The sequence below is a fragment of the Helicobacter pylori genome (assembly GCF_014498195.1).
In the GTDB taxonomy this organism is placed as follows: Bacteria; Campylobacterota; Campylobacteria; order Campylobacterales; family Helicobacteraceae; genus Helicobacter; species Helicobacter pylori_DO.
The window spans coordinates 1-57,671 of sequence record NZ_JACTGH010000007.1 but is presented as its reverse complement, the minus strand read 5'-3'; the positions used below and the strand labels follow the sequence as shown (position 1 = coordinate 57,671).

Annotated in this window: 46 protein-coding genes, 4 tRNA genes and 2 pseudogenes (1 of these 52 running past the window's edge); 28 read left to right on the top strand and 24 right to left on the bottom strand. The window is 38.8% G+C overall.

Annotation, left to right across the window (positions count from 1 at the left end; translation table 11 throughout):
* The 4 genes and pseudogenes from hemH to H7N67_RS04400 form a co-directional block, all read left to right on the top strand.
* A protein-coding gene (gene hemH, locus H7N67_RS04415) for a ferrochelatase (RefSeq protein WP_187939184.1) crosses the window boundary here: on the top strand, positions 1 to 513 show its 3' portion. Its footprint begins 495 nt before the window's first position; 513 of the gene's 1,008 nt are visible here — the last part of the coding sequence; its start codon lies off the left edge, out of view; its stop codon occupies positions 511 to 513.
* A 72-nt stretch (positions 514 to 585) separates the two neighbouring features.
* Positions 586 to 1,257 carry a SoxW family protein gene (locus H7N67_RS04410; RefSeq protein ID WP_187939183.1) on the top strand — a complete coding sequence of 224 codons (672 nt, stop codon included), beginning with the start codon at positions 586 to 588 and terminating at the stop codon, positions 1,255 to 1,257.
* Between the two features lie 9 nt (positions 1,258 to 1,266).
* Positions 1,267 to 4,077, top strand: coding sequence for a cytochrome c biogenesis protein CcsA (ccsA, locus tag H7N67_RS04405; RefSeq protein WP_187939182.1), 2,811 nt, complete (start codon positions 1,267 to 1,269; stop codon positions 4,075 to 4,077).
* A 9-nt stretch (positions 4,078 to 4,086) separates the two neighbouring features.
* Positions 4,087 to 5,369 (top strand): annotated as a pseudogene (locus H7N67_RS04400) (glycosyltransferase family 10 domain-containing protein).
* Between the two features lie 12 nt (positions 5,370 to 5,381).
* Here the strand turns inward: H7N67_RS04400 and gdhA are convergent.
* The 3 genes from gdhA to H7N67_RS04385 all read right to left on the bottom strand — a co-directional run bounded on the left by gdhA (position 5,382) and on the right by H7N67_RS04385 (position 8,844).
* Entirely contained in the window at positions 5,382 to 6,728 is a 1,347-nt protein-coding gene (gene gdhA / locus H7N67_RS04395) for an NADP-specific glutamate dehydrogenase (RefSeq protein WP_121070950.1), read from the bottom strand.
* 71 nt (positions 6,729 to 6,799) lie between these two features.
* Complete coding sequence (gene prmC / locus H7N67_RS04390) at positions 6,800 to 7,624, bottom strand: peptide chain release factor N(5)-glutamine methyltransferase (protein WP_187939181.1); 825 nt, start codon at positions 7,622 to 7,624, stop codon at positions 6,800 to 6,802.
* Positions 7,621 to 8,844, bottom strand: a complete 1,224-nt coding sequence (locus tag H7N67_RS04385; RefSeq protein WP_187939180.1) for a M48 family metallopeptidase — start codon at positions 8,842 to 8,844, stop codon at positions 7,621 to 7,623. The genes prmC and H7N67_RS04385 overlap by 4 nt, the downstream gene beginning before the upstream one ends.
* A gap of 178 nt (positions 8,845 to 9,022) precedes the next feature.
* On the opposite strand from H7N67_RS04385, the gene H7N67_RS04380 reads away from it, so the two are divergent.
* Positions 9,023 to 9,544 carry a hypothetical protein gene (locus tag H7N67_RS04380; RefSeq protein ID WP_187939179.1) on the top strand — a complete coding sequence of 174 codons (522 nt, stop codon included), beginning with the start codon at positions 9,023 to 9,025 and terminating at the stop codon, positions 9,542 to 9,544.
* 2 nt (positions 9,545 to 9,546) lie between these two features.
* Here the strand turns inward: H7N67_RS04380 and H7N67_RS04375 are convergent, their stop codons facing one another.
* The gene (locus H7N67_RS04375) at positions 9,547 to 10,293 is read right to left on the bottom strand and encodes an SPOR domain-containing protein (RefSeq protein ID WP_187939178.1); all 747 of its coding nucleotides are present in this window, start codon (positions 10,291 to 10,293) and stop codon (positions 9,547 to 9,549) included.
* Between the two features lie 199 nt (positions 10,294 to 10,492).
* On the opposite strand from H7N67_RS04375, the gene H7N67_RS04370 reads away from it, so the two are divergent.
* From H7N67_RS04370 to H7N67_RS04360, 3 genes are read left to right on the top strand one after another with little or no spacing between them, the layout of a single operon-like run.
* Entirely contained in the window at positions 10,493 to 10,720 is a 228-nt protein-coding gene (locus tag H7N67_RS04370; RefSeq protein WP_001191191.1) for a hypothetical protein, read from the top strand.
* Positions 10,721 to 10,732: 12 nt separating this feature from the next.
* On the top strand, positions 10,733 to 10,969 hold the full coding sequence (locus tag H7N67_RS04365) for a hypothetical protein (RefSeq protein WP_000051175.1): 237 nt from the start codon (positions 10,733 to 10,735) through the stop codon (positions 10,967 to 10,969).
* Complete coding sequence (locus tag H7N67_RS04360; RefSeq protein WP_187939177.1) at positions 10,954 to 12,813, top strand: primosomal protein N'; 1,860 nt, start codon at positions 10,954 to 10,956, stop codon at positions 12,811 to 12,813. Before H7N67_RS04365 ends, H7N67_RS04360 begins: the two co-directional genes overlap by 16 nt.
* Before the next feature lie 60 nt (positions 12,814 to 12,873).
* Here H7N67_RS04360 and cmoA read toward each other — a convergent pair whose 3' ends face one another.
* Positions 12,874 to 13,617 carry a carboxy-S-adenosyl-L-methionine synthase CmoA gene (gene cmoA / locus H7N67_RS04355; RefSeq protein WP_187939176.1) on the bottom strand — a complete coding sequence of 248 codons (744 nt, stop codon included), beginning with the start codon at positions 13,615 to 13,617 and terminating at the stop codon, positions 12,874 to 12,876.
* A 54-nt stretch (positions 13,618 to 13,671) separates the two neighbouring features.
* On the bottom strand, positions 13,672 to 14,313 hold the full coding sequence (gene sodB / locus H7N67_RS04350) for a superoxide dismutase [Fe] (RefSeq protein WP_000494639.1): 642 nt from the start codon (positions 14,311 to 14,313) through the stop codon (positions 13,672 to 13,674).
* A gap of 222 nt (positions 14,314 to 14,535) precedes the next feature.
* Between sodB and tpx the strand changes: the two genes are divergently transcribed.
* Complete coding sequence (gene tpx, locus H7N67_RS04345; protein ID WP_001174694.1) at positions 14,536 to 15,036, top strand: thiol peroxidase; 501 nt, start codon at positions 14,536 to 14,538, stop codon at positions 15,034 to 15,036.
* Positions 15,037 to 15,291: 255 nt separating this feature from the next.
* On the opposite strand, the gene cheW is transcribed toward tpx, so the two are convergent.
* The 13 genes from cheW to pheS form a co-directional block, all read right to left on the bottom strand.
* On the bottom strand, positions 15,292 to 15,789 hold the full coding sequence (cheW, locus tag H7N67_RS04340; RefSeq protein WP_000070762.1) for a chemotaxis protein CheW: 498 nt from the start codon (positions 15,787 to 15,789) through the stop codon (positions 15,292 to 15,294).
* Entirely contained in the window at positions 15,786 to 18,224 is a 2,439-nt protein-coding gene (gene cheAY2 / locus H7N67_RS04335; RefSeq protein WP_187939175.1) for a chemotaxis histidine kinase/response regulator CheAY2, read from the bottom strand. The genes cheW and cheAY2 overlap by 4 nt, the downstream gene beginning before the upstream one ends.
* A gap of 56 nt (positions 18,225 to 18,280) precedes the next feature.
* Positions 18,281 to 19,216, bottom strand: coding sequence for a chemotaxis protein CheV3 (gene cheV3, locus H7N67_RS04330; RefSeq protein WP_187939174.1), 936 nt, complete (start codon positions 19,214 to 19,216; stop codon positions 18,281 to 18,283).
* Positions 19,217 to 19,219: 3 nt separating this feature from the next.
* Positions 19,220 to 19,978 carry a UDP-2,3-diacylglucosamine diphosphatase gene (locus tag H7N67_RS04325; protein WP_187939173.1) on the bottom strand — a complete coding sequence of 253 codons (759 nt, stop codon included), beginning with the start codon at positions 19,976 to 19,978 and terminating at the stop codon, positions 19,220 to 19,222.
* 1 nt (position 19,979) lies between these two features.
* Positions 19,980 to 20,648 (bottom strand): YggS family pyridoxal phosphate-dependent enzyme, encoded by a 669-nt coding sequence (locus H7N67_RS04320; RefSeq protein ID WP_001936871.1) that lies wholly within the window; start codon positions 20,646 to 20,648, stop codon positions 19,980 to 19,982.
* A 22-nt stretch (positions 20,649 to 20,670) separates the two neighbouring features.
* Positions 20,671 to 22,521, bottom strand: coding sequence for a menaquinone biosynthesis decarboxylase (locus H7N67_RS04315; protein WP_187939172.1), 1,851 nt, complete (start codon positions 22,519 to 22,521; stop codon positions 20,671 to 20,673).
* Positions 22,522 to 22,530: 9 nt separating this feature from the next.
* Positions 22,531 to 24,105, bottom strand: coding sequence for a phosphoglycerate dehydrogenase (serA, locus tag H7N67_RS04310; RefSeq protein WP_000285056.1), 1,575 nt, complete (start codon positions 24,103 to 24,105; stop codon positions 22,531 to 22,533).
* 15 nt (positions 24,106 to 24,120) lie between these two features.
* Entirely contained in the window at positions 24,121 to 24,651 is a 531-nt protein-coding gene (locus H7N67_RS04305) for a hypothetical protein (protein WP_187939171.1), read from the bottom strand.
* 28 nt (positions 24,652 to 24,679) lie between these two features.
* Positions 24,680 to 26,350, bottom strand: a complete 1,671-nt coding sequence (locus tag H7N67_RS04300) for a 30S ribosomal protein S1 (protein ID WP_187939170.1) — start codon at positions 26,348 to 26,350, stop codon at positions 24,680 to 24,682.
* Between the two features lie 120 nt (positions 26,351 to 26,470).
* Positions 26,471 to 27,295, bottom strand: coding sequence for a 4-hydroxy-3-methylbut-2-enyl diphosphate reductase (locus tag H7N67_RS04295; protein ID WP_000403570.1), 825 nt, complete (start codon positions 27,293 to 27,295; stop codon positions 26,471 to 26,473).
* Positions 27,285 to 28,574: a 3-phosphoshikimate 1-carboxyvinyltransferase gene (aroA, locus tag H7N67_RS04290; RefSeq protein WP_187939169.1), complete on the bottom strand. Its 1,290-nt coding sequence runs from the start codon at positions 28,572 to 28,574 to the stop codon at positions 27,285 to 27,287. The genes H7N67_RS04295 and aroA overlap by 11 nt, the downstream gene beginning before the upstream one ends.
* Before the next feature lie 19 nt (positions 28,575 to 28,593).
* On the bottom strand, positions 28,594 to 30,888 hold the full coding sequence (gene pheT / locus H7N67_RS04285) for a phenylalanine--tRNA ligase subunit beta (RefSeq protein ID WP_187939168.1): 2,295 nt from the start codon (positions 30,886 to 30,888) through the stop codon (positions 28,594 to 28,596).
* The gene (gene pheS / locus H7N67_RS04280) at positions 30,888 to 31,874 is read right to left on the bottom strand and encodes a phenylalanine--tRNA ligase subunit alpha (RefSeq protein ID WP_029647475.1); all 987 of its coding nucleotides are present in this window, start codon (positions 31,872 to 31,874) and stop codon (positions 30,888 to 30,890) included. Before pheS ends, pheT begins: the two co-directional genes overlap by 1 nt.
* Positions 31,875 to 31,954: 80 nt before the next feature.
* Between pheS and H7N67_RS04275 the strand changes: the two genes are divergently transcribed.
* The 13 genes from H7N67_RS04275 (at position 31,955) to H7N67_RS04220 (ending at position 42,866) form a co-directional block, all read left to right on the top strand.
* Positions 31,955 to 32,269, top strand: a complete 315-nt coding sequence (locus tag H7N67_RS04275; protein ID WP_001100349.1) for a histidine triad nucleotide-binding protein — start codon at positions 31,955 to 31,957, stop codon at positions 32,267 to 32,269.
* A gap of 18 nt (positions 32,270 to 32,287) precedes the next feature.
* Positions 32,288 to 33,610 (top strand): aminotransferase class V-fold PLP-dependent enzyme, encoded by a 1,323-nt coding sequence (locus tag H7N67_RS04270; RefSeq protein ID WP_187939167.1) that lies wholly within the window; start codon positions 32,288 to 32,290, stop codon positions 33,608 to 33,610.
* Positions 33,611 to 33,635: 25 nt separating this feature from the next.
* Positions 33,636 to 34,226: a DUF3972 domain-containing protein gene (locus tag H7N67_RS04265; RefSeq protein WP_000352034.1), complete on the top strand. Its 591-nt coding sequence runs from the start codon at positions 33,636 to 33,638 to the stop codon at positions 34,224 to 34,226.
* 103 nt (positions 34,227 to 34,329) lie between these two features.
* On the top strand, positions 34,330 to 36,720 hold the full coding sequence (locus tag H7N67_RS04260; protein ID WP_187939166.1) for a molybdopterin guanine dinucleotide-containing S/N-oxide reductase: 2,391 nt from the start codon (positions 34,330 to 34,332) through the stop codon (positions 36,718 to 36,720).
* 165 nt (positions 36,721 to 36,885) lie between these two features.
* The gene (locus H7N67_RS04255; protein WP_001020235.1) at positions 36,886 to 37,374 is read left to right on the top strand and encodes a hypothetical protein; all 489 of its coding nucleotides are present in this window, start codon (positions 36,886 to 36,888) and stop codon (positions 37,372 to 37,374) included.
* A 10-nt stretch (positions 37,375 to 37,384) separates the two neighbouring features.
* Positions 37,385 to 38,911 (top strand): glutamine-hydrolyzing GMP synthase, encoded by a 1,527-nt coding sequence (gene guaA / locus H7N67_RS04250; RefSeq protein WP_187939165.1) that lies wholly within the window; start codon positions 37,385 to 37,387, stop codon positions 38,909 to 38,911.
* Positions 38,868 to 38,975: a neuraminyllactose-binding hemagglutinin-like domain protein gene (locus H7N67_RS08140; protein WP_332258186.1), complete on the top strand. Its 108-nt coding sequence runs from the start codon at positions 38,868 to 38,870 to the stop codon at positions 38,973 to 38,975. The genes guaA and H7N67_RS08140 overlap by 44 nt, the downstream gene beginning before the upstream one ends.
* Before the next feature lie 19 nt (positions 38,976 to 38,994).
* Positions 38,995 to 39,744, top strand: coding sequence for an HpaA2 protein (gene hpaA2 / locus H7N67_RS04245; protein WP_187939164.1), 750 nt, complete (start codon positions 38,995 to 38,997; stop codon positions 39,742 to 39,744).
* A gap of 182 nt (positions 39,745 to 39,926) precedes the next feature.
* Positions 39,927 to 40,004, top strand: a tRNA-Pro gene (locus H7N67_RS04240).
* Positions 40,005 to 40,071: 67 nt separating this feature from the next.
* Positions 40,072 to 40,148 (top strand) — tRNA-His (locus H7N67_RS04235).
* Between the two features lie 60 nt (positions 40,149 to 40,208).
* A tRNA-Arg gene (locus H7N67_RS04230) sits at positions 40,209 to 40,285 on the top strand.
* Positions 40,286 to 40,307: 22 nt separating this feature from the next.
* A tRNA-Arg gene (locus H7N67_RS04225) sits at positions 40,308 to 40,384 on the top strand.
* 610 nt (positions 40,385 to 40,994) lie between these two features.
* Positions 40,995 to 42,866: a mechanosensitive ion channel family protein gene (locus H7N67_RS04220; protein ID WP_187939163.1), complete on the top strand. Its 1,872-nt coding sequence runs from the start codon at positions 40,995 to 40,997 to the stop codon at positions 42,864 to 42,866.
* Positions 42,867 to 42,868: 2 nt separating this feature from the next.
* Here H7N67_RS04220 and cfaS read toward each other — a convergent pair whose 3' ends face one another.
* Positions 42,869 to 44,038 (bottom strand): cyclopropane fatty acid synthase, encoded by a 1,170-nt coding sequence (gene cfaS / locus H7N67_RS04215; RefSeq protein WP_000623819.1) that lies wholly within the window; start codon positions 44,036 to 44,038, stop codon positions 42,869 to 42,871.
* 169 nt (positions 44,039 to 44,207) lie between these two features.
* Between cfaS and metG the strand changes: the two genes are divergently transcribed.
* From metG to speA, 6 genes are read left to right on the top strand one after another with little or no spacing between them, the layout of a single operon-like run.
* Positions 44,208 to 46,160, top strand: coding sequence for a methionine--tRNA ligase (gene metG, locus H7N67_RS04210; protein ID WP_187939162.1), 1,953 nt, complete (start codon positions 44,208 to 44,210; stop codon positions 46,158 to 46,160).
* The gene (locus H7N67_RS04205) at positions 46,161 to 47,168 is read left to right on the top strand and encodes a ferrochelatase (RefSeq protein WP_187939161.1); all 1,008 of its coding nucleotides are present in this window, start codon (positions 46,161 to 46,163) and stop codon (positions 47,166 to 47,168) included.
* A gap of 3 nt (positions 47,169 to 47,171) precedes the next feature.
* Entirely contained in the window at positions 47,172 to 47,957 is a 786-nt protein-coding gene (cmoB, locus tag H7N67_RS04200; protein WP_187939160.1) for a tRNA 5-methoxyuridine(34)/uridine 5-oxyacetic acid(34) synthase CmoB, read from the top strand.
* Between the two features lie 16 nt (positions 47,958 to 47,973).
* Complete coding sequence (locus H7N67_RS04195; protein WP_001158316.1) at positions 47,974 to 48,402, top strand: hotdog domain-containing protein; 429 nt, start codon at positions 47,974 to 47,976, stop codon at positions 48,400 to 48,402.
* Positions 48,403 to 48,406: 4 nt separating this feature from the next.
* A complete protein-coding gene (locus H7N67_RS04190) occupies positions 48,407 to 49,576 on the top strand; it encodes a glycosyltransferase family 4 protein (RefSeq protein ID WP_187939159.1) in 1,170 nt (389 codons plus the stop codon).
* A gap of 14 nt (positions 49,577 to 49,590) precedes the next feature.
* Positions 49,591 to 51,438, top strand: coding sequence for an arginine decarboxylase (gene speA / locus H7N67_RS04185; RefSeq protein ID WP_187939158.1), 1,848 nt, complete (start codon positions 49,591 to 49,593; stop codon positions 51,436 to 51,438).
* 128 nt (positions 51,439 to 51,566) lie between these two features.
* Here speA and H7N67_RS04180 read toward each other — a convergent pair whose 3' ends face one another.
* The 4 genes and pseudogenes from H7N67_RS04180 to H7N67_RS04165 form a co-directional block, all read right to left on the bottom strand.
* Positions 51,567 to 52,505: a hypothetical protein gene (locus H7N67_RS04180; RefSeq protein WP_042637107.1), complete on the bottom strand. Its 939-nt coding sequence runs from the start codon at positions 52,503 to 52,505 to the stop codon at positions 51,567 to 51,569.
* Positions 52,506 to 52,614: 109 nt separating this feature from the next.
* Positions 52,615 to 54,477: a hypothetical protein gene (locus H7N67_RS04175; RefSeq protein WP_187939157.1), complete on the bottom strand. Its 1,863-nt coding sequence runs from the start codon at positions 54,475 to 54,477 to the stop codon at positions 52,615 to 52,617.
* Between the two features lie 43 nt (positions 54,478 to 54,520).
* Positions 54,521 to 55,773 (bottom strand): annotated as a pseudogene (locus H7N67_RS04170) (single-stranded-DNA-specific exonuclease RecJ).
* Between the two features lie 42 nt (positions 55,774 to 55,815).
* On the bottom strand, positions 55,816 to 57,549 hold the full coding sequence (locus tag H7N67_RS04165; RefSeq protein WP_187939156.1) for a DUF262 domain-containing protein: 1,734 nt from the start codon (positions 57,547 to 57,549) through the stop codon (positions 55,816 to 55,818).
* Positions 57,550 to 57,671: the final 122 nt, after the last annotated feature.

Sequence of the window (57,671 nt, the reverse complement as noted above, 5' to 3'; positions counted from 1 at the left end):
CCTAAAGTGCGAGTGATAGAGCGCTTTTATGCTGACAAAAAGCTTAATGAAATCATTTTAAACGCGATTTTAAACGCCCTAAACAACCGCAAAAGCCAGGATTTTGTCTTAATCTTTTCCGTCCATGGATTGCCTAAAAGCGTTATTGATGCGGGCGATACTTACCAGCAAGAATGCGAACACCATGTGAGTTTGTTGAAAGAATTGATGCAACAAAAAAATATCCCTTTTAAAGAGGTTTTACTCTCTTACCAATCCAAGCTAGGGCCTATGAAATGGCTAGAGCCAAGCACTGAAGAATTAATAGAAAAGCACCGCAAGTCTAATATTGTCATCTATCCTTTGGCTTTCACGATTGATAATTCTGAAACGATCTATGAATTAGACATGCAATACCGCTTGATGGCAGAGCGCTTGGCGGTTAAAGAATATTTAGTTTGCCCATGCTTAAACGATTCTATAGAGTTTGCAAAATTTATCATTGGATTAGTTAAAAACCTTAAAAGTGAGTGAAATTTGCATAAAAAACGATTATTATAGTAAAATACCGAGTTTTCAAATCTATTAAAAAATAAAGGTTATTACATGTTTTCACTTTCTTATGTTTCCAAGAAATTTTTAAGCGTTTTATTATTGATTTCGCTGTTTTTAAGCGCTTGCAAATCCAACAATAAAGAAAAGTTAGATGAAAATCTTTTAAGCTCTGGCTCTCAAAGCTCCAAAGAATTGAACGATGAGCGAGACAATATAGACAAAAAGAGTTACGCTGGTTTAGAAGATGTTTTTTTAGACAACAAGTCCATTAGCCCTAATGATAAATACATGCTTTTAGTTTTTGGGCGCAATGGTTGCTCCTATTGCGAAAGGCTTAAAAAAGATCTCAAAAATGTCAAAGAATTGCACGACTATATTAAAGAGCATTTTAGTGCTTACTATGTCAATATCAGCTACTCCAAAGAGCATAATTTTAAGGTTGGCGATAAGGATAAAAATGATGAAAAAGAAATCAAAATGTCCACAGAAGAATTAGCGCAAATTTATGCCGTCCAATCCACCCCTACGATTGTTTTATCCGATAAAACCGGTAAAACCATCTATGAATTGCCCGGCTATATGCCCTCTACGCAATTTTTAGCCGTGTTAGAATTTATCGGCGATGGGAAGTATCAAGACACAAAAAACGATGAGGATCTCACTAAAAAATTAAAGGCTTACATCAAGTATAAAACCAACCTTTCTAAAAGCAAATCCAGCTAGGAAAGTCTAATGAAGAATCTCAAAAGCCTGCTTTCTTTTTTGCTGGCTTCTTTTTGGGTCGCTATCCCTTTAATCGCGCTCTATGCCTTAGCGTGTGCGATAGCCACTTTTATAGAAAACGATTACGGCACGAGCGCGAGTAAGGCTATTGTGTATAACACCCCTTGGTTTAATTTCTTGCATGCGTATTTGTTGGTGGTTTTAATAGGCACATTCATTAGCTCTAAAGCTTTGAAGCGCAAAAGATACGCGAGCCTTTTTTTCCACAGCTCCTTGATTTTAATCATTTTAGGGGCAGCCATCACGCGTTTTTTTGGCGTAGAAGGGCTTATGCATGTGCGAGAAAATAGCGCGCAAAGCTCTTTTGAAAGCTCGGACACTTACCTTAATATCACCCTAAACGACGAAAAAAAACTTTCTTTAAAAACGCCTTTAACTTTTTATTACTCCAAACGATTAAAACCCATTCATGCTACTTTAGATCACAAGCCTTTAATTTTAGAACCCTTAGAGATTTACAAGCAAAACGCCATTAAAAAAGATGACGCTACCATTTTAGTGTTAAAAGCGACCTATAACGGCGTGAGCCACAAATTCAACCTCATTAAAACTAACAGGAATGAAGGCGTAGAAGAAAGCGAGATGTTTAAAGACGATAAGCTTTCTTTAAGTTTTGGATCGGCTTACATTGAACTGCCCTTTCAAATCAAACTGAAGCGTTTTGAATTAGAGCGCTACGCCGGCTCTATGAGCCCTTCATCCTACGCTTCAGAAGTGGAAGTTTTGAAATTGGATAACACTTTAATCAAACCTTATAGGATTTTTATGAACCATGTTTTAGATTATGAAGGTTATCGCTTTTTCCAATCTTCCTATGATACGGATGAAAAAGGCACGATCCTTTCTGTCAATAAAGACCCGGGTAAAATCCCCACTTATTTAGGGTATGCGATGCTTATTTTGGGAGCTTTGTGGTTGCTTTTGGATAAAAAGGGGCGTTTTTTAAAGCTTTCACGCTTTTTAAAATCCCAACAAGCCGCTAGTTTCTTACTCGCTTTAATTCTAGTCAGCCCTTTTACTTCTTCGTTCGCCAATGAAGGCCAAATTGACATGCATGGGGGCAAAAGCGCTAAAATTGAGCGACAAAAAATAGAAAATCCCGCTAATAAAGAAGATTCTAAAAGCACGATTTTAGAGCGTTTGAAACATTTAAGAGAGTATTCCAAAGACCATTTAAAAGCCTTTCAAAGGCTTCAAGTCCAGGATTTTGACGGGCGTATCAAACCCCTTGATACCATTAGTATTGAATATGTCCATAAGATTTTAAGAAAAGATGATTTTCAAGGGCTAAACGCCATGCAAGTGCTTTTAGGGATCATGTTTTTCCCCAATGATTGGCGTAGCGTTAAGATGATTTACACTTCCAATAAAGCCTTAAGAAAGCTTATCGGCACGCCTTTAGACGAAAGCCGTATCGCTTTTAGAGATGCGTTTGATAGCCGTGGGTATAAATTAAAAAATTTGGTTGAAGAAGTCAATCAAAAATCCCCCAATGCACGCAACGAGTTGGATAAAGACGCGCTAAAAGTAGATGAACGCATCAACTTAGTCTATACGCTTTTTAGTGCTCAATTTTTACGCATTTTCCCTAGCGATAAAACCACCGCTTGGCTCTCGCCCATTGAAGCGATCAACAGCCCCAATAAAGAAATTTCAAGTGTGGCAACGGGGTTTTTAAAAAATATTTTTAGCGGGTTTGATGACGCTTTGAAAACCAATCAATGGGATAAAGTAGAAAAAACCCTAAAAGATTTAAGCGTCTATCAGCAAGAGCATGCCAAAAACCTCTATTTATCTTCTTCAAAAGTGGATTCTGAAATTTTTTTAAACCACACCAATTTTTTTAACAGCCTGACCTTGCCTTATATCTTTCTAGGGTTATTGCTTTTTATCGTTGTGATCAGCTCTCTGGTTAAAAACACCCCCCCTAATATTTGGCTCACTAAAATCCTTTATATGGCTATCTTGCTTTGCGCGATCGCTCATTCTATGGGGCTAATCTTGCGCTGGTACGTGAGCGGGCATTCGCCTTGGAGCAACGCTTATGAGTCCATGCTTTATATCGCATGGGCTTCTGTTATTGCAGGGTTTATTTTACGATCCAAACTCGCGCTATCGGCTTCTAGCTTTTTAGCCGGTATCGCGCTCTTTGTGGCTCATTTAGGCTTTATGGACCCTCAAATCGGCCCTTTAGTGCCGGTGTTAAAATCCTATTGGCTCAATATCCATGTCTCTGTCATCACCGCTAGTTATGGCTTTTTGGGCTTGTGTTTTGTGCTAGGGATTTTAAGTTTGGTTTTGTTTATTTTGCGCAAACAAGGACGTTTCAATTTGGACAAAACCATCCTCTCCATTAGCGCTATCAATGAAATGAGCATGATTTTAGGCCTGTTCATGCTCACAGCCGGGAATTTTTTAGGTGGGGTGTGGGCGAACGAATCTTGGGGGCGCTATTGGGGGTGGGACCCTAAAGAAACTTGGGCGTTGATTTCTATTTGCGTCTATGCTTTAATCTTGCATTTGCGTTTTTTAGGCTCTCAAAATTGGCCCTTTATTTTAGCGAGCAGCAGCGTGCTAGGGTTTTATTCGGTTTTGATGACTTATTTTGGCGTGAATTACTACCTTTCTGGCTTGCACAGCTATGCCGCAGGCGATCCTTTGCCGATCCCTACTTTTTTATACTTTTTGGTAGCGATACCTTTTGCTCTCGTGATCTTGGCGTATTTCAAACGCCATTTGAGTTTGCCTAAATTGGTTTAAAGGGTAAAAATGTTCCAACCCTTACTAGACGCCTTTATAGAAAGCGCTCCAATTAAAAAAAAATTACCTCTAAATCTCCCCCCCTAAAAATCGCTGTGGCGAATTGGTGGGGAGGCGCTGAAGAATTTAAAAAGAGTGCTCTGTATTTCATCTTAAGCCAACGCTACAAAATCACCCTCCACCAAAACCCTAACGAATTTTCAGATCTCGTCTTTGGCAGTCCTATTGGATCAGCCAGAAAAATCCTATCCTATCAAAACACTAAACGAGTGTTTTACACCGGTGAAAACGAATCGCCTAATTTCAACCTCTTTGATTACGCCATAGGCTTTGATGAATTGGACTTTAGAGATCGTTATTTGAGAATGCCTTTATATTACGCCAGCTTGCATTATAAAGCCGAGAGCGTGAATGACACCACTTCACCCTACAAACTCAAATCTGACAGCCTTTATACTTTAAAAAAGCCCTCCCATCATTTTAAAGAAAACCACCCCCATTTATGCGCAGTAGTGAATAATGAGAGCGATCCTTTGAAAAGAGGGTTTGCGAGCTTTGTCGCAAGCAACCCTAACGCTCCTATAAGGAACGCTTTCTATGACGCTTTAAACGCTATTGAGCCAGTTACTGGGGGAGGGAGCGTGAAAAACACTTTAGGCTATAACGTCAAAAACAAGAGCGAGTTTTTAAGCCAATACAAATTCAACCTGTGTTTTGAAAACACTCAAGGCTATGGTTATGTGACTGAAAAAATCATTGACGCTTATTTCAGCCATACCATTCCCATTTATTGGGGGAGTCCTAGCGTGGCGAAAGATTTTAACCCTAAGAGTTTTGTGAACGTTTGTGATTTTAAAAACTTTGATGAAGCGATTGATTACGTGAAATACTTGCACACGCACCCAAACGCCTATTTAGACATGCTCTATGAAAACCCTTTAAATGAAATTGATGGGAAAGCTTACTTTTACCAAGATTTGAGTTTTAAAAAAATCCTAGATTTTTTTAAAACGATTTTAGAAAACGACACGATCTATCATAATAACCCTTTCATTTTCTATCGTGATTTGAATGAGCCTTTAGTATCTATTGATGATTTGAGGGTTAATTATGATGATTTGAGGGTTAATTATGATGATTTGAGGGTTAATTATGAGCGCCTTTTACAAAACGCTTCACCTTTATTAGAACTCTCTCAAAACACCACTTTTAAAATCTATCGCAAAGCTTATCAAAAATCCTTACCTTTGTTGCGTGCCATAAGGAGATGGGTTAAGAAATTGGGTTTGTAAAATTGGGGGTAATCAAACCCCTTGGGCTATCATCGCAGACGCCACTTTTCTAAAACCAGCGATATTAGCCCCTAAAACAAAATTAGTAGGGTCTTTAAACTCTTTAGCGGTTTGAGAGACATTCTTATAAATCTCTTTCATGATGTGGTGTAATTTCGCATCCACCACTTCAAAACTCCAAGGGTGCATGCTCGCATTTTGTGCCATTTCCAAGCCGCTCACGCTCACCCCCCCAGCATTAGCCGCCTTGCCTATACCATAAGAAATCTTAGCCTGCAAAAACAATTCAACCGCTTCATTGCTTGAGGGCATGTTCGCCCCTTCAGCCACGCATTTGCACCCATTAGAAAGGAGAGTTTTAGCGTCTAAAACGCTCAATTCATTCTCAGTCGCGCTAGGAAAAGCCGCAAAACAAGGCACATGCCATATGGCATTCCCCCCTTTGGGGTAATTTTCTGTTGGGGTGTATTTCGCACTCTTTTTTTCTAAAGCGTATTCTTTGATCCTCCCACGACGCACTTCTTTAATTTCTTTCAAAAGCTCTAAATCAATGCCGTCTTTATCATAAATCATGCCATTAGAATCGCTCGCCGTTACCGGTTTGGCTCCTATTTGAAGCAGTTTTTCAATGGTATAAATAGCGACATTACCGCTCCCAGAAACGCTGCAAACCTTACCCTCTAAAGAGCTGTTCCTTTCTTGCAACATTTCTTCAGCAAAATACACGCACCCATAGCCGGTAGCTTCTTTTCTGCACAAGCTCCCCCCATAAGTTAGCCCTTTACCGGTCAATACGCCCTCAAAACGATTGACTAATTTTTTGTATTGCCCAAACAGATAGCCAATCTCTCTTTCACCCACTCCAATATCCCCAGCTGGCACATCAGTCGTGGCCCCAATGTGGCGGTATAATTCATTCATGAACGCCTGGCAAAAACGCATGATCTCATGCTCGCTCTTCCCTTTAGGGTCAAAATCGCTCCCCCCCTTAGCGCCCCCCATAGCCAAAGTGGTGAGCGAATTTTTCAACACTTGCTCAAAGCCTAAAAACTTGATCACGCTTTCATTCACGCTAGGGTGGAATCTCAAACCCCCTTTATAAGGACCAATAGCCGAATTGAATTCAACCCTACACCCCCGATTGACTTGGATTTGATGGTTATCATCTAGCCAACACACCCTAAAAAAAATCTCCCTTTCAGGCTCAATCAAACGCTCTAAAATCGCATGCTTTTCATAGCTTTTATCGCTGTCTAAAAGGGGTTTTAAAGAAGTGATAGCTTCATAGACGGCTTGATGGAACTCTTTTTGATAGGGGTATTTTTTCTGTAAAGATTGGAGAATTTTTTCAACATACATGAGTGGCATCCTTTATTGTTTTAAGTGTTTTTATTGTAACACTAAAAGGGTAATTAAGTTTTAACTTTATCTTAAAAACTTTTTAAAACGCCTATAAACCCTCTATCAAAGCCACTCAAATCCTTGTAAAACTCTGCATCATAACCGCAAAATTCCAAGCATTCTTTCAAGCTTTTTAACTGGTCATACCCCATTTCACAAACCAAAAAAGGAATTTTTAATCCAGCGGCTAAAAGAATGATTTCTTTTAAGATTTCATCGCCTTTAACCCCCCCAAAAAGGGCTTCGTGCGGTTCTTTGAGGACGGATTTTTCCAAAGGATAATTTCTAGCGATATAGGGCGGGTTAGAGACAAGCATTTCTATCGTTGGCATGCGATCCCAAAGATGCGTTTGTTTTAAAAAAATACGCTCTTTTAAATTAAAGCGTTCAATATTTTTTAACGCCACTTCTAAAGCTCTTGGTGAAATATCGCTCGCATGAATACAAAGTTTAGGGTTTTCTAAAGCCAAACTCACGGACACGCATCCGCTCCCTATGCCGATTTCGCCTACCTCTTTTAAATGGTATTGAGAAATAATATCAAGGGCTTTTTGGACCAAAATCTCGGTTTCAGGCCGTGGGATTAAAACATGCTCATTCACAAAAAAAGAGCACCCATAAAAATCACAGCTTCCTAATAAATACTCTATGGGGCAGTCATTTAGGCGCTTTCCTACCAATTCAAAAAAGCGCGCCTCTTCTTCGTGGGTTAATTCCAAATGCTCATGCGTGTGCAAAAAAACCCTTTCTTTTTGCAAGACAAAGCCTAATAAAATTTCGGACTCTAACCCCCCCCTAAAGCCTTTTTGCGATAATTCTTTTTTGGTTTTGTTTAGGGCTTGTGAAAGGGTCATTCAATTTCATAATCCAAAGCTTTTAAGCGCTCTAATAGCGGCGGGTGCGTGAAATACAAGAAAACATAAAAAGGGTGCGAATAGGGGAACGCTTTATTTTCATTCACAATGGACACTAACGCTTTGGCTAAAGTCTCTTTAGAGCTTAAACTCGCCCCAAACTTGTCCGCATTGTATTCATTTTTTCGGCTAAAAAACCCGATCAAAGGCATGGCGTAAAAGGAAAACACCGGCAAAAACAAGAGTAAAATCGCAATCAAACTCGCTGGCGTTTGCGAGACATTAAAGCCTTCAAAAACCAACGGCGGCAAATGAGCGATCAAAGCAAAAACAAGAGCGAGCAAGCCTCCCATAATCCCTAAATTTTTCAACAAATCCTTATTTTTAAAATGCCCTAATTCATGCCCTAAAATGGCTAAAAGTCCTTCTGTCCCAACTTTAGAGATCAGAGTGTCAAACAACACCACCCGCTTGTTTTTACCCAAGCCCCCAAAATACGCGTTCAATCGCCCGTCCCTCTTGCTAGCGTCCATCACAAAAATGCCTTGAGATTTAAAACCCACCTTATCCATCATGCTTTCAATTTGACTTTCCAAATCCCTATTATTCAATGGGGTGAATTGGTTGAAAAGCTGGGCGATTTTAGGGTAAAAAAGATTAGCCAAGATCATAAAAACAAACACGACAAAAAACGAGCTAATCTCCCAATGTTCCACATGTTCAATGATCATAATGAGAGTGTAAATCAACAACAACCCCACGCTTAAAGTGAGCGATAACCCTTTGAAAAAATCCTTAAAAAACAACGACAAGCTCACTTTAGAAAAGCCAAATTCTTTATCCAAATGCATGGTGGTGTAGTAGCTAATGGGTAAAGCTAAAACGCTTTGAATCGCTAAAAACAACAAAGCAAACACCAAGTAACCTAGCGTTTCAGGAAGGTTTAAATAATGCGTGAGATCTTCTAAATGCGTCAAACCAAAAAAGACCCAACCAGCAAAGATGATTCCGTCTAAAATTTGAGAAATAATGGATAATTGCATTTTCCTAATGGCATAATTTCCCGCTTCTTCATAATCCTTTTGTGGGAGTAAAACAGGCTTCTCGCAGAGCTTTTGGCGGATAAATTTCAATTGCAAAATATCGCCTATAATGTAAGGAGTCGTAAAAAAGAGCAAATAAAAAATACAAATTATCATATCTATCCATATGTCAAGCATATTCCAAACTCCTTTCTTAATTGATTTGCCAATAAAAGTATGGGAATTATAACAATTTTTCAAAAATTTACCATAAAATTAAATAAGTATGGTAGAAAAAAGAGGCTGTTTTTGAGCGTTTTTAATCCAATCATAAAAAGCTGTGTTATCCAACCCGCTATCAACAAAAAGGTTTGTCATGTCCTATTCTTTTAAAAAGCGTTTTTTAATCGTTTATACCCTTTCTACCTTGCTTTTAGTGGGGGTTTTGTTAGCGTTATTTTTCTTTTATGCGAAAAACAACCTTTTAGAAAACACCCAAATACGCATGCAATACACCGCTGATGCGATCGCTAAAAGCCTTTTAGAGTTGGATAATGCCTCTTCTTTGGAGCCTTTAAAAATCCTAGAAGAACGATTCAAAAACACCCCCTTTGTCTTATTAGATGCGGATAACAAAGTCAAGTTTTCTAATATCGGGGCGTTTGTGGCCTCTTTTAAAAATGACGCAATCAAAACCCCTTATTTTGCGTTTAAAAAACAAGGCTTTTACCTCACAGACAGCACCCCAACTAACCGCTTAGGGGTTTCTAAAATCATTATTGCAGAAGAAGAAATTCAAAAAAATTTTATCCCCCTTTATAAAATGATAGGCTATGCGTTTTTGGGTGCGAGTTTGTTTGTCGCGCTAATAGCCATGTGGCTTTATAAAATCCAATAAAACTATTTTTCCACCAACACGGGCTTATTTTTAAAGCTTTTAATTGCATTTTCAAGCTGTTTTAGGGCTTCTTCTTTCGTTTTATAAGGGCCAATAAAATAATGCGTGAGAGAGTCTTTTTTCTTTATTTGGTAAGGGAAAGTTTTGAGCGTTTGCAAAAAATCCTTACTGGGCGCGTTCAAAAAAGCCCCAATCTGCAAGTAATACCCTTTAGGGATACTCGCATCTTTTAAATTAGGTTTTACTAAGCTCTTTTTATTTTCGTTTTTAGGCGGCTCTTTTGTTAAAGGCTGGGATTGATTAATAGCGGTCTCTTGCTTATGGGCTTTCTTGATTTTTCTTTTCACCTTTTTGCTTTCTATATAAAAATCATATAGATCATGGATTCTTTGCTTCACATAAGCTTCATAGCAATTCTTATAAATCGGGCTATTTTCAATAGAAGCCTTGGGGCTTATTAGCATAACCAACGCCACGCATTCTTCATGGGCGACTTTGAGCCATTCTTCTTCGCTTTGCTCCAGGATTTCTTTGATTTTAGGGAACTCATACTGCGTGCCTTTTCCCATATTTTCTAACATTTCTATAAGTTCTTCATGGACTTGATTGAGCCTTAATTGGATAGGGGGTAAATTTTTGGGCGTATTTTGAACGCTTTTAGGATCGGCTTTTTTATCTTCTAAACCAACAGCGTTTCTTAAAAAGAGGAAAACCAACAACAGAGTCATTTTCAATATATTTTTTTGCATTTATCATTCCCTGTCAAGCTCTCTATCTTATTACTTTATGGTAATCAAAAATACCAAATACCGCCATAAGAATTGCTTAAAAATAGGATTTGGTTGCTTGATTTTATGGTAAAAGTCATTACCTTAAGGGGATAGGGGTATTTTGCGATAATTCAATAGCTTTGATATAATAACTTTTAAAAACCATGAAAGGCTTACTATGCAATCTTTAAGTTTGTTAAACCAATTGGGCGCTAAAATTGACGAATTGATTGAAAAAATCAAAAAACAAGAAGAAGAGTTGAACGCTTTACGCCAAGCAAACACCACCCTGAATGTGCAAAATGAAGAAAAAGACATTCAGATCGCTATTTTATACGATGAATTGAGCGCTAAAGATAAGGGTATTCAAGGTCTTTATGACAAAATCTCTGATTTATTGTCATAAACCATTAAAAACATGTCTTTAGAAAACGATAGCTTAGAAATCACTTATTCAGGCAAACGCTATAAAATCTCTCTCAATAACACCTTTAGCGATGAGATGAAACGCACCCTAAAGGAGCGTTTCCATAACCAAGAATTAAACGCTTTAGAGCTTTTAAAGGACTATTTGCATGAAAGTTGCCAGAACGAGTATTTGCATAATGAACTCCAAAAGCTTTTAGAAAAAATCTCATCATGTTCTATCACTTAATCGCTCCTTTAAAAAATAAAACCCCCCCTTTAACTTACTTTTCTAAAGAACGGCATAAAAAAGGAGCGTTAGTCAATATCCCTTTAAGGAATAAAACGCTTTTGGGCGTCGTTCTTGAAGAAGTTTCAAAACCCTCTTTTGAATGCCTAGAGTTAGAAAAAACCCCTTATTTTTTACTCCCTTTTCAAATGGAGCTAGCTATTTTTATCGCTCAATATTACTCGGCTAATCTTTCTTCAGTCTTAAGCCTTTTTGCCCCTTTTAAAGAATGCGATGGAGTGGGGTTAGAAAAAATTGAGCCTACTCTTAATGCGTTGAGTCAAACGCAAACCAACGCTTTAAAAGAATTGCAAAAACATCCAGCAAGCTTGCTTTTTGGCGATACGGGCAGCGGGAAAACCGAAATTTATATGCATGCAATCGCTCAAACTTTAGAGCAAAAAAAAAGCGCTTTATTACTAGTGCCAGAAATCGCTCTCACCCCTCAAATGCAACAACGCCTTAAAAGGGTTTTTAAAGAGAATTTAGGCTTGTGGCATAGCAAACTCTCTCAAACCCAAAAAAAACAATTTTTAGAAAAGCTTTATTCGCAAGAAATCAAATTAGTGGTAGGCACACGAAGCGCGTTGTTTTTGCCCCTTAAGGATTTGGGTTTGATTGTTGTAGATGAAGAGCATGATTTTTCTTATAAATCCCATCAAAGCCCTATGTATAACGCTAGGGATTTATGCTTGTATTTATCCCATAAATTCCCTATTCAAGTGATCTTAGGCTCTGCTACGCCAAGTTTGAATAGTTACAAACGCTTTAAAGATAAGGCTTTAGTGCGCTTAAAGGGGCGCTACACCCCCACGCAAAAAAATATTATTTTTGAAAAAACGGAGCGTTTTATCACGCCCAAACTCCTAGAAGCGCTAAAACAAGTCCTAGACAAAAACGAGCAAGCCATTATTTTTGTGCCTACAAGGGCTAATTTCAAAACCCTGCTGTGCCAAAATTGCTATAAAAGCGTTCAATGCCCCTTTTGCAGCGTGAATATGAGTTTGCATTTAAAGACCAACAAACTCATGTGCCATTATTGCCATTTTTCAAGCCCTATCCCTAAAATTTGCAGCGCGTGTCAAAGCGAAGTTTTAGTGGGTAAAAGGATAGGCACCATGCAAGTGTTGAACGAGTTGGAAGGCCTTTTAGAGGGAGCTAAAATAGCGATCTTAGATAAAGATCACACCAGCACGCCAAAAAAACTCCACAATATTTTAAACGATTTCAACGCTCAAAAAACCAATATCTTAATCGGCACTCAAATGATAAGCAAGGGGCATGATTACGCTAAAGTGAGTTTGGCGGTTGTTTTAGGCATAGACAATATCATTAAATCCAATAGTTACAGGGCCTTAGAAGAAGGCGTGTCGTTACTGTATCAAATCGCTGGGAGGAGCGCTAGGCAAATTTCTGGCCAAGTGTTCATTCAAAGCACCGAAACGGATCTGTTAGAAAATTTCTTAGAAGATTATGAAGATTTTTTACAATACGAATTGCAAGAAAGGTGCGAACTCTACCCGCCTTTTTCAAGGCTGTGTTTGTTGGAATTTAAGCATAAAAACGAAGAAAAAGCCCAACAATTGAGCCTAAAGGCCTCTCAAACCCTTTCTTTGTGTTTAGAAAAGGGCGTAACGCTCTCTAATTTTAAAGCCCCCATTGAAAAAATCGCTTCCTCTTATCGCTACCTTATTTTGTTGCGTTCCAAAAACCCTTTAAACCTAATCAAAAGCGTGCATGCGTTTTTAAAAACCGCCCCCAATATCCCTTGCAGCGTGAATATGGATCCTGTGGATATTTTTTAAAAACTCATGTTTTATATATTATTTCAAAAAACTCATGTTTTATATATTATTTCAAAAAACTCATGTTTTTCTGGCAACTAACAGCGTGAAATTCACCCATTTAAACACCGCTTCCACATGCTTAAACCCCACGCTTTCTAAAAGAGCGACATTTTCTTTCAAACTATAAGGCACAAGCACATTTTCTAACGCTTCCCTTTTGAAAGCGATTTCATTGTGGCTATAGCCCTGATTTTGTTTGTAAAGGTAGTATAGCTCTATCATTTGCTTGTCTAATATCCGATCTTCGCTCATGATCTTTTCGCCCACCAATAAAACCCCATTCAACGCAAGGCTGTTATAAATCTTTTTGAGCAACACCTCTCTTTGCATGGGGCGGACAAATTGCAACACAAAAAGCAATGAAAACGCGCTCGCTTCTTTAAACTCAACCTCTAAAAAATCCATGCATTCAAAACGGGCATTTTTAAAATCTTTTAATTTTTCTTGCGCTTTTTTGAGCATGGGCATGGAATTGTCAATCCCTACAAGCTCAATATCTTGTTGGATTTGTTGGTTAAGCGCGATAAAAAAGTTCCCGGTAGAACAGCCCAAATCATAAATCAAGGGCTTAGGCAAGGGCTTAGGCAAGGACTTAGGATAGATATTTTCTTTTAAATTTTGAGCGATAAAATACGCCCCCAAATCCAACATTTCATGGTAATAAGGAATGGAGCGCTCCAGCATGTCGTCAAAAACATGGGCGACTTTCTCATCAAAACAAAAGCGTTTGTTTAGGGATTGATTAAACAGAGTGTCTTTCATTCAAAAAAGAAGCGTGGTTTAAAAACCTTTAAACCACTCTATGCAAAATAACGCTTAAGCTTTTTTATGCACCAACTCATTGATGTAGTAATCCACTGAGCCTAAGCCTTCTTTTTTCGCCCATTCATAGCATTGAGAGACAAAATGCCAATTGATATGCCCATAGAATTTTTCCAAATACACAGGGCGTGCGTTTTTATGGTCAATGTAATAAGCATGCTCCCACACATCCACCACCAAAAGCGGCACTTTTTTATCCGTAACTGGGGTTTGAGCGTTGCTCGTTTGAATGATTTCAATTTTTTGAGTGTCTAAATTATACGCTGCCCAATTCCAACCAGAGCCAAACAAAGTGGTCGCGCTCTTAATGAAGTCTTCTTTAAATTTTTCCAATGAGCCAAAATCTTTTTCTAAAGCCCCTTTTAACTCATCGCTTAGGGCAGTCGCTTTGGGGCTTAGGCAATCCCAATAAAAATCGTGGTTGTAAATTTGAGCGGCGTTATTGAACACGCCTCCGCTAGACTTTGTCAAAATAGCAAACAAAGAACTTTTCTCAAACTCCGTGCCTTTGATTAAGTTATTCAAATTATTCACATAAGTTTGATGGTGTTTCCCATGGTGGAAATCAAACGCCACAGGGCTTAAAAAATCTCCCATGCTGTCTTTAGCAAAAGGCAACTCTCGTAATGTAAACATGTTTTCTCCTTGTGATCAGATAGCCGTATTGTAATCATTTTTTAATACTTTTTGGTAAATCTTTTCTTAAAAATGGATCGTTATGCAAATTTTGTAGATTTTAAGGGGTTTTTTAAAATGAAAACGACTTTTTAAACAAATTTTTTTTAAATTTTTTGAAAGTTAATCTTAATGGACTATTATTCTAACGCAATATAGCAATTCATTAGAAAGGATTTAACCATGCAAAAAGTTACTTTTAAAGAAGAAACATATCAGTTAGAAGGGAAAACCTTAAAAGTGGGCGATAAAGCTCCTGATGTGAAGTTGGTGAATGGCGATTTACAAGAAGTCAATTTGTTGAAGCAAGGCGTGCGTTTTCAAGTCGTTAGTGCGCTTCCTAGTTTAACCGGATCGGTTTGTTTGCTCCAAGCCAAACACTTCAATGAGCAAGCCGGTAAACTGCCTTCTGTGAGTTTTAGCGTTATTTCTATGGACTTACCTTTTTCTCAAGGGCAAATTTGCGGCGCTGAAGGCATTAAGGACCTAAGAATCTTAAGCGATTTTAGGTATAAGGCTTTTGGGGAAAATTACGGCGTGCTGTTAGGCAAAGGCTCTTTGCAAGGCTTGCTCGCTCGATCGGTGTTTGTTCTTGATGATAAGGGAGTGGTTATCTATAAAGAAATCGTTCAAAACATTTTAGAAGAGCCCAATTATGAAGCGCTTTTAAAAGTGTTGAAATAGGAAATCCTTAAAAGGAGGGGGCTACAATTTAGTGAATCTCAACGCAAAAAGCCCCACTTATTAAAAAGCGTTGGTGATAAAAACTAAAAAATGAGAGGTTCTTTTTAATCCGCTTAAAAAATTTTCACGCTATTTTTAAAAGAAAAGATTAAAAAAGACTCTGTTGTCAATCAAACATTACCGCTTGATTAAAATCAAGCTTTTTAACGGGATAAATCTTTCACAAAACCCATAAGGGTTTGATAGAAAAGGTTTTTAGAAGTCTTTTTTTAAGATTTCTTCCACTCTTAAAATGGTTACGAGTCTGTCGTTTTGTTTCCCAATGCCATAAGTTAAATTATTGTTATCGCTCAAAGTCTCTGGCACTGGGTCAATATCCGTTTGCTTGATGCGAATGGCTTCAGTTAAGCGATCAATGAAAAACCCAGCGATCTGATCGTTATGGCGCACCACCAAATAACGAGTGTCTTTGTTTTGTTTTTCAGCCTTCAAGCCAAACTTTAAACGCAGGCTAATCAACGGGAAGACATTACCCCTTAAATTGAACACGCCAAGCACATAGTTTGGGGTTTCAGGGACTCGCGTGTAACCAATGGGTTTGACGATCTCTAAAATATTCAAAATGGGAATGGCGTATTCTTCATCGCCGATAATAAAGCCGATGAATTGCAAAATTTCTTCATTGTCTTCTTGTTTAGAGCTTGCATTAGCTTCTTTTTGTCTTTCAAATAAATCTTTTAATTGATTGCTCACGATTGGTCTCCTTCTAATTTAATGCTGCGCTTCACTACGGTGGTTAAATACTCACCGCTATAAGGTTTGGTGATGTATTCAGTCATGCCGGATTCAACGCCACGCATCCTATCGGTTTTAGTTACCCGACTGGTAACGGCGATCAAAGGCAGGTTTTTGAATTTATTGTATTTACGCACCTCAGAAGCAAAAGTGTAGCCGTCCATTTTAGGCATTTCAATATCCACTAAAATAGCGTCCGGAATCTTATCGCCATTTTTAAGCATTTCTAAGCCCTCTAACCCGTTAGTGGCTTCTAAAAGCGTGATGCCTAATGGTTTCAAACATTTGCGGATAATCGCTCTGTCCGTGCTGCTGTCATCAATCGCTAAGACAATGTAATCGCTAGGAGAATTTTTGCTCTTGGTGTTTTCGGATTCGTTCATCAAGGTAGTGATATTGACCTTGATGCTTTTTGCCATATCCATCATCGCTCCCACATCTACAATAAGAGTGATTTTCCCATCGCCTCTCACCGTAGCGCCAGCAATGCCTCTAGTGTTTTTAAGATAGTAACCTAAAGATTTGATGACCACTTCTTCTTGACCGATCAAATAATCCACGATCACGCCAATTTTTTGATCAGCCAAGCCAATGATGACCACATACACATCTGAGTTGGATTCCAAAATAGCATCCACTTTAAAAATATCAGAAAGGCGCACCAAAGAAAGCACCTCATCTCTCAAGCGCAACACGCTCTTGCCATCAACGGTATAGATTTCATCTTGGCTGATGCGCACGGTTTCTAAAACTGAAGAAAGCGGGATAGCGTAGTATTCTTCTTGAACGCCCACGAGTAAAGCTTGAATGATAGCCAAAGTGAGAGGGATTTTAAGCTTTTGAGTCGTGCCTACCCCCACTTCTGAATCGATTTCAATGATCCCATTAAGCTTTTCAATATTGGTTTTCACCACATCCATGCCAACACCCCTGCCTGAAACATTGGAAACGACTTTTGCGGTAGAAAAGCCCGGCTTGAAAATGAGGTTAAACGCTTCCCTATCGCTCATGCCTTCAGCGTCTCTTTCGCTAATCACCCCTTTTTCAACCGCTTTTTCTTTAAGCATCACAGGGTCTAATCCCTTGCCATCATCAGAGATTTTGATCACAATGTGATTGCCCTCATTATACGCGCTCAATTGCACCTTACCGGTTTCAGGCTTGTTAAGCCTTCGTCTTTCTTCTAAAGGCTCAATCCCATGATCGCATGAGTTGCGGATAATGTGGATGAGCGGATCGCCAATCTCTTCTACAATGGATTTATCAAGCTCGGTTTCTTCGCCCTCAATGATTAATTCAATGCTTTTGCCTAATTCCCGGCTCAAATCCCTTACCATGCGAGGGAATTTATTGAACACCTTGCCCACTGGTTGCATCCGTGTTTTCATCACCGCAAGCTGCAAGTCTGTCGTTACCGCTGAAATAGAAGAGACCACCTGGTTTAATTCCTCTAAAAACTTTTCCCCATCATAGCGTTCTTCCACATCGCTATAGATTCTAATCAAGCGATTCTTCCCTAACACAAGCTCGCCGATTAAATTCATCAAATGGTCTAATCGGCGCACATCCACCCTAACGGTTTGCTCCACGCCAATAGAGGGGGCTTTATTTTCTTCGCTATCCGCTTTGGCTTTAGCTTTAGTTTCGGTTTTAGGGGCTTTGGGGGTTTCTGTTTTGGGAGTTTCTTTTGCTGGGGCGACTTCTTGTTTAGGCTTGGCTTGATCTTCTTGCTTTTTTTGAGCCCTTCGTTCTTTATCGGCTTCTTGGCGTTTGTTCAGCAGCCGCTCAATTTCCGCTTCCACTTCTTCAGCGCTCATGTTGGAATAATCCAAATCCGGCTCATCGGCTAGCGGGTTATCGCTAGCGGGATTTTCTGTAATAGGGGCTTTTGCCTTGTTTTCTTTAATTTCTTCTTTCGCTTTTTCTTTAATTTCTTCTTTCGTTTCTTCTTTTGGGGTTTCTTTAGTCCCTGAAGTTTCTTTAGCGCCCTCTAAATTTTGGCTCGTAATGGCTTGGAGCTGTTTGACCGCTTCTTCAATCTCGTTTTCCTTGCCGTTATTAGTATCAGAGCCGGTATCTCTAATCGTTACGAGTAAGGTTTTCATCAAATCAATGGAGCGCAACACGACATCCATAATATCAGGCGTGATCTTGATTTCGCCCTTTCTAGCGCGATTTAAGACATCTTCCATGTTGTGCGTGAGGTGCGTGAGGATATTAAGATTCAAAAACGAGCTAGAGCCTTTAATGGTGTGGGCGACTCTAAAAATGCGATTGAGCAAGTCCAAATCCTCAGGGTTATGCTCTAATTCCACCAAATCCTGATCCAATTGCTCATTCATTTCAAAGGCTTCAATCAAGAAGTCTTCCATTATTTCTTGCAAATCATCCATTTAAAACCCCTTTTAGCGTTTGAGATAAGAGTATTTTACAATTTTATCAATAAAAATTACGCATTCTTGTCTAAAATCTTAGAAATTTCTTCGGTGAATTTTTCTGCGTCAAACTTGACTAAATACGCCACAGCCCCCATTTCTTTAGCCCTTTCAGCGCTGTAATTATCGCAAATAGAAGAATTAAAAATCACAGGAATATAAGCAAACCTAGGATCTTTTTGGAGCTTGAATAAGAAATGATAGCCATCCATTTTAGGCATTTCAACATCTGAAATAATGAATTTCAAATGCTTTCTCAAATCGTCCCCGTATTTTTTGAATAGCATTTCTAATTTGTTCAACCCGTCTTCCCCATCCACAGCTTCCGTGATGCTAAAACCCAATTTACTCAAATGGTTTTTTAAGGTTTTTCTCGCCGTTCTGCTATCGTCTAAAAACAACACTTCGCCTTCAAAACGCTCTTTAGGGGTGTCTTTGGTGTTTTTAGCGTCTTCATTAAGTTTTAAATCGTCTAAAATGCTTTCTAAATCCAAAATGAGCAGGGTTTGATCGTTTTCAATGCGCGTGGTGCCGGTGATATTTTCTCTGTTGATGCTATTAGAGGCACTAAAGGATGCAGGCTCCACATCTTTCCAACTAATGCGCCTGATACGCCTAGCGGAATGGACTAAAAAGCCCATTTTAACGTTGTTAAATTCAGTGATAATGACGATTTTTTCGTTTTCCTTGCTTTTATCTGGGACAATCCCTATCCATTTGGCCAAGTCTATAAGCGGGATGATCGTGGAGCGCAAATCAAACACGCCGATAATGTAATCCAAATTCGTGGGGTATTCAAAAAGGGTGGGCATGGGGATGATTTCTTGGACTTTAGCCACATTGATGCCATAAATCCCCTCATAAGGGACGCCCTCTTGCATGCCATAAATACGAAAATCCACGAGTTCTATCTCACTTAGTTTTAAATCGTTAGCTGTTTTTTCTGCCATGATTTAGGCGTCCTTATTTTGAGATGGTTCTAAAACGCTTGATGATACCTTAAAAAGGCTTTGTTCGTAATAAAAGGAAGGCAGTGGGCAGTAAATCGGCGCATTCAAGGGGATTTTTGCACTGCTTTTGAGGTGAAAATGCCCCTCTATAATGCCGTCAATGCTATCAAGGTTAAGATCTTTAATATAATTTTGATAGACTTTTAGGCGCTTTTCAATAAAGGCTTTTAATTCTTTTGGCTCTAATTCCCAAAGGCGGACAGGTTTTTGATAAATGCGTTTTTTCAAAAAAGGGTATAAGGTTTTAAAGCTCGCAAAATTTAAAAAAGTTAGAAAAAATCTCGCCCAAGTGGAAGTGAGCTGCGTGATGTAAAATTCATACGCTTTAGTGATGAATAAATCCCCATGGGCTAGCAAAAAGCGTTTGTTATCATATTGGAATAATACGGGCTGGTTTTGGCGCTCAAAAACAACCACTTTAGAACTCAACACCAAACGCATGGAAAAATCATGGTTGCCTTCAAAGTAAAAGACTTGTGAAATTTCGCTCAACGCATTGATCAAACCAATGATTTTTTGTTGCTCTTTATCTAGGGGCAAGTAGCCCACAAGAACATGGAAAATATCGCCCATGAAAAAGACTTGCGGGGGTTTGGCGCGTAAAAGTTCTTTAAGCGTATGGATTAAATGAGGGCTTTTGGGCAAAAAATGCACATCAGAGATAAAAACAGCCCCATTTTTAAGCGCGAAAGTTTCTAACATCTCACTCTTTGAACAAAAAAGAGCCAATCCTTAAAAGATTCGCCCCGCAAGCAATCGCTAGTTCAAAATCATCACTCATGCCCATTGAAAGAACGCTCGCGTTCTTTATTTGGTCAAAAAGCTTTTTGGTGGTGATAAAGGATCTTTCAATTTTTGTTTCATCATCAGCATGAGCCCCTATACACATCAGCCCCTTAAGCTTGAGGCGCTTGCAAGTTTCACTGATTTGAGAATAAATTTCTAGCGCTTCTTCAGGCACCACCCCGCTTTTACTTTTCTCATACGCGCTATTAACCTGTAAAAGGGCGTTTAAAGTTACGCCTAGTGTTTCGCAACGCTTTTCTATCTTCAAAGCGAGTTTTAAAGAGTCTAAAGAATGCAAAAGGGCGGGTTTTAAACTCAAAAGCGCATTGATTTTATTTTCTTGTAAAGAGCCTATCATGTGCCATTCAAGGGGCAAATGCTCTAAAGAATGCATTTTAGTTTTTAAATCTTGAACTTTATTTTCTCCAAAAGCCCTTTGAGAGCAGTTGTAGTAATGTTGGATAGCTTCTGGGGAAGCGTTTTTTGAAACAGCCACGATTTTGACAATATGATGCCTTGAATAGGCGGTGCGAGCCTTTTCTATTTTGGTGATGAGAGTATCAATCCTTTGGCGATAATCTAACATAATTCTTCTTTATGGCTATTCTTTATAGATCTTCTTTGTGCGTGCTGAAAGAATGCGTGAGATGGAATTTTTGATTTAAAGTTTCAAAATCTTTTAAAAGCCCTTTCTTTTTCAAATTTTCTATGACTTCCATGGAGCAATTGGTTTCGGTGGGCCATTCTCTAAAATGTTTATCCATAACGCCCTTATTGGTAGCGTCTATAAAAAAACAATGTTTAGAGGTGAGGATATCGCGCTGCGCATCAATATTATTAACGATGCGCCATAACAGCATGTAAGGGTTGTTCAAATCGTTGCTGGTATGCTCTACAAAGATGACAATGCGCAAATGCTCTTCAAAACCGAGCAAGTTTTTAGCCAGTTCAATGACGCTTTTGTCCTTCTTTTCCACGCTAATGACGCAAATGGGGTTACGGGTGTGTGGGTAATATTGCTTCAAAAGAACGATATTTTGCATTTTATCTTGTAAAAGCGCTAGTAGGGCGTTATCGTTTAAAAGCGTAGGGTAGGGGGTATTGCTTTTAGAGGTCGCATCAATACCGAGTTTCCCTCCCATAGCGTATTCAGGGCTTGCATGATCTAAGGCGTCGCATACGCCTTGAGAGATAAGAATTTTTTCTTTAGAAAAATTTTCCAATATATACTCAATGATAGCGTTGGTGTCCCTTAGATTAGGGGCGTCTTCATTGACAAAAATCGCATGCTTGACAAAACTCATCTGCCCCACGCCCCAAAAAGCATGCATGACTTGCTTGGCATGAGCGTTATAGCGCGTGTGTATTTTGGCTAAAATCAAATTATGAAACACCCCATTTTCTGGCATGCAATAATCTATGAGATTGGGGGCATGCGTTTGAAACAAGGGCAAGAACAAGCGTTCAGTCAAATACCCCATGTATTTGTCTTCTAAAGGAGGCTTACCCACCACAGTGGCTAAGTAAATGGAATCTTTTTTATAGCTAATGGTTTTGACTTCTAAAACAGGGTAAGGCTCAATGGGGGTATAATAGCCAGTGTGATCCCCAAAAGGCCCTTCAAGCTCTAATTTCTCGCAATCCACAAACCCTTCTATCACAATATCGCAATCGCTTGGCACGCTCAAAGGATTGCTCAAGCATGGCATCACGCGCGCTTTTTTCTCCCTAATAAACCCATAGAGCATGAGTTCATAAATCCCATAAGGTAAGGGGGCTGTCGCGCACCATGTGTAGAGCAAATCCCCACCAATAGCGATACTGACAGGCATTTTGACTTTAGCCTTAGCGTATTCGTGGAAAAAGAGTTGGGAGTCTTTATGGATTTGCCAGTGCAAGCCTAAATGGTTTTTATCATAAACTTGCAAACGATACATGCCTAAATTCTTTTTTTTATGATCCAGGCTTTGGGTATAGACTTGCCCCATAGTGATGAAAGCCCCGCCATCTTTTTCCCAAGTTTTTAAAACGGGCAGATCCCACAAATTGACTTCTTTATCTTGCTTGGTGATGAGATCTTTAGGGCACGCGGTTTTTTTAGGGAAAACATGTCTTAAATCCCATAAATCCTTTAAAACTTTCAAACTCTCAGTGAAGTTTTTAGGGGCGTCAAAGCGCAAGAACGCTTGCATGCGTTGTTGCAGGCTTTCTATGGGGGTTTTTAACAAAAGATCTAAGCGTTTGAAAGAGCCAAAAGCGTTCATTAAAACTGGCATGCCAAAGGTTTTGATTTGGTCATGCTCTTTTCTTATGGGTTGCGTGAATAAAAGGGCTTTGCCCCCATTAGGTTTTTTCGCTTCTATATACGCCAGATGAGCGATTTCTAAATCCACTTCAAGGGGGGTGTCAATGATTTTTAATTCATCATGCTTTTTTAAAAGCTTTAAAAAATCTCGCATCCAATCACCTTAAATAACCACATAATGAACGCTTAAGCATGCAGGAATGTTTTTAAGCTCTTCTAAAACTTCCAAAGAAACTTCTTCATCTACAATGATGAGCGCTAGGGCTTCTTTTTGCGTGTTGCGCCCCAAACGAAAATCAGCGATGTTAATGCCATGCCTAGCGAACGCATTCCCCACGCTCCCAATAACGCCTGGAATATCTGTATTCCTAAATAGAAGCATTTTACCTTTTGGCTCTATATCAATATGGAACCCATCGATCTCAGTGAGTTTTAAAATATCTTCTTCAAACACCGTGCCGCTCACACTGATTGCACCATTAGCCGCATTTAGGGTTAAAGAGAGCATGTTTTTATAGGGCGAAGCGCTTTCTTTAAGGCTAACTTTAATCTCAATGCCTCTTTCTTTGGCCACAAAGGGGGCGTTAATGTAATTGATTTTATCCCCTACAACAGGTTTTAACACCCCTACTAACGTAAAAGCGACAAGGGCGTCTTTGAATTGGTTAATCTCCCCACAAAGACTGAGCTCAATCTTTTGGCACACGCCCTTATGGATTTGACTGGAAAAATAACCCAGTTTTTGTGCTAAATTCAAGTAGGCTTTAGCGCTTGCATCAAAAGCTTGCATGGGTAGATTTAGAGCATGCGGGTGGCTTGAACCCCTTAAAGATTCCATAACCCCTTGAGCGGCTTGTTTGGAAATTTCTTCTTGGGACTCTAAAGTGTTCGCGCCAATATGGGGGGTCGCATACACATTAGGCAAGTCTAAAAGTTTGTTATGAATGCCAGGCTCTTTAGAAAAGACATCAATGCCAAGCCAACGCACTTTTTTGGTTTCTAAAGCTTCATAAAGGGCGTCTTCATTATAAAGCCCACCCCTAGCGCAATTGATCAAAATAACCCCTTTTTTCATGCGTTCAATCTCTTTAGCGCCTATCATGTTAATGGTTTCTTTATTTTTAGGGGTGTGGATAGTGATCATGTCGCATTGCAAAATGTCTTCAAAATTTTTCGTGTAAATGACCCCTAAATCAGTGGCTTTTGAAGAAGGGATATAAGGATCATAGGCTAAAACTTCCATTTCAAAGGCTTTTGCCCTAATGCCCACCCTAGAGCCAATATTCCCAAAACCGATAATGCCCAGCTTTTTATTTTTCAATTCCGTGCCATACCAGTCTTCTCTTTTCCATAGCCGTTGGTGTTTGATTTGATCGTTCGCGCAAGGGAACGAGCGCACTGCATTGATCAAATGCGCCATGGTCAATTCCACAGCGGCAATCGTGTTAGCGGTAGGGATATTCATCACCACAATCCCTTTTTGAGAGCAGCTTTCTAAATCAATATTATCCACTCCCACGCCCGCTCTCACAATGGATTTTAGGTGGGTTAAGGGCTTTAAAAAATCGCTTGTGATAGGGGTCATGCTGCGAGTGATGAGCGCATCCATAGGGATGAGTTTCTCTAAAAGCTCCTTTTTGGGGCATTTGGAATAATCATGCAAGACAATGTCTTTTTGGGCTTCTAAGATTTGAATGCCTTTAGCATGGATGGGGTCGCAAATGGCTACTTGATACATTTTTATCCTTTGAATTTAAAAAACAGCATGATAGCGTATTTTATAATAGTCTAAATCAGCTAAAAAGCGTTCTTTTTTGTTTTTATCTAAATAGATGATGAGGTTAGGTTGGTTTTTGGTGCTATCGTAAGCGTAATCAATTTGTTCTTTTTTGAGGATTTCTTTTAAACACCACCATTGATAGTCCTTTAAATCCTTAATGATAAGCTTTGAATACTCCCTTTTTTTTTCTTCAAAAGGGATTTCAAAATGATGCTCTATAACAGGGTAATTGATAGATTCTTGCGCATCAAGGTTTTGAGAAAGGGCGTTATTGCGATCTTCTTCGTTATGAGGGGCTTTTTCATTGTGAGAGGTTTCATCAGGGCTATTTTCTTCTAGGCTGATGTCATGGTTTTTTGCGTCTGTTTGAGAGAGGCCTTCATTTGTTTGAAAGATCGCATGAGAAGTAGCGGGCATTTCTTTTTTAACGCTTAAAAACAAATAGGCTAAAACGCCAAGAGCGACAGCTAGGGAAATAAAAGCAACAACACCCTTAAATCTCATGCCATTCTCATGCTTTTAAAATCACTCTTTAGAGTTTTTCTTTAAGAATATCCCCTAAAGTCATTTTATCATCGCTCGTGTTAAAAGCTTGCAATTCTTCTTTTTCTTTTTTGCGCTCTAACCTATGCACAGAAGCACGTACCTTGTTGTTAGATTTTTCAATCGCAACCACCACGCAAGTGATTTCCTGCCCCATTTTGATTTCATCTTTTTTCAAGGGGCTTAAATCTTCGTTTTTAATCAGCACATCAATGCCATCAGCATGAATGAAAACGCCAAAATCCTTAATACTCACCACTTTGCCTTGAATCACGCTATCTGTTTTATGCTTTTGAGCGAATTCTTCTGTAAGGGAAGTCACCAAGTGCTTCGCGCTCAAAGAAATCTTTTTATCTTTTTTGTTGATTTTAAGGATTTTGACTTTGATCGCATCGCCAATTTTATAGTGGTCTTTGCATTTTTTATCTTTATCCCAAAAAGCGTCGTGATTGTGGAGCAAACCATCCACCCCACCCAGATTCAAAAACGCCCCAAAATCCGTTAAAGTCGCTACTTTGCCTTCTAAAACATCCCCCACTTGGTGTTTGGATTCAAAAACATCAAAAGGCCTGTTAGTGAGTTGCTTTAAAGAAACCCTTAAGCGGCGATTTTTTGGATCAATATCAATGATCTTCACATCAATCTCTTGCCCCACGCTCAAGTAATGGCTAGGGTGGCTGACATTTTTATCCCAAGAGATTTCAGAAACATGCAAAAAGCCTTCAATATCATTACCAATATCCACAAACACCCCGTAATGTTCAATGTTGCTCACCACCACCTTAATGGCGTATCCGGGTTTTAGCTTGTCTTGGATCTCTTCCCATGGGTCTTCTATAGTCGCTTTTATGGAGAGCGAAAGGCGTCTTTTTTCTGCATCATAAGCGATAGCTTTGACATAGACTTCATCGCCCTCTTTGTAGTATTTTTCAGGATTGACTGGTCCTTTATGGCTGATTTCAGAATAATGGACCAAACCCTCAATCCCCTTAGCTTCTACAAAAATACCAAAAGGGGTGATCTGGCGTACAACCCCTAACACCGGCTCTGTAGCTTCTAACAGCTCTTTAGAAATCTCAAGTTGCCGTTTGTCATTGACTTCAAAGAATCGTTTGCGAGAAATATTGATAGAATGGTTTTCCTTATCCACACGAATGATGCACGCTTTAATGCGTTTGCCGATATGGTTTGCGTCATTCTTTAAAGAAGAGTGCGAGCGGGAGAGAAAATACTCCACGCCTTGAGACTCCACGATATAACCCCCTTTATTCTTGCCTACAATCTTGCCTTCAATAATGGCGTTTTCATAGTTTTCGCCTAATTCTTCAATTTTAGCTTGAATCTTTTGTTGGGAAATGGCCTTTTTGTAGGAAACGCTAGGGTGTTCACCTTTTTCGGACACATGCACGATAATGGGGTCATTTTTTTGATACAGCAACTGCCCCTTTTCATCGGTGATCTCGCTCAAAGCCAAACGGCCTTCTGTCTTACCGCCCACGCTCACCATGGCATAACCATCATTCTCATTGATGGAAACGATTAGCCCTTCTTTGATAGTGCCTTTTTCTAGGGTTTCTTCTTTTTCTAATTCTTTTTTAAAGAGTTTTGCGAAGTTTTCCTCCTCGTCATTAAAGTTCTGATCATCTGCTATCTTGCTCATTGACTGCCTTACTATAAAATAAATATAAAATCCTTAGGGGCATTGTATCCTTTTTTGGCTTACAAAATCGTTTAAAAACTAACAATTAGCGGTTTTTTTAAAGAAAATTTTCAAAATGTGTTAAATCGTGCTGATTTTTTGCTTGACATTTTCTATAATCCAATCCGGCGTGGAAGCCCCAGCGGTAATCCCGCACAATTTTTTATCCTTAAACCACGCTAACTCTAATTCGTTTTCATCTTCTACCAAGTAGCTGTCTTCACAATGCTGTTTGGCGATGCTTAAGAGCTGTTTGGTGTTTGAAGAAGTTTTACCGCCCACGACTATCATAATATCCACTTCCTTACTCAAATCCAAAGCGGCTTTTTGGTTGTAAGAAGTAGCGTTGCAAATCGTGTTAAAAATACGCACTTCAGTGCATCTTTCCACTAAATAAGAAGCGATTTGTAAGAGTTTGGGGGTTTGTTTGGTGGTTTGAGAGACTAAAGCCACTTTTCGTTGGAGCTTTTTTTCTTGCAATTCTTCTAACGAATTGACGACTAAAGCCTGGTTAGTGGCATAGCTGATCACGCCCTTGACTTCAGGGTGGTTAATATCCCCAAAAAGCACGATTTGATACCCTTCTTTACTCATGGATTCCACAATTTGCTGGGGTTTGATCACATACGGGCAAGTCGCATCAGTGATTTTGACCCCCTTATTTTTCAAATATTCTAAATCCTGTTTAGGAATGCCATGGGTTCTTATGATCACGCTCTTATTTTTAGGGATTTTTTTAGGATCTTCTTCAATTTTCACATTGAAGTTTTTTTCCAAACGATTGATTTCTTTAGCGTTATGAATGAGCGAGCCAAAAATCAAGCTGTTTTGATTTTTTTCAGCGATTTGTATCGCTCTTTTGACGCCAAAACAAAAACCATAATCCTTAGCCATTTTAATTTCCATTGAGACTCCCTTTTTTGAATTGATTGAGTAAGCGTTTGAATTGCGGGAAAGAAATGTTTGCGCATTCTAAATTATCAATTTCTAAAGGCAGCGCTAAAGTTAAAACAGCGAAACTCATCGCAATCCTGTGATCATTGAAACTCTTGATAATAGGGGGTTTAATCCTAGAAAAGCACTGTTTTAATGGGTTTATATCTTCTAATCCCTCTACATAAAACCCGTCTTCAAATTCTTCGCACTCAATCCCTAAAGCTTTGAAATTAGAAACAACCGCTTTAATCCTATCGCTTTCTTTAGCTCGTAAATCTTTAGCGTTTTTAACCATGCTTTTGCCTTTTGCAAAAAGCATAGCGATGCTTAAAGCGGGGATTTCATCAATAAGGCTGGCGATATTTTGATCAATATTGATCGCTTTTAAAGGGGCATGCTCTATATAAATATCGCCAATGATTTCTAAATCTTTGGACTTAATCGCATACTCTATGGAAGCGCCCATTTTTTTCAAAACTTCAAAAGCTTCTATGCGAGTGGGGTTGAGCAAGACATTTTTTAAAAGAAGGCGGCTTTTTGGCGTAATCGCGCAAGCGAGGGCGAAAAAAAACGCGCTAGACGGATCATTGGCTATGGTAAAGTCAAAAGCTTCTAGGGGTTTTTCTAGGGGTGAAATTTTTAAAACGCCGTCTTGATTTTGAATGTTAGCCCCCAAACTTTTAAGCATGATTTCTGTGTGGTTACGGCTAAGCTCGCTTTCTTTATAGGCACTTATACCTTGAGCTTGCAAGGCGCTTAAAATAAAAGCGCTTTTGACTTGAGCTGAAGCGATAGGGCTTTCATAATCGCAAGCTTTTAAGGGACTCCCTAAGATCACTAAAGGGGCGAAATGGTTATCCTCTCTCCCTAAAATTTTTGCCCCAAAAGCTTTCAAAGGTTCAATGATTCTTTTCATGGGGCGTGAGTTTAGGGAATTGTCCCCGCTTAAAACAAAAAGGCCTTTTTGAGCGCTTAAAAGCCCGCTGTATAAACGCATACTGGTGCCAGAATTGTTGCAATTTAAAATCTTATTAGGCTCTTTTATAGCCGTTGGGGGTGTGATTTTAAAAGAATTTTTGGCGATATTTTCCACTTTAGCCCCTAAATTTTGAGCGATTTCTAAAGAGCTTAAACAATCTTCTCCCATTAAAAAATTCCGCACGAAACAAGGCTTTTGAGCGAGTAGGCTAAAAATAACGGCTCTGTGCGAGAGCGATTTATCGCTAGCGTTAATGTCAAGCTCTATCACATACTATCCTTTATTGTCTTTATCCTTTAAGGCGGGCGTTAAATTCTTTTTCTAAAATTTCAAGCGCTTTTTGCACGGCTGAATTGACCTCTTCATCATTCAGTGTTTTTTCTAAAGAATGGATCACGCAACGCACGCTTAAGGCTATGGTGTTATCGCTTTCTTTAAAAATATCAAGGGGTAGAATTTCGCTTAAATTAGGGATTTGAGCGTCTTTTAGGGCTTTTTTAATCCTGCTAAAAGCGGTATTTTCATCAATGATGAGAGTCAAATCCCTCACACTGCTAGGGTAAATGCTAAAGGGCTTTAACAGCATGGCAGGGCGTTTGAGTTTAGAAGCGTCTATCTCAGCGTAATAGCTTTCAAACAAATCTAATTCCTGGATCACTTTAGGGTGGATTTTAGCGATTACGCCTATTACTTCATGATTTTGAATGATTTTAGCGCTCTGGTAGGGGTGGTTAATGGGGGTTTGAGTGGTTAGTTTTTCCAAGCTAAAATCCCCTATAATTCTTGAAACGCATTCAGCGAAAGAATAAAAATCCCAAGCCTTGCCCTTAGCGTAAGGGTAGCTCTCTTTCTTTTGTAAGCCACTTATTAAAAAGCCTAGTTTTTGGATCTCTTCTCTTTTAGAGTTATACACGCTCCCTTTTTCATAAAGGGCTATGCTTTTAAACCCTAAATTTTTATTCCTTAAACTGGCGTCTAAAAGCCCGCAAACAAGACTCGTTCTTAGGGTGTTTAATTCCGTTGTGATAGGGTTTTGCAATTCTAGGGGATCTTCTAAAACTTCAAAGCCCAGTTTTTGCTGTTTTTCTTTAGAGTAAAACACGTAATGAATGACTTCTTTAAAACCGCAAGCGAGAGCCTTGTGTTTAAGGTTTTCAAAAAAGCGGTGCGTGTCATAATGGGGGTTTGAATTTTTGCTACTGACGCAATTAAGGGGCTTTGAGATCAAATGATCAATCCCTACAAAGCGCAAGATTTCTTCAGCAATATCTTGGATCGTTTTAATGTCATGCCTGAAATTGGGAACGATAACCTCTAAAATTTGGGGGTTTGAGTTTGACACTTTTATGCTAACTTTAAAACCTAAATTTTTTAAAATGCCTTGAATTTTTTCTGCTTCTATAACAAGCCCCAAAATTTCGGTGATGTCTTCAAGTTGGAATTTAAGGGTGCGATCTTTTAAAGAATGCTTGGTTTGTTTGCTTTCTAAAATCGTGGCTTTTAAATGAGCGCTTAAAAAATTCAAGCCGTCTGATAAATTAGGGTTACTCCCCCTAGCACTCCTATAAACAAGGGCGTTGTTTTTTTGAAGCGTTTTATCTTTTAGGGCGTGTAATTTTAAAGATAGGCTTACAGGATCGGTATAACTTGCTTCTAAAAGCAAACACTCGCTCAAATCTTTTTGATCTTGATGCTTGATAGAGATAGTGGAGCGTTTTTGATGGTTGATATAAACGCTTTCAAGGTTGTTTTCATCGTTTTTGATGATCAAATCAATAGGGGTTGTATTCAGGCCATAAGCGTTCAATATTACCCCACTAAAATGCGCGCTAAATTCTATGAAATTGTTCAGTTCGTTCTCACTTAAGGCATTATTGTGAGCGAGCGAAAGCTTGATATTTAAAGGGGTTTTTAATGAATGGTTGCAAATCAAATAATAAGCTAGATGCGATTCAATATTTTCACCCGCACTAAGCGTGATCAAATCGCTTGTTGGCGTAAAATTTAGAGCCTTAATGGGTTTTAGGGGCGTGTGATAAAAGGCACTAATCTCTCTAGCAATACCTAAAACGCTCAAGCAATCCCCACGATTGGGGGTCAATGAAATTTCTAAAACATGCGTGTTGAAAGGGGCGTATTCATGTAATTCCTTCCCTAAAACCAACTCCCCAACGCTCTCATCTAATTCCAAGATGCCATCATTGATTTTAGGGAAGCCTAATTCAATGCTAGAGCAAATCATGCCATGGCTTTCAACCCCCCTAAGCTCCGTTTTAGTGATTGTGGTTGAGCCTATGATCGCTCCTTTGAGGGCGACTGGCGCAAATTGGTTTGGCGCGACATTTTTAGCCCCGCACACGATTGGCAACACTTCCTTGCCAATATCCACTTGACACACGCTGAGTTTTTCGGCGTTTTTATGGGGGGCTTTTTCTAAAACCTTACCCACAACCACATTTTTAGGAGCGATACAAGGGATACAGCTTTCCACTTCTAAGCCTAAGCGGCTCAAATCCTCACAGAGTTTGGTTATATCTTTAGGCACATCTACAAAAACGCTCAAATCATTGACACTCAGTTTCATTAAAAGCTCTCCAACACCCTCAAATCAGTTTCAAAAAAACTGCGCAAATCATTGATCTGACAAGTCAGCATGGCTAATCTTTCAATCCCCATGCCAAAGGCAAACCCACTCACATTCTCATACCCTATGGCTTCAAACACCGCATTATTGACCATGCCACAGCCCAACACTTCTAGCCAGCCTGTGTGCGAGCAAACCCTACAGCCTTCCTGCTTGCAAAACACGCAGCTAATATCCACTTCAGCGCTTGGCTCTGTGAAAGGGAAAAAGCTAGAGCGCCATCTTAATTTCACGCCGCCAAAGAAATAATGCAAAAAGTCTTCGATCACGCCCTTTAAGTGCGTGAAACGGATATTCCCTTTTTGATCCACGACAAGCCCTTCAATTTGGTGGAACATGGGCGTGTGGGTCAAGTCATAATCGCGCCTAAAGGTTTCGCCTAAACAAATCATCTTAATGGGTGGGGTTTGTTCTTGCATGGTGTGGATTTGCACAGGCGAAGTGTGGGTCCTTAAAAGCTTGTGATCTTTAAAATAGAAAGTGTCTTGCATGTCTCTTGCAGGATGGTAAGGGGGCAAGTTTAAAGCGCTGAAATTATGGAAATCATCTTCCACCAAAGAGCCGATTTCAAGCTTGTATCCTAAGGGGGTAAAAAATTCAATGATTTTATTTTTAGTGTGATTTAAAGGGTGAGAAGAGCTTGTTTTAATAGCGTTAAACAAGCTCACATCAATTTTTTCTTTTTTCAAGCGTTCTTCTAATTCAAGCTCTAAAATAGCCTTTTTTTTCCATTCAAAGGCTTTTTCAAACGCTTGTTTATAATGGTGGATTTCTTTAGCAAAGGCGTTTTTTTCTTCGCCGTTTAGATTTTTGAGCTGGTTGAATTTATCCGCAAAAACCCCTTTTTTACCCAAAGCATTCAAGCGTGCTTCTTCTAACTCTTTGCTATTAGTAACCTTTTCTAATCGCTCTATCAAGGTGTGCAATAACGATCCTTATATTTTATTTTTAAAAAGCTATAATACAACTTTAATAAAAGAAAAACCTTAAAAGGGAGCAAAAAAGCATGAATGTGTTTGAAAAAATAATCCAAGGCGAAATCCCTTGTTCTAAGATTTTAGAAAACGAGCGTTTTTTATCCTTTTATGACATTAACCCTAAAGCTAAAGTGCATGCGTTAGTAATCCCTAAACAAAGCATTCAGGATTTTAACGGCATCACCCCAGAGCTTATGGCGCAAATGACAAGTTTTATTTTTGAAGTGGTGGAAAAATTAGGCATCAAAGAGAAGGGATACAAGCTTTTAACGAATGTGGGTAAAAACGCCGGGCAAGAGGTGATGCATTTGCATTTTCATATTTTAAGCGGAGACAAACATTAAAAGCGTTGGTGGTAGTTCGTGCAAGCGTTTTTAAACAGGAGTTTTGCCCCCTTACTCAACCCTAACGAGAGCGTTTTAGAGCAGGTTAAATCCAGCATTATTTTAAAAAAAGGGGTGTCTTATTTTGACTGGGGGGCTTCAGGTTTGGCGAGTGTTTTAGTGGAAAAGCGCGTGAAATCTTTACTGCCTTATTACGCAAACGCTCATTCCATCGCTTCTAAACATGCGATTTTAATGGGCATGCTTTTAAAAGAGTGCCAAGAAAAGTTAAAGCGTTCTTTAAATTTGAGCGCTAATCATTGTGTCTTGAGCACGGGGTATGGGGCGAGCTCAGCGATTAAGAAATTTCAAGAAATTTTAGGGGTGTGTATCCCTTCAAAAACGAAGAAAAATTTAGAGCCGTATTTGAAGGATATGGCTTTAAAGCGTGTGATTGTAGGGCCTTATGAGCATCATTCTAATGAAGTTAGCTGGCGTGAAGGCTTGTGTGAAGTGGTGCGTATCCCTTTAAATGAACATGGTTTATTGGATTTAGAAATTTTAGAGCAAACTTTAAAAAAATCCCCTAACAGCCTGGTTTCTATGAGCGCGGCTTCTAATGTGACCGGAATTCTTACGCCCTTAAAAGAAGTTTCATCATTGTGTAAGAAATATAAGGCTATTTTAGCTTTGGATTTAGCGAATTTTAGCGCGCATGCTAACCCTAAAGATTGCGAATACCAAACCGGTTTTTATGCGCCTCATAAGCTTTTAGGGGGTATTGGAGGGTGCGGTCTTTTAGGCATTGCTAAAGATTTGATTGACACGCAAATCGCCCCGAGTTTTAGCGCAGGGGGTGTGATTAAATACGCTAACCGCACACGGCATGAATTTATTGATGAATTGCCTTTGAGGGAAGAATTTGGTACGCCAGGATTGTTGCAATTTTACAGGAGTGCTCTAGCGTATCAATTAAGAGATGAATGCGGTTTGGATTTTATCCATAAGAAAGAAAACAACCTTTTAAGAGTGCTTATGCATGGCTTAAAAGACTTGCCCGCTATTAATATTTATGGGAATTTAACGGCGAGTCGTGTGGGGGTAGTGGCTTTTAATATTGGAGGGATTTCGCCCTATGATTTAGCGAGAGTTTTAAGCTATGAATACGCTATTGAGACCCGGGCAGGTTGCTCTTGCGCGGGGCCTTATGGGCATGATTTATTGAATCTTAACGCTCAAAAGTCAAGCGATTTTAACGCTAAACCCGGATGGCTTAGAGTGAGCTTGCACTTCACGCATTCTATAAACGATATTGATTATTTGCTAGACAGCTTGAAAAAAGCGGTTAAAAAATTGCGTTAAGCTAAAACTATTTTTAAGGAAAAATTTGGATATTTTAGATTTGAATAAAGCGCAAGCGACACAACAAAATGAGCAAGAAGTAGAGGATAAAGAAAAAGAGTCTAAAGAGCCGGTGGTTTTAGAAGATTTGAGCGCTTTAGCATGGCTTGAATTAGAAGAATTTAGCCGCCTTTCAGGGCTTCCTAAAGAAAGGATTTTAGAATTAGTGAATCTTGGTAAAATCAAGAGCAAAATAAGCCACAACAAGCTTTTAATTGATGCGAGCAGCGGGACGAACGCTCTAATCAAAAAGGTAGAAAACAATTTGATTTCTATGGATATGAACGGGCGTTCTTTAGAGCCTGTGTTTGTGGAAAAGACCATTAACACGATTTTAAACTTGCATGATAAAGTCATTGGCGCTAAAGACGAAACGATTTCAGCCTTTAAAAATGAAAACATGTTTTTAAAAGACGCTTTAATTTCTATGCAAGAAGTCTATGAAGAAGATAAAAAAACCATTGATCTTTTGCGCGATGAACTCAATCAAGCCAGAGAAGAAATTGAATTCATGAAGAGGAAATACCGCTTGATGTGGGGGAAAGTCGCTGACATGAGCAGCGTGAATAAAAAGTAATTTCAAATTAATCTCAATAGTGGGATTTTATTAGCGATAATTTTATGCGAATACATGTTAGAATTTGGGGTGTTTTAACAGAATGCAAGCTTGAAGGAGAATCATGTCCATTTCACGCAGGAGTATCCTAACAAAAATCCCAATCGCGTTCGCTAGCGCTAATGTTTTAAAAGCTGTTGGTGTTTTTGAAAAAGTGGAATCCATTCCGCATGCAACGCATTTTGGCCCCTTTATCGCAAAGGTTCAAAATGGAGTGATTAAAGATATTGTCCCCCAAAAGAGCGATTATAACCCCACTATGATGTTAAAAGCGATGGCAGATAGGGTGTATTCAGATAGTAGGGTGAAGTATCCTTGCGTGCGTAAGAGCTTTTTAGAAAACAAAAAAAACCACAAAGAATTGCGCGGGAGAGAAGAGTTTGTGCGCGTGAGTTGGGATGTGGCGTTGGATTTAGCGGCTAAAAAGCTTAAAGAAATCCCTAAAGAAAACATCTATAATGCCAGCTATGGTGGTTGGGGGCATGCGGGCAGCTTGCATCGTTGTAATAATCTAGCATGGCGTTTTTTTAACACGGCTTTAGGGGGGGCTATTGGCACTGATGGGGAATATAGTAATGGTGCAGCCGCAAGAATAAACCCCATGATTGTAGGGGATATGGAAGTTTATTCGCAACAGACCACGCATGAAGAGATGATTAAAAATTGTAAGGTGTATGTCATGTGGGGGGCGGATTTATTCAAGTGCAACCGCATTGATTATTTTGTGCCAAACCATGTCAATGACAGCTACTACCCTAAGTATAAAAGAGCTGGTATTAAATTCATCAGTATCGATCCCATTTATACCGAAACCGCTCAAGCCTTTAATGCTGAATGGATACCCATTCGTCCTAACACTGATGTAGCGTTAATGTTAGGCATGATGCATTATCTTTATACAAGCAATCAATACGATAAAGCGTTTATCGCTAAATACACTGATGGTTTTGATAAATTCTTACCCTATTTGCTAGGAGAGAGCGATAAGGCGCCTAAAACTTTGGAATGGGCGTCTCAAATCACTGGAGTGAGCGCAGAAAAGATCAAAGAATTAGTGGATTTATTTGTCTCTAAACGCACTTTTTTAGCGGGTAATTGGGCCATGCAAAGAGCTCAGTATGGCGAGCAACCGGATTGGGCGTTAATTGTTTTAGCCAGCATGATTGGTCAAGTGGGCTTATCGGGTGGGGGCTTTGGCTTTTCTATGCATTATGGAGGGAACGCTCAAGCGAGCTCGGGGGCAAGAATTGTTCCTATGATTTCGCAAGGGCATAATTCTGTAAAAAGCGTTATTCCAGCATCTAGAATTTCTGAAGCGATTTTGAATCCGGATAAAGAAATTGATTTTATGGGTAAAAAACTCAAATTACCTAAAATCAAAATGATTTATAATTGTGGGGCGGATTTGTTAGGGCATGAAGCTGATACAAACGAGCTGATTCGCGCTTTAAGGACCTTAGATTGCGTGATCGTGCATGAGCCTTGGTGGACGCCTACGGCGAAATTCGCTGATATTGTCTTTGCTTCCACTAGCACTATGGAAAGAGATGATATTACTTTTGGAGGGAGTTATTCTAAGAATGTGGTTTATGCCATGCGTAAGGTGGTAGAGCCTGTTTATGAATCCAAAGACGATTATGAGATTTTCAGGCAACTTGCTTTACGCATTGGGGGCAATGAAACAGAGCAGAAATTCACTGAATCTAAGAGTTACATGGAATGGATTAAGAGTCTTTATGAAAAAAGCGATGGCCCTACTTTGAAATCGTTTGATCAGTTTTGGAGGGATGGCTTTGTGGAGTTTGAAATCCCTGAAAATGCGAGAAAGTTTGTGCGTCATGCGAAATTCAGGCAAGACCCTATTAATAATAAGCTGGATACAGAGAGCGGGAAAATTCAAATTTTTTCTCAAAAATGCGCGGATTTTAAACTGGCTGATTTTAAAGGGCATCCCACTTGGTTTGAGCCAGCTGAGTGGCTAGGCTCTAAAATGGCTGAGATTTATCCGTTCCATTTAATCTCTCCGCACCCCAAATATCGTGTCAATTCACAGCTTGATAACACTTGGGTTAGGAATGTGTATAAAATTCAAGGCAGAGAGCCTGTAATGATCAACGAACTAGACGCTAATAAATTAGGCATTAGGCATGGTGAAATTGTAGAAGTGTTTAACGCTAGGGGGAGGTTGTTAGCAGGGGCGTTTGTAACTAAGAATATCCGTCAAGGGGTTTTGAGTATCCAAAAAGGGGCATGGTATGACCCAGAAGATGGGAGGGTTAGAAACCCACGATGCAATGCAGGGCATGTGAATACGCTCACTTCTTTACGCCCCACAAGCAGCATGACACAAGCCATTTCAGCCAATACCGCTTTAGTCAATATCAGAAGACTTAGAAGGTATGAATTAGTCAAACCCTATCATTCTATTTCAACACCAAGCATCATTGGGGCTTAAACGGAGTGAAAATACTAGCATGAGAGTGTTTTTACCCAATAAAGACTTAATAACTAAAGACTTGACTACTAGCCAAGCTAAAGCGTAATTCTCAATTTTTATATTATAATACCCAATCAATGCGTTTAATTTCTGTTTTCAATATTGACACTTAAAGGATAAAAGATGAATATTTTTCAAACGAGTTTGAAATGTTGCGTGGGGTTGGTTTTATTTATGGGGGTCTTATTAGGGGATTCTAAAGCTTTTAAGGTTAGGGTGGATAAAAGTTTGACTCCGCCCTTTTTGAATGTGCTTTCATTAGCTTTTAAACAAGACATGAAAAAAGAGATCATTTTTGTGGTTACCAAAAGCAACAAATTGAGTAAAAAAGTGCTTTGTGATTTTGACGCTTTTTTATTGCCTGAGACTCTGATGAGTGGCATGCCTAAAAAAGCGCTATTCCATAAGGAGTTTTTATTCCAATCTAAAGAAAATAAGACGCTCTATGTGTTTTCGCTGATTGATTCTCAATATTGCTCAAAAGGTGGAAATTACAGATACGAACTAGAAAAATTAGAACGCTGGTTTGTGCAAAAAGCGCCTGAGTTGGCTGAAAGCTATAGGGTGAATTACAAAAATCAATACAATAAAACACAGATCCCACAAAAATAAAGAATGAGCGATGATTTTAGTATTAGATTTTGGGAGCCAATACACACAGCTGATTGCTAGAAGATTGAGAGAGAGCGGGATTTATACAGAAATAGTCCCTTTTTTTGAAAGCATAGAAAACATTCAAAAAAAAGCCCCTAAAGGTTTGATTTTGAGTGGGGGGCCAGCGAGCGTGTATGCTAAAGACGCTTACAAGCCTAACGAGAAAATCTTTGATTTGAATTTGCCGATTTTAGGGATTTGCTACGGCATGCAGTATTTGGTGGATTTTTTTGGGGGCGTGGTGGCTTGTGCGAATGAGCAAGAATTTGGTAAGGCTGTTTTAGAAATCGCTCAAAATTCTGTGATTTTTGAAGGCGTGAAGATTAAAAGCCTTGTGTGGATGAGCCACATGGATAAAGTCATAGAATTGCCTAAAGGCTTTACTACCCTTGCAAAAAGTCCTAATTCCCCCCATTGTGCGATTGAAAACGGCAAGATTTTTGGCTTGCAATTCCACCCAGAAGTCATCCAAAGCGAAGAGGGGGGTAAGATTTTAGAAAATTTTGCCCTTTTAGTTTGCGGCTGTGAAAAAACTTGGGGGATGCAGCATTTCGCTCAAAGAGAGATCGCGCGATTGAAAGAAAAAATCGCTAACGCTAAGGTTTTGTGCGCGGTGAGTGGGGGCGTGGATTCTACGGTGGTCGCTACGCTATTATACAGAGCTATTAAGGATAATTTGATCGCTGTTTTTGTGGATCATGGCTTGTTGCGTAAAAATGAAAAAGAAAGGGTGCAAGCGATGTTTAAAGACTTGCAAATCCCTTTAAACACGATAGACGCTAAAGAAATCTTTTTGTCTAAATTAAAGGGCGTGAGCGAGCCTGAGTTGAAGCGAAAAATCATCGGCGAAACCTTTATTGAAGTGTTTGAAAAAGAAGCCAAAAAGCACCATTTAAAAGGCAAAATTGAATTTTTAGCCCAAGGCACTTTATACCCTGATGTGATTGAATCTGTGAGCGTTAAAGGGCCTTCAAAAGTGATCAAAACGCACCATAATGTGGGCGGACTGCCTGAATGGATGGACTTTAAACTCATAGAGCCTTTAAGGGAATTGTTTAAAGATGAGGTGCGTTTGTTGGGTAAGGAATTGGGCGTTAGCCAGGATTTTTTAATGCACCACCCTTTTCCAGGGCCTGGGCTTGCTGTAAGGATTTTAGGAGAAATCAGTGAGAGTAAGATCAAACGCTTGCAAGAAGCGGATGCTATTTTTATAGAGGAGCTTAAAAAGGCGGATTTATATGACAAGGTTTGGCAAGCCTTTTGCGTGCTGTTAAATGTCAATTCTGTAGGGGTTATGGGGGATAATCGCACTTATGAAAACGCTATTTGCTTAAGAGCGGTGAATGCGAGCGATGGCATGACAGCGAGCTTTTCTTTTTTAGAGCATTCTTTTTTAGAAAAGGTTTCTAACCGCATCACTAATGAAGTGAATGGTATTAATAGGGTGGTGTATGATATTACCTCTAAGCCACCAGGAACGATTGAATGGGAATGATTATCTTAAAAATAGCGCTAAAAGTGGGATTTTTTGGATAAGATTAGGAATTGATTTTAAATAAAAAGAAAGAAAGGAATTTAATGAAAAAAGGTAGTTTAGCAATCGTTTTAGGATCGTTGTTAGTGAGTGGGGCGTTTTATACGGCTCTAGCTGATGGAATGCCTATGAAGCAGCAGCACAATAACATGGGTGAGTCTGTGGATTTGCATTTCCACTATCCTATTAAAGGCAAACAAGAGCCTAAAAATAACCATTTGGTTGTCTTAATCGATCCTAAGATAGAGGCTAATAAAGTTATCCCTGAAAATTATCAAAAAGAGTTTGAGAAGTCTTTGTTCCTCCAATTGAGTAGTTTTTTAGAGAGAAAAGGCTATAGCGTTTCGCAATTTAAAGATGTTAGCGAAATCCCTCAAGACATCAAAGAAAAAGCGTTGCTCGTTTTACGCATGGATGGGAATGTGGCTATCTTAGAAGATATTGTAGAAGAGAGCGATGCGCTCAATGAAGAAAAAGTGATAGACATGTCTTCAGGGTATTTGAATTTGAATTTTATTGAACCAAAAAGTGAAGACATTATCCATAGTTTTGGTATTGATGTTTCAAAGATTAAGGCTGTGATTGAAAGAGTGGAGTTGCGGCGCACCAATTCTGGAGGTTTTGTCCCTAAAACTTTTATGTATAAGATTAAGGAAACCGATCATGATCAAGCCATTAGAAAGATCATGAATCAAGCCTATCACAAAGTGATGATGCATATTACCAAAGAGTTGAGCAAAAAACACATGGAACATTATGAAAAAGTTTCTAGCGAGATGAAAAAGCGAAAGTAGTTTTTAAGAAACGAGAAGCTTAGAATCATTTAGAGCTGTTTTTAAAAAAGCAGCTTTTAAAAGGGTGGGGAAGTTGGATTGGGTGTTTTTTGAGCGTCAATTTTGATTTTTAGCGGTATTTTTGAAAAATTACGCTCAAAAATTAGAAAATTCAGTTATAATAACGCTTCATGTGAAAATTTCGGGGCGTAGCGCAGTCTGGTTAGCGCACTTGGTTTGGGACCAAGGGGTCGAAGGTTCGAATCCTTTCGCCCCGACCACTTTTTTGCGTAGTTTATTGTTCTGTTTAAGATTCTTTGGTAGAATATCGCTTCCTTTCATTGAATGGTGGGAGTAGCTCAGTCGGTTAGAGCATCAGATTGTGGTCCTGAGGGTCGTGGGTTCGATTCCCATCTTCCACCCCATCTCATAAAATAAGCGTTTTACCAAGTTTTATGTTAGTCATTCCTTTATTTGAATTGTAAGCGTTCGTAGCTCAATTGGATAGAGCACCAGACTTCGGATCTGGGGGTTAGGGGTTCGACTCCCTTCGGGCGTACCACCTAACATTAATACCATTCAATGCGCTTGTAGCTCAGCTGGATAGAGCAACAGCCTTCTAAGCCGTAGGTCGCAGGTTCGAGTCCTGCCAAGCGCACCACTTTTGACATTCTTTAAAGAGGAGTTATGGATTCTTTAGAGTGGGGATTACTCATTTTCTTAATTCTTGTTTTTCTTATAGGCATAGGATACTACATTTTTATGGTTCTTTCTTCTAAAGATTGATCATCAAAATAGCCCAATGACAAGAGATAGAGTTGGAAATCTCTAAAACATAGATCTTATATGAAAACATTCAATAAAAGCGAAAAACATAAAAAGTGAAACATGAAAGTGAAACATGTAAGAATAAAAGACATGCACATTATCCATGACTTTATCGCACCGAACAAGGAAAGCTTTTTGACTACGGCCTATGCGAAATCCTGCTATAAAAATATTAAAAATATCAAATAAAGCAAGACTTGTTAAAAATTAAGATTCTGTTTTTAATTGAATCTCAATCATAAAATGTAAAAATACTCAAAGCCATCAAGCAATATAGCGATCTGAAAAGAGGCTCACAATTGAGTTAAAGCCCGCTTTTTAGGGATAAATAAAAAGCGCTTTCAAATTGCATGGGTAACTTTATGGGGCGAAGCGTTTCTAATCTTTGGTATAATCGCTAGAAATTGTGAGAAAAATTTTATCTTGTTTGAGTAGGGTTTCGCATGCGTTTATTATTGTGGTGGGTATTGGTATTATCGCTCTTTTTAAATCCTTTGAGAGCGGTTGAAGAGCATGAAACAGATGCGGTGGATTTGTTTTTAATTTTCAATCAAATCAACCAGCTCAATCAAGTCATTGAAACTTACAAAAAAAACCCTGAAAGAAGCGCTGAAGTCTCTCTGTATAACACCCAAAAGAACGATTTGATTAAAAGTTTGACTTCTAAAGTGTTGAATGAAAGGGATAAGATCGGAATTGATATAAACCAAAATTTAAAAGAGCAGGAAAAAATCAAAAAGCGTTTGTCTAAAAGCATTAAGGGCGATGATTTCTACACTTTCATGAAAGATAGATTGTCTTTAGATATTTTGTTGATAGATGAAATTTTGTATCGTTTTATAGATAAAATCAGGAGCAGTATTGATATTTTTAGCGAACAAAAAGATGTGGAAAGTATCAGCGATGCTTTTCTTTTGCGTTTAGGGCAATTCAAACTCTACACTTTCCCTAAAAATTTAGGCAATGTCAAAATGCATGAATTAGAGCAGATGTTTAGCGATTATGAATTGCGTTTGAACACTTACACTGAAGTCTTGCGTTACATTAAAAACCACCCTAAAGAAGTGCTTCCTAAAAACTTGATCATGGAAGTGAATATGGATTTTGTGTTAAACAAAATCAGCAAGGTTTTGCCTTTCACAACCCATAGCTTGCAAGTGAGTAAGATCGCGCTGGCTTTGACGATTTTAGCCTTATTGCTGGGTTTAAGGAAGTTGATCACTTGGCTTTTAGCCTTATTGTTAGATCGTATTTTTGAAATCATGCAGCGCAATAAAACAATGCATGTCAATGTGCAAAAAAGCATTGTTTCGCCGGTTTCTGTCTTTTTAGCCCTATTTAGTTGCGATATAGCTTTAGATATTTTCTACTACCCTAACGCATCGCCCCCTAAAGTTTCTATGTGGGTGGGCGCGGTGTATATCATGCTTTTAGCATGGTTAGTGATAGCACTTTTTAAGGGCTATGGGGAAGCGTTAGTTACGAATATGGCTACCAAAAGCACGCACAATTTTAGAAAAGAAGTGATCAACTTGATCTTAAAAGTCGTGTATTTTTTGATTTTTATCGTTACGCTTTTAGGGGTTTTGAAACAACTAGGGTTTAACGTTTCAGCCATCATCGCTTCTTTAGGGATTGGGGGGTTAGCGGTGGCTTTGGCGGTTAAAGACGTGTTGGCGAATTTTTTTGCTTCGGTCATTTTATTATTAGATAATTCGTTTTCTCAAGGGGATTGGATCGTGTGCGGTGAAGTGGAAGGAACGGTGGTGGAAATGGGGCTAAGACGCACCACGATCAGAGCCTTTGATAACGCTCTTTTGTCCGTGCCTAATTCAGAGTTAGCCGGAAAACCCATCAGGAATTGGAGCCGGCGTAAAGTGGGAAGGCGTATTAAAATGGAAATAGGCTTAACCTATAGCTCCAGTCAAAGCGCTTTACAGCTTTGCGTGAAAGACATTAAAGAAATGTTAGAAAACCACCCCAAAATCGCTAATGGAGCCGATAGCGCTTTGCAAAACGCGAGCGATTACCGCTACATGTTTAAAAAGGATATTGTTTCTATTGATGATTTTTTAGGGTATAAAAACAATCTGTTTGTCTTTTTGGATCAGTTTGCGGACAGCTCTATTAATATTTTGGTGTATTGCTTTTCTAAGACGGTGGTTTGGGAAGAGTGGCTAGAAGTCAAAGAAGACGTGATGCTAAAAATCATGGGGATTGTGGAAAAGCACCATTTGAGTTTTGCTTTCCCATCACAGAGTTTGTATGTGGAGAGTTTGCCAGAAGTTAGCCTGAAAGAAGGGGCTAAGATCTGAAATTATTGGTAGATGTATTCTTTGGTTAAGGGGAAAGTGTTATCCACGCTGTTGGTTAAGAGCAATTGAAATAAATCCGCGCTCCCCACCCTGAAAGCGGAAGCGCAAGTCCTTAAATACAGATCCCACATGCGGATAAAGCGTTCGTCATAGCCGAGTCTTTTCACTTGGTCTAGATTGTGGTTGAAGTTGTCTCGCCAAATGTCTAAAGTCTTGGCGTAATGGATTCGTAAGCTTTCAGCCATGAGCAGGTGGAAGTCGCACTCGCTCATCACGCTCATCACTTCTCTTAAAGAGGGCAAATAACCGCCTGGAAAGATGTATTTATCCACCCATGCGTTAGTCTTGCCTTCAAAACAGCATAAAATGGAGTGGAGCAAAAACATCCCGCCTCTCTTTAACACTTCTTTAACTTTTTTGAAATAAAAGGGCAAATTATCCTTACCCACATGCTCAAACATGCCCACGCTCACCACCTTATCAAAGCGGTATAAGCGCCCGTCTAAATCCTGGTAATTCAATAATTTGATCGTTACTTTATCCTCTAACCCTAACTCTTGGACTCGTTTGTTAGCCTGTTTGTATTGCTCGCTAGAAATGGTGATCCCCATCACTTCTGCCCCGTATTCTTGCGCGGCTTTTATAGAGAGATAGCCCCAGCCACAGCCTACATCCAGCAGTTTTTCGCCAGGCTTTAGGTGGAGCTTTTTTAAAGTGTGATCTAATTTTTGGAGCTGGGCGGCATGGAGGGTGTCATCATCTTTTTTGAAATACGCGCATGAATAGCTTAAGGTTTCATCCAGCCAGATAGAATAAAAGTCATTCCCTAAATCGTAATGTTTAGAAATGTTGGAGCTTTCTTTAAGGGGTTTTTGAACGGCTTTAGCGCTATCATGCTTGTGCAGATGCTCATAATTGGTTTGCAAATACAAAGAGTGCATCACCTCATCCATAGAGCCTTCAATATCAATCACGCCATCCATATAAGCCTCAGCGATCGTCAAAGACATGTCTTTTTTAATATCGCTAAATTTTAGGGGGCGATGGATTTTAAGGGTGAATTTAGGCGAATGTTCGCCATTCCTATAAACGCTATTATCCCAAAAAACGACCTGATAATCGCCGTTTTTCCACTGCTTGAACATGCTTTTGAGCAAAAATTTTGAAATCATCTGTCTATTCCTTGAACTCATTTTTCAATTTTTTGAGCGTTAATTATAATGAATTTTAAGCTAAAAACACCCCACAAATAAGCATAAATTCAACCTCTATTCTCTAAATTTTTAAAAGCATGTTAAAATTAAGAGATTTAAACAAATTTAAGGTAACACGATTATAAAGATGCAAAAATCACTGATCACAACCCCCATTTATTATGTGAATGACATCCCTCATATTGGCCATGCTTATACGACTTTGATTGCGGACACTTTAAAGAAGTATTACACGCTTCAAGGCGAAGAAGTCTTTTTTTTAACCGGCACCGATGAGCATGGGCAAAAGATCGAACAAAGCGCGAGATTGAGAAATCAAAGCCCTAAAGCTTACGCCGATAGCATTAGTGCGATTTTTAAAGACCAATGGGATTTTTTCAATTTAGATTATGATGGTTTTATCCGCACCACAGACAGCGAGCATCAAAAATGCGTGCAAAACGCCTTTGAAATCATGTTTGAAAAAGGGGATATTTATAAAGGCACTTATAGCGGGTATTATTGCGTGAGCTGTGAGAGTTATTGCGCGATTTCTAAAACGGACAATACGAACGATAAAGTCTTATGCCCTGATTGCTTGAGAGAAACCACGCTTTTAGAAGAAGAGAGTTATTTTTTTAAATTGAGCGCATATGAGAAGCCTTTATTGGAGTTTTACGCCAAAAACCCTGAAGCGATTTTGCCTATTTATCGTAAAAATGAGGTAACTTCTTTTATTGAGCAGGGTTTATTGGATCTGTCTATCACGCGCACGAGTTTTGAATGGGGCATTCCTTTGCCTAAAAAAATGAACGATCCTAAACATGTGGTGTATGTTTGGCTGGACGCTTTATTGAATTATGCGAGCGCGTTAGGGTATTTGAACGGTTTAGACAATAAAATGGCGCATTTTGAACGCGCTAGGCATATTGTGGGTAAGGATATTTTACGCTTCCATGCTATTTATTGGCCAGCCTTTTTGATGAGTTTGAATTTGCCCCTATTCAAACAGCTTTGCGTGCATGGGTGGTGGACGATAGAGGGCGTGAAAATGAGTAAGAGCTTGGGTAATGTTTTAGACGCTCAAAAGTTCGCCATGGAGTATGGGATTGAAGAATTACGCTATTTTTTATTGCGTGAAGTGCCTTTTGGGCAAGATGGGGATTTTTCTAAAAAAGCGTTAATAGAAAGGATCAATGCGAATTTGAATAACGATTTGGGGAATTTGCTGAATCGTTTGCTAGGCATGGCTAAAAAATATTTCAATTATTCTCTAAAAAGCGACAAAATCACCGCTTATTATTCTAAAGAGCTAGAAAAAGTGCATCAAATCTTAGATAACGCTAATTCTTTCGTGCCTAAAATGCAATTGCATAAAGCTTTAGAGGAATTGTTTAATGTTTATGATTTTTTAAACAAACTCATCGCTAAAGAAGAGCCATGGGTTTTGCACAAAAACAACGAATCAGAAAAACTAGAAGCCTTATTGGGTTTGATCGCAAACGCGCTGTTGCAATCAAGCTTCTTACTCTATGCGTTCATGCCAAAGAGCGCTATGAAATTAGCGAGCGCTTTTCATGCAGAAATCACGCCCAATAATTATGAACGCTTTTTTAAAGCTAAAAAATTACAAGATATGATTTTACAAGACACCGAACCTTTATTTTGTAAAATGGAGAAAATTGAAAAGGCTGAAAAAGCGGGAGAAGCCTCACCAGAAAAAAACGAAAAAGAAAAAAAAGATAGAAAAGAAAAAGCCCCACCAACACAAGAAAACTATATCAGCATTGAGGATTTCAAAAAAGTAGAGATTAAAGTGGGGCTTATCAAAGAAGCTCAAAGGATTGAAAAATCCAATAAATTACTGCGCTTGAAAGTGGATTTAGGCGAAGGCCGTTTGAGGCAGATCATCTCAGGGATCGCTTTGGATTATGAGCCTGAAAGCTTGGTGGGGCAAATGGTGTGCGTGGTGGCTAATTTAAAGCCTGCAAAGCTTATGGGCGAAATGAGTGAGGGCATGATTTTAGCGGTGCGAGATAATGATAATCTGGCTTTAATTAGCCCTACCAGAGAAAAAATTGCAGGAAGTTTGATCAGCTAAATGCGATTAGGGGTGAATGAAGCCGTAGAGTTGAGTTTGGGCGAATTGCAAAACACGCCCTCAATCAGCTATTTTAATTCTATTGTTTTGTCTTTAAACAAAGTCCAAAAAGGCTCTTTATTTGTAGCCAAAGATCACACGCTCATTCCTAAAGCTTTAGAGTTAGGGGCTTATGGGATTTTATACGCAGGAGAATATCCTTTAAGCGATAGGGATGTGGCATGGATCAAGCTTAAAGATATAGAGCATTCTTTGAACCATTTGTTTAAATTTTGTTTGTTGAACGAGCGCGTGGTCGGGGCGCTGTTAAGCCCCATAGAATTAGAGATCGCTTCTAAAATCATCGTGAGCGAATTTGTATGGTGCTTGAAAGAGAGCCTTGAAGATTTATTCATTATAGAGGGGTGTAAAATAGCCTTTTTTGATAAATTGGAGTGGCTCCATTTGTTTTATAAGCAAGAGCGCTTGAAAGAAAATCTAAAAGAAAGCCGTTTGATTGTTCTCAACCAATCGTTTTTTTGCAGCGCTTTAGTCTATGAAAAACAAGAACACGAATTCAAAATGCCATGCATCTTTTTAGAGCCTTTAAAAAGGGTGATTCAATTGTGCGAGAAATTGCAAATTGCGTTTGATTTGAATCTTTTAGGCAAAAAAGAATACCCACTAGATCATTGCAAACCCTTTTTTGTGAATAAAAATTTAGAAATAGCCCCCTATGGCACAACGGCAAGGGTGGTTGTCGCTGAGGCGTCAAAAGAATTGTTTGAAATGATGCTTCAAAAAGCCCTTGAGACTTTATCGTGGGGGAAAATTGTCGTGTTTTGTCGTAAAAACAGCGCGGCTTTTTTTGAAAAAAATAACCCTTATTGTTACACCACCCAAAACAACTTAAAAGAGCAATTAAAAAATTTAGCGTTTAATTTCGCTTTTATTTATGGGATTAGCTCTTCTCATTTAGAATCCCTTTTAAACCCTCCTTTTTTTAAAAAAACCCCCACGCTATGGTAAGTCATGCTGATTTGTAACGATAAATTCAATCCAAAAACCCTTTTAGAAGAAATCATGGCGTTAAGGCCATGGCGTAAAGGCCCTTTTGAAATTTCTCAAATTAAGATTGATAGCGAATGGGATAGCTCCATTAAATGGGATCTAGTCAAAAACGCCACTCCTTTAAAAGACAAAATAGTGGCTGATGTGGGTTGCAATAACGGCTACTACTTGTTTAAAATGCTAGAACATGGGCCTAAAAGTTTGGTGGGGTTTGATCCGGGCGTTTTAGTCAAAAAACAATTTGAATTTTTAGCCCCCTTTTTTGATAAAGAAAAAAAAATCATTTATGAGTCTTTAGGGGTAGAGGGTTTGCATGAAAAGTATCCTAACGCTTTTGATGTCATTTTTTGTTTAGGGGTGCTATACCATAGGAAAAGCCCGCTAGAAGCTTTAAAAGCCTTATATCATGCTTTAAAGATAAAAGGGGAGCTGGTGTTGGATACGCTTATTATTGATTCGCCCCTAGACATCGCCCTTTGCCCTAAAAAAACTTACGCTAAAATGAAAAATGTTTATTTTATCCCTAGCGTTAGCGCTTTAAAAGGGTGGTGCGAAAGGGTAGGGTTTGAAAATTTTGAGATTCTTAGCGTTTCAAAGACCACGCCTAAAGAACAGCGTAAAACGGATTTTATTTTGGGGCAGAGTTTAGAAGATTTTTTGGATAAAACGGATCACTCTAAAACTTTAGAGGGGTATGACGCTCCTTTAAGGGGGTATTTTAAGATGCTCAAACCAAGCAAGCGTTAAAATAAAGGATAAGATAGTGCAAGAATCAGTCGTTCGTGTGGATTATGACTCTTTAGAGACTTGTAAGAATTTCAAACCAAGCGTTGGCACTGAACTAGTCGTTTTAGAAAAAGATATAGCCCATGCGCGTTTCAAGGGCAATGAAAGCATGGTGTATGAAGAAAATTTTGTGCATGCCGGGTTTGTGCTTATTGCGTGCAATTATGCGGCCTTGTGCGCGTTGAATAAAAGGCACAGCGTGGTGGTTTCTAATAACATCAATTTTTACGCCCCCCTAGAATTGAATCAAGAAGCGCTCATTAAAGCGCAAGTCATTCAAGATGGCGTGAAAAAAGCTGAAATAAAAATAGAGGCGTTTGTGTTAGACATTCAGGTTTTAGAGGGAATGATAGAAATCGTGGTGTTTGATAAAAAGCCTTTTAAATTCAATTTTAAAGAAGAGTAGTTAAATGGTTATTGTTTTAGTCGTGGATAGCTTTAAAGACACCAGTAATGGCACTTCTATGACAGCGTTTCGTTTTTTTGAAGCGCTGAAAAAAAGAGGGCATGCGATGAGGGTGGTTGCCCCTCATGTGGATAATTTAGGGAGTGAAGAAGAAGGGTATTACAACCTTAAAGAGCGCTATATCCCCTTAGTTACAGAAATCTCACACAAACAACACATTCTTTTTGCTAAACCCGATGAAAAAATCTTAAGAAAGGCTTTTAAGGGAGCGGATATGATCCATACTTATTTGCCTTTTTTACTAGAAAAAACAGCCGTAAAAATCGCGCGAGAAATGCGAGTGCCTTATATTGGCTCTTTCCATTTACAGCCAGAGCATATTTCTTATAACATGAAATTGGGGCAATTTTCTTGGTTTAACATGATGCTTTTTTCGTGGTTTAAATCTTCGCATTACCGCTATATCCACCATATCCATTGCCCGTCAAAATTCATTGTAGAAGAATTAGAAAAATACAACTATGGAGGGAAAAAATACGCTATCTCTAACGGCTTTGATCCCATGTTTAAATTTGAACACCCGCAAAAAAGCCTTTTTGACACCACACCCTTTAAAATCGCTATGGTAGGGCGCTATTCTAATGAAAAAAATCAAAGCGTTCTCATTAAAGCGGTTGCTTTAAGCCGATACAAACAAGACATTGTATTATTACTCAAAGGCAAAGGGCCTGATGAGAAAAAAATCAAACTTCTAGCCCAAAAACTAGGCGTAAAAACGGAGTTTGGGTTTGTCAATTCCAATGAATTGTTAGAGATTTTAAAAACTTGCACCCTTTATGTGCACACGGCCAATGTGGAGAGCGAAGCGATTGCGTGTTTAGAAGCTATTAGCGTGGGGATTGTGCCTGTTATCGCTAATAGCCCTTTAAGCGCGACCAGGCAATTCGCGCTAGATGAACGATCATTGTTTGAGCCCAATAACGCTAAAGATTTGAGCACTAAAATAGATTGGTGGTTAGAAAACAAGCTTGAAAGAGAAAGAATGCAAAACGAATACGCTAAAAGCGCTTTAAATTACACTTTAGAAAATTCAGTCATTCAAATTGAAAAAGTTTATGAAGAAGCGATCAGAGATTTTAAAAACAACCCTAACCTCTTTAAAACCTTATCGTGATAAAAGGATAAAAAATGCAAGAAGTCCATGATTATGGGATTAATTTTTGGAGCAATAACGAATTTAAGATAGAAAAAGGCTTGGTTAAAGTTTGTCATGGCAAAAACCCCTCGCTTTTAGAAATCGTTCAAAGCGTGCGCGATAAGGGCTATAGAGGGCCTTTGTTGGTGCGATTCCCCCATTTGGTGCAAAAACAAATCAAAAGCCTGTTTGATGCGTTTTCTTCAGCGATTAAAGAGTATCAATACAGCGGGGCTTTTAAGGCGGTTTTCCCTTTAAAGGTCAATCAAATGCCCTCGTTTGTTTTCCCTTTAGTGCAAGGGGCTAAGGGTTTGGATTACGGGTTAGAAGCCGGGAGCAAGTCTGAGCTCATCATTGCGATGAGCTACACTAACCCTAAAGCCCCTATCACCGTGAATGGTTTTAAAGACAAAGAAATGATTGAGCTTGGCTTTATCGCTAAAAGCATGCAGCATGAAATCACTTTAACGATTGAGGGTTTGAATGAGTTAAAAACCATTATCTCTGTGGCTAAACAAAACGATTTTGTAGCATGCCCTAAAATTGGCATTCGCATCCGTTTGCACAGTGCTGGCACTGGCGTTTGGGCAAAGAGTGGGGGAATCAATTCTAAATTTGGTCTTAGCAGCACTGAAGTTTTAGAAGCGATACGCCTTTTAGAAGAAAACGACTTACTAGAGCATTTCCACATGATACATTTCCACATAGGCTCTCAAATCAGCGATATTTCGCCCTTAAAAAAGGCTTTAAGAGAAGCGGGTAACTTGTATGCAGAATTGCGTAAAATGGGTGCTAAAAATCTCAATAGCGTGAATATTGGAGGGGGGTTAGCCGTAGAATACACCCAACACAAGCACCACCAAGACAAGAACTACACTTTAGAGGAATTCAGCGCTGATGTGGTGTTTTTATTGAGGGAAATTGTGAAAAATAAGCAAGAAATCGAGCCGGACATTTTCATTGAATCAGGCCGTTACATTTCCGCTAACCATGCCGTTTTAGTGGCCCCGGTGTTAGAATTGTTTTCGCATGAATACAATGAAAAATCCCTAAAAATCAAAGAAAGTAATAACCCCCCCTTGATTGATGAAATGCTAGACTTGCTCGCTAATATCAATGAAAAAAACGCCATTGAATACTTGCATGATAGTTTTGATCACACCGAGTCGCTATTCACGCTTTTTGATTTGGGCTATATTGATTTGATTGACAGGAGCAACACTGAAGTTTTAGCCCATTTGATCGTCAAAAAAGCGGTGCAATTGCTTTATGTTAAGGATCACAACGATATTTTGCGCATTCAAGAGCAGGTCCAAGAGCGCTATTTATTGAATTGCTCGTTTTTCCAAAGCTTGCCGGATTATTGGGGCTTGAAGCAGAATTTCCCGGTCATGCCCTTGAATAAATTAGACGAAAAGCCCACCAGGAGCGCGAGCTTGTGGGATATTACTTGCGATAGCGATGGGGAAATCGCTTTTGATTCCACCAAACCCTTGTTTTTGCATGATATAGACATAGATGAAGAAGAATACTTTTTAGCGTTCTTTTTAGTGGGAGCGTATCAAGAAGTTTTAGGCATGAAACACAATTTATTCACACACCCTACGGAATTTAGCGTGGTTTTTGATGAAAAAGGCGATTATGAGGTGGAAGATATTTGCGAAGCCCAAACGATTTTAGACGTGTTAGACGATTTAGACTATGACACTAAAGAGATCGAGCGCCTTTTAAAGCAAAAAATTGAGGACAACAACCAACTGAACATGGAAGAAAAGAAAGAAATCATGGGGCGCTTGTATGTCATGCTGAGCGAAAACGGGTATTTGCGCACGATTTCTTAAAAGAACGCTATAAATTGATTTAAACGGCTTTAATCGCTATAAATCAATTATAACGCTTATGATACAAGAAAACTAAAGAATAAAAAAGAAAAGAGATTAAAAAAGGAGAGCCACCCCACTAGGGGGGGTTATTCTTTCACTTCCTCCCCAGTTAAAGGGTCTTTAGGTGGATTATAAGTTGCTAATACCTCTTTAGTTTTAGGGTCTAAATCCTTAATCACATTACCCTCATCGTCATAATCCTCATCTCTAAAACCATAAGACCAAAGATTATCGGCTAATAAGTTAGCAGTTAAGCCTCCGCAACTTAAATCGTATTTATTGATACCGCCATCGCATAAGAGTTGCGCTACAAAATAAGCCTCTTTTTTGTTTTTAGGTAACATTTGCGCCCACAATTTAGTGAGATTTAACGCTTTCTCTTGCCCTTGAGCGTAAGCACTCAAAACATCACAGAATAACTTTAAATCAGTGTTGTCCATATGGTCAAAAGTTTCAAACCAACACTCATCAGGGTTGCGATTTTCTAACATTTTAGCCCACTCTTGGTCGCTATGGCGCTTTAATTGAGAAGCATACGATAACGCCCACATAATCACTAAAGACGCATGGAAACCATTACCACCATACACTAAAGGCGACATCAATTGTTCTAATCTGCCTTTACGCTCTGCTAACACATAGTCCTCCGCAATCGCCATAAAGTTAGTCTTAACATCGCCAAAATCAAACATTAGCTTATACTTATCCTCTTTTTCTTTAGGCTCTTTAGGAGTAGAAGTTCTTTCCTTGACACTCGGTCCGCTAGTTACCACTTTAATCCCATCTAAAATGTCCGCTTTTTTATTTTCAGCGTGAAGTCTCATATGCTCGGTCAAAGGTACTTCCTTAAACCATTTTAAGAATTTTTCGCTATTGAAAGCGTATGCGGCTTCGTTGCCTTTTTGGCTCCTTAAGGTTACACGATTAAACCCAATATTAATGACTTTAGCCTCCACCACTTTGTTATTGATTGTGGCTTTGACTGACGCGCCTACTTTTAACTCATTTTCGTTTTGAAAACCCATAAAATACTCCTTGATAAAAAATTTGTTTTAAAAATCCGCTATAATCACCCGTTTTAATGTTCTTTATCTTTTTGGCATGGCGTTATTCCTCCTTGTTGGGGTGTGAATTTTATTTAAAATTTCCATGTCTATTGCCCTTAAGATCGTTTTGAAGGCGGTAAGCACCATTAAAAATACAGCCGGTTAATATTTCTTCAATTTGCGATAATTCCGCATTTTTTAGCACTTCTCTGGGCGTTTCAATGATCAGTTTAGATTCTGCTAGTCGCACCCACTCTAACGCTCGCTCTCTAGATTCAAAACTCCCCAATTCCCCAATATGGTTGAGAAACTGCTCGCTCATAGGTCTATCCATGTCAATCACAAGATCAAAGGTAACATAAAGCGACTGAACGCTCAAAGAATCCCCAATAATAAAGGTAAAATTAAGCGTGTCATCAAGCGTGTTGTGTTGGATATTGTCTATTAGCGCGTAGTTAAGCTCTAATTTTTCTACTTGCTTTATCGCTATTACGATGTCTTTAGAAAGAGAAGCGCTGATTTTTTCTAATTGCTTTAACAAATCTTTAGGCAGGATAAAACCACGCTCTATATCAGCGTCTATCACGCTTAAAATCGTTCTTTTATCCACTACCTTATCACGCTTTAAATCGTTAGCGATTTTGTTGATTTGAAGGTTTTGTTTATAGCTTTGTTTTGACGCTCTCTCTTTTTCTCGCCATTCAATGACTTCCCTCTCTTCTTGTTCTATGTCTGCAACATCAAATATTTTAGGAAAGCCATAACGATTTTTTTTCGCTCTGATAAAACTTTTAATACTCTCTTCAAGATGCTCGCGAAAATCATCAAAATCATCGCTAGATTGCGGCATATAAAGCGCTTCTATTTGAGTCTTAACGATTTCATTAAACTCTATACCATTGTTTTTATCAGGGTGTTTTGAAAAGAATGTGGCTAGCTTGTTTTTAAGAGCGTTGAGAGATTGTTCTAATTGATTGGGCGTTGAAAATTTGATGTCTGAGAAACTGTCTTGTGTTTTGTTAAAGTCCTTACCCGGTGAAGCGTTGATCAATTCTATAGGGTATTTTTTTGCGTTTTCACAATGACAGATCGCTTGTTGGTTAAATATTTGCACTAACACCAATAAATAGTCCCTTAAATTAAATATGATAGTAGGCTCATTTGCGAACACCAAAAAGCTTATTTCTTCATCGGGTAAAAAAGGATCTTGCGGGCTGTTTTTTAAAGAGTTAAGCGTTTGAACAAACCCCATAAAATCGCGCTTACTCTCTAAATACGATTGCAGCTTTTTCGCTCTTTCTGTATTTTGCTTGGGGGTGTATCGGTATTTATTGACAAATTCCTTACTAGACATAAAGTCTTTCACGCTCGCCTTAGCGTTATTCTTAAAAAATCTATCCATAAAATGCTTCCCCAATAAAAAACACAACCTCCTATAAAGGTAATTATTGCCTTTAAAGAAGTCCTTGATTAAAATGGGTTTATCCCAATCCACTTTAACAGATTTGTCCTGCCAATAGAGTAAGCATGTTTTTAACTGAGCCAGTTTATCAGCACTAGATTGAATGCAACCGCTTTTAGCTGCCCCTATCAGTAATTTTTGCTCATTATGATTGAAATCTCTGTAAAAAGCGTCTTTAAAGGGTTTAAAGGCTGAGATAGTCCCAAAGGGTAGTCCGCTTTTGATTTTTTCACACGCCTTTTTAAGATCACAACTTCCAATCGTTTCGCTCCCAATAGCAGAAGCTTTCGTGTTAGAAACTTTAATGGTGCTGTTTTTAGTCTTAGGGGCTTCTATCCCAATGATTTCCTTAACGAATTGCCTCGCTCTATTTTGAGCCACTTCACTAGCCACAAAATCCTTTTCAAAATCTTGTAACAAATAGTAGTATCTGGTTGGCTTCCCACTCTCATCATTCAATAACAATAAAAAATCATAATCCAACAACATGCCAAGTCCTCTTTTTTAAATTCAGCCTTAGCGTTATTTGACTTTATAAGGCTTGTAAGCTTTTGATCACTTTTTTAAAATCCTCTTTTGCAAAGCTCAACCCAAAAGCTTCTTCATGCCCTCTAGCTTGTATTAAAGGAATGGTTTTAATCTGGCTTAAAAAATTCCTATCGCCTCTAGCGCTACCGCTATACCCGTCTTTATTGTCTCTATAGATACAAAGGGAGCGATTGGAAGGGTATTTTTTAAAAAGTTATTAGCCACTAAACCGCTGACACCCACTTTAATAGAACAGCTTTCATCTAAAATAGCCACTAATATTTTGTTACAAGAAAAAATTTGAGCGTTTTCTTCGCTTTCTTTCACCATTTTCTTTTTAATGTCGTTGTACCTTTTGAATTCCTTAACATTAAAGACGCTTAAGCACGGATCGTTTATGGGATTGAAATGTTTTAAAACCAGATAATGCAAATAGCTATCATAGCAACCCTTAAACTCTCTAGCCCCACTCAAACGGCTTAAAGCGTTGATATAATTGATGCAATTAAAGCCGTATAAGTTAGAAATTCCATCTAAATCGTCTTGGGCCAAAGAAAGATCTTTATCTTTAAAAAAGCATTGAATGCGCTCATGTTTAGCTTGCGCTAAATTCAAAACCATATCCAAATTATTCTCATTATCCAAATCAATGCGATCGCTTAAAAGCGTGATAGCAATCAATTCTTCTTCTAAAGGAGTGGTTTGTATTTGAAAGATTTGATTAAACACTAAAGCGCTTGTGAAAGCCCCGCTATAATAGTTAGCGTCTTTTCCATCATTCAGGTTAATGTAGGCGATTTTATTTCCATCAATCAAATCAACTTCAAAACTCTTATGGTGGTCTGTGATGATGCATTGTTCAAAATGTTCTAATAAGATTTCTTGCAATTTGTTGTTAGCGGCCAAATCCGCTCCCAAGTCAGCACTAAACAATAGGGGGTTTTTTTGAAATTGGTTTTTAATGCAATCTAGGCGGACTAATTGGTTGGTTTTAGGGTTAAAGATGCAAGGTTTAGACAATAAATCATTTATGGCTAAATCGGTGAAACCATAACCATGCACATTCCTTAAAGGGCTAAAGAAAAAGAAATCTTTAATACCCAATCTGTAACACATAGACATTAAAACGCTGCCAGCTAACATGCCATCACAATCATTATCTGTATAAAAAACAATGGGGCGGTGTTGTTTGGCTTCTTTTAAGAAGTCTTTAAAAATCCTTTTCTTTGACATCTTTAATAGCTCTTTTTTAGGCATTGATTATCCCCTTTGTTGTTTTGATGCTTGATGGTTTTTCAATCATTCTAGATCAAAATCATCTTCATATTCCTCTTCTTGCCCTTCTATGTGTAAAACAGGCGTGATAGTGTTATACAAAGATTTGTATCGCTCTTTTAGGGACTTCTCATTCCACTTCCTATAGTTGCTATACAATTCTTTAGTGATGTCATAACAGCTAATCACTTTGCTTGGGTCTTTGCCACCATAAATTTTTCTTTTTTCATCAAAATCCCCATTTAAGGCTTTTGCGTTCTTTTTACGCTTTAAAAGGGTTAAATTCGCGATATGATTTACCCATTCTTCTCTTTTTTCTTTGTTAAAATCCGCGTTCCATTGACTGCCCTTTTTGGGATTTTGGGGTAAAATATGCTCCACTTGGGTTTCGGCATCCATAACGATAAAATGGGGTTTCTCTTCATCTGCCATGAAATAGTTAGCTAGGGCTAAGACAGGGCGTAACCATTTGCTAGGATAAACAGAAGAGCTCTCCCATAAATTATAGTGGTATTGGTCAAAGGTGTTATAAGATTCTATATTATTCAGTATAAGCTCTTGGATGGTTTCAACGCTCTTATTGCTTTTAACATTTTTGATAATGTTGATGCTCGTTTGCTTGATGCGCGTGATCGTGCCTCCTGCAATCCAAGTTTGGTAATAATAAGACACCAAAAGCTTTTTCAAAGCGTCAAAATCAGGGTATTTGACATAAAGGGCGGTCGTTAAAATGCTGGCCCAATACCTAGAGGGGAGATACCTCAATAAATAGACATATCGGTCTTGTTTTTTTAGCAATGCGGTATAGGCTTTCATGAACTCGCTAATCTCATAGATGAACTCGCAAGCGTCTTTTTTGCTGTCTTTGAATACCTTTTTTAATCCCTTATCGGCTCTCTTTTTAGAAGCGCTAGGATCAGCGTATTCTAAATACATGTTAAAAAAGTCTTCCAAATCAATATCTATGCCTTCAACGCTCTTGCAAGCTTCAACCAATTTGTCCCAAGTGGTTATAAAATCCTTACGCTTTTCACTATCTTGTTTGATTTCTTGCATCAAACTGGATTTTAAAATATCAATAGGGCTTAAGGGTTGGCCTCTGTCGTTTAACACTTGAAAGATTTGCATCGCGCTGTCTTGCTCAAAACAAATGATCCTAGTCAAAGCAATGTGTTCATAAAACCACTTGACAAAATCATCCATATCGCTTATGGAACCATTTTCCATGCTCTCATTCAATAGCTCCTTGAAATAATAAGCGTTACGCAAATAAGTGTTTTCTTCAAATTTCTTATTCAATTCGCTCTTTTTAATGTTATCTTCAAACTCTAAATTGTTTAACACCGTGTTTTCAAAAATACTATTGTAATTTTGAGCGGTTAAGAACTTCAGACGCTCTTTTTCTTTATCGTATTTATCATAAATACTCCCTTCAATAAAATCTTTAGATTTTTGCCCTAACCTGTGTTTATAAAGCTTTAAAATCGTGCAAGCTAAGATAATAAAACTTGTTAGCCTCTGTTGGCCATCCACAACATCCCATCTTTTATCTTTTGGATTTTCAGCAATCACAATAGAGCCGCAAAAATACTCATCTTCTCTGTTGTTGGTATAGCTGCCCACTAAATCATCAATCAAAGCCCCTAAATGATCTTTATCCCACACATAAGGGCGTTGGTAATCGGGAACCTGATAAAAATATTCAGCATCCACTAAAATTTGATAGAGTTTTTTTAACTCCACTTCTACTTTTGCCATCATCTCTCCTTTAAATTTAACTCTGTAAACCCCACTGATTTAAAAATGGGGCTTATGGAATCAAATGGTTTGAAAATGCGGTGCGGGTTTGAAAGGGGGAATAATAGGGTTAATGAAAGAGA

What these genes read in the sequence shown, in the direction of transcription:
- H7N67_RS04325 (WP_187939173.1), bottom strand. Translation starts at nt 19,978, where the DNA reads ATGTTAGAAACTTTCGCGCTTAAAAATGGGGCTGTTTTTATCTCTGAT.
- metG (WP_187939162.1), top strand. Translation starts at nt 44,208, where the DNA reads ATGCAAAAATCACTGATCACAACCCCCATTTATTATGTGAATGACATC.
- H7N67_RS04365 (WP_000051175.1), top strand. Translation starts at nt 10,733, where the DNA reads ATGTCTTTAGAAAACGATAGCTTAGAAATCACTTATTCAGGCAAACGC.
- cmoB (WP_187939160.1), top strand. Translation starts at nt 47,172, where the DNA reads ATGCTGATTTGTAACGATAAATTCAATCCAAAAACCCTTTTAGAAGAA.
- H7N67_RS04165 (WP_187939156.1), bottom strand. Translation starts at nt 57,549, where the DNA reads ATGGCAAAAGTAGAAGTGGAGTTAAAAAAACTCTATCAAATTTTAGTG.
- cfaS (WP_000623819.1), bottom strand. Translation starts at nt 44,038, where the DNA reads ATGATTTCAAAATTTTTGCTCAAAAGCATGTTCAAGCAGTGGAAAAAC.
- H7N67_RS04275 (WP_001100349.1), top strand. Translation starts at nt 31,955, where the DNA reads ATGAATGTGTTTGAAAAAATAATCCAAGGCGAAATCCCTTGTTCTAAG.
- sodB (WP_000494639.1), bottom strand. Translation starts at nt 14,313, where the DNA reads ATGTTTACATTACGAGAGTTGCCTTTTGCTAAAGACAGCATGGGAGAT.
- H7N67_RS04380 (WP_187939179.1), top strand. Translation starts at nt 9,023, where the DNA reads ATGTCCTATTCTTTTAAAAAGCGTTTTTTAATCGTTTATACCCTTTCT.
- H7N67_RS04385 (WP_187939180.1), bottom strand. Translation starts at nt 8,844, where the DNA reads ATGCTTGACATATGGATAGATATGATAATTTGTATTTTTTATTTGCTC.
- H7N67_RS04255 (WP_001020235.1), top strand. Translation starts at nt 36,886, where the DNA reads ATGAATATTTTTCAAACGAGTTTGAAATGTTGCGTGGGGTTGGTTTTA.
- speA (WP_187939158.1), top strand. Translation starts at nt 49,591, where the DNA reads ATGCAAGAAGTCCATGATTATGGGATTAATTTTTGGAGCAATAACGAA.
- hpaA2 (WP_187939164.1), top strand. Translation starts at nt 38,995, where the DNA reads ATGAAAAAAGGTAGTTTAGCAATCGTTTTAGGATCGTTGTTAGTGAGT.
- H7N67_RS04180 (WP_042637107.1), bottom strand. Translation starts at nt 52,505, where the DNA reads ATGGGTTTTCAAAACGAAAATGAGTTAAAAGTAGGCGCGTCAGTCAAA.
- H7N67_RS04305 (WP_187939171.1), bottom strand. Translation starts at nt 24,651, where the DNA reads ATGAGATTTAAGGGTGTTGTTGCTTTTATTTCCCTAGCTGTCGCTCTT.
- H7N67_RS04410 (WP_187939183.1), top strand. Translation starts at nt 586, where the DNA reads ATGTTTTCACTTTCTTATGTTTCCAAGAAATTTTTAAGCGTTTTATTA.
- H7N67_RS08140 (WP_332258186.1), top strand. Translation starts at nt 38,868, where the DNA reads ATGATATTACCTCTAAGCCACCAGGAACGATTGAATGGGAATGATTAT.
- gdhA (WP_121070950.1), bottom strand. Translation starts at nt 6,728, where the DNA reads ATGTATGTTGAAAAAATTCTCCAATCTTTACAGAAAAAATACCCCTAT.
- H7N67_RS04220 (WP_187939163.1), top strand. Translation starts at nt 40,995, where the DNA reads ATGCGTTTATTATTGTGGTGGGTATTGGTATTATCGCTCTTTTTAAAT.
- H7N67_RS04300 (WP_187939170.1), bottom strand. Translation starts at nt 26,350, where the DNA reads ATGAGCAAGATAGCAGATGATCAGAACTTTAATGACGAGGAGGAAAAC.
- pheT (WP_187939168.1), bottom strand. Translation starts at nt 30,888, where the DNA reads ATGAAACTGAGTGTCAATGATTTGAGCGTTTTTGTAGATGTGCCTAAA.
- H7N67_RS04360 (WP_187939177.1), top strand. Translation starts at nt 10,954, where the DNA reads ATGTTCTATCACTTAATCGCTCCTTTAAAAAATAAAACCCCCCCTTTA.
- guaA (WP_187939165.1), top strand. Translation starts at nt 37,385, where the DNA reads ATGATTTTAGTATTAGATTTTGGGAGCCAATACACACAGCTGATTGCT.
- H7N67_RS04315 (WP_187939172.1), bottom strand. Translation starts at nt 22,521, where the DNA reads ATGCGAGATTTTTTAAAGCTTTTAAAAAAGCATGATGAATTAAAAATC.
- tpx (WP_001174694.1), top strand. Translation starts at nt 14,536, where the DNA reads ATGCAAAAAGTTACTTTTAAAGAAGAAACATATCAGTTAGAAGGGAAA.
- cheAY2 (WP_187939175.1), bottom strand. Translation starts at nt 18,224, where the DNA reads ATGGATGATTTGCAAGAAATAATGGAAGACTTCTTGATTGAAGCCTTT.
- H7N67_RS04175 (WP_187939157.1), bottom strand. Translation starts at nt 54,477, where the DNA reads ATGTTGTTGGATTATGATTTTTTATTGTTATTGAATGATGAGAGTGGG.
- H7N67_RS04295 (WP_000403570.1), bottom strand. Translation starts at nt 27,295, where the DNA reads ATGGAAATTAAAATGGCTAAGGATTATGGTTTTTGTTTTGGCGTCAAA.
- H7N67_RS04190 (WP_187939159.1), top strand. Translation starts at nt 48,407, where the DNA reads ATGGTTATTGTTTTAGTCGTGGATAGCTTTAAAGACACCAGTAATGGC.
- serA (WP_000285056.1), bottom strand. Translation starts at nt 24,105, where the DNA reads ATGTATCAAGTAGCCATTTGCGACCCCATCCATGCTAAAGGCATTCAA.
- H7N67_RS04205 (WP_187939161.1), top strand. Translation starts at nt 46,161, where the DNA reads ATGCGATTAGGGGTGAATGAAGCCGTAGAGTTGAGTTTGGGCGAATTG.
- cheV3 (WP_187939174.1), bottom strand. Translation starts at nt 19,216, where the DNA reads ATGGCAGAAAAAACAGCTAACGATTTAAAACTAAGTGAGATAGAACTC.
- H7N67_RS04370 (WP_001191191.1), top strand. Translation starts at nt 10,493, where the DNA reads ATGCAATCTTTAAGTTTGTTAAACCAATTGGGCGCTAAAATTGACGAA.
- H7N67_RS04320 (WP_001936871.1), bottom strand. Translation starts at nt 20,648, where the DNA reads ATGTTAGATTATCGCCAAAGGATTGATACTCTCATCACCAAAATAGAA.
- H7N67_RS04375 (WP_187939178.1), bottom strand. Translation starts at nt 10,293, where the DNA reads ATGCAAAAAAATATATTGAAAATGACTCTGTTGTTGGTTTTCCTCTTT.
- prmC (WP_187939181.1), bottom strand. Translation starts at nt 7,624, where the DNA reads ATGACCCTTTCACAAGCCCTAAACAAAACCAAAAAAGAATTATCGCAA.
- H7N67_RS04260 (WP_187939166.1), top strand. Translation starts at nt 34,330, where the DNA reads ATGTCCATTTCACGCAGGAGTATCCTAACAAAAATCCCAATCGCGTTC.
- cmoA (WP_187939176.1), bottom strand. Translation starts at nt 13,617, where the DNA reads ATGAAAGACACTCTGTTTAATCAATCCCTAAACAAACGCTTTTGTTTT.
- ccsA (WP_187939182.1), top strand. Translation starts at nt 1,267, where the DNA reads ATGAAGAATCTCAAAAGCCTGCTTTCTTTTTTGCTGGCTTCTTTTTGG.